The 57,671-nt window shown below is 62.2% G+C and carries 46 protein-coding genes, 1 tRNA gene and 1 pseudogene (2 of these 48 cut by a window edge); 14 read left to right on the top strand and 34 right to left on the bottom strand.

The annotated features are described in order from the left end of the window. The 4 genes from FIV38_RS06435 to FIV38_RS06420 all read right to left on the bottom strand — a co-directional run. Nucleotides 1-383, bottom strand: the 5' portion of a protein-coding gene (locus FIV38_RS06435) for an ExbD/TolR family protein (RefSeq protein ID WP_029299521.1). 19 nt of this gene lie to the left of the window's left edge; only the first 383 of its 402 coding nucleotides appear in the window; its start codon is at nt 381-383; the stop codon falls past the left edge of the window. A gap of 1 nt (nt 384) precedes the next feature. Beyond that, entirely contained in the window at nt 385-1,110 is a 726-nt protein-coding gene (locus FIV38_RS06430) for a MotA/TolQ/ExbB proton channel family protein (protein ID WP_092232693.1), read from the bottom strand. A 42-nt stretch (nt 1,111-1,152) separates the two neighbouring features. Further along, entirely contained in the window at nt 1,153-1,968 is an 816-nt protein-coding gene (locus FIV38_RS06425) for an energy transducer TonB (protein ID WP_092232690.1), read from the bottom strand. A 238-nt stretch (nt 1,969-2,206) separates the two neighbouring features. Beyond that, nucleotides 2,207-3,058, bottom strand: coding sequence for a LysR family transcriptional regulator (locus FIV38_RS06420; protein WP_092237258.1), 852 nt, complete (start codon nt 3,056-3,058; stop codon nt 2,207-2,209). Nucleotides 3,059-3,212: 154 nt separating this feature from the next. On the opposite strand from FIV38_RS06420, the gene FIV38_RS06415 reads away from it, so the two are divergent. Genes FIV38_RS06415 through FIV38_RS06405 form a run of 3 tightly spaced genes read left to right on the top strand, consistent with a single transcriptional unit; the run spans nt 3,213 to nt 5,447 of the window. Continuing rightward, the gene (locus tag FIV38_RS06415; RefSeq protein WP_029299514.1) at nt 3,213-3,827 is read left to right on the top strand and encodes an ankyrin repeat domain-containing protein; all 615 of its coding nucleotides are present in this window, start codon (nt 3,213-3,215) and stop codon (nt 3,825-3,827) included. Continuing rightward, nucleotides 3,824-4,291, top strand: coding sequence for a nucleoside deaminase (locus FIV38_RS06410; protein WP_092232687.1), 468 nt, complete (start codon nt 3,824-3,826; stop codon nt 4,289-4,291). The genes FIV38_RS06415 and FIV38_RS06410 overlap by 4 nt, the downstream gene beginning before the upstream one ends. Next, nucleotides 4,278-5,447: a CynX/NimT family MFS transporter gene (locus FIV38_RS06405; RefSeq protein ID WP_092232683.1), complete on the top strand. Its 1,170-nt coding sequence runs from the start codon at nt 4,278-4,280 to the stop codon at nt 5,445-5,447. Before FIV38_RS06410 ends, FIV38_RS06405 begins: the two co-directional genes overlap by 14 nt. A 112-nt stretch (nt 5,448-5,559) precedes the next feature. On the opposite strand, the gene FIV38_RS06400 is transcribed toward FIV38_RS06405, so the two are convergent. Beyond that, the gene (locus FIV38_RS06400; RefSeq protein ID WP_092232680.1) at nt 5,560-7,908 is read right to left on the bottom strand and encodes a TonB-dependent receptor; all 2,349 of its coding nucleotides are present in this window, start codon (nt 7,906-7,908) and stop codon (nt 5,560-5,562) included. 155 nt (nt 7,909-8,063) lie between these two features. On the opposite strand from FIV38_RS06400, the gene FIV38_RS06390 reads away from it, so the two are divergent. Next, nucleotides 8,064-9,008: a LysR family transcriptional regulator gene (locus tag FIV38_RS06390; RefSeq protein ID WP_092232677.1), complete on the top strand. Its 945-nt coding sequence runs from the start codon at nt 8,064-8,066 to the stop codon at nt 9,006-9,008. A 189-nt stretch (nt 9,009-9,197) separates the two neighbouring features. Continuing rightward, nucleotides 9,198-10,802 (top strand): alkaline phosphatase family protein, encoded by a 1,605-nt coding sequence (locus FIV38_RS06385; RefSeq protein ID WP_092232674.1) that lies wholly within the window; start codon nt 9,198-9,200, stop codon nt 10,800-10,802. Between the two features lie 137 nt (nt 10,803-10,939). Here FIV38_RS06385 and FIV38_RS06380 read toward each other — a convergent pair whose 3' ends face one another. Next, entirely contained in the window at nt 10,940-11,845 is a 906-nt protein-coding gene (locus FIV38_RS06380; protein ID WP_029299503.1) for a TauD/TfdA dioxygenase family protein, read from the bottom strand. A 181-nt stretch (nt 11,846-12,026) separates the two neighbouring features. On the opposite strand from FIV38_RS06380, the gene FIV38_RS06375 reads away from it, so the two are divergent. Further along, complete coding sequence (locus FIV38_RS06375) at nt 12,027-12,947, top strand: LysR family transcriptional regulator (protein WP_092232671.1); 921 nt, start codon at nt 12,027-12,029, stop codon at nt 12,945-12,947. 275 nt (nt 12,948-13,222) lie between these two features. On the opposite strand, the gene FIV38_RS06370 is transcribed toward FIV38_RS06375, so the two are convergent. Then, nucleotides 13,223-14,224 carry an ABC transporter substrate-binding protein gene (locus tag FIV38_RS06370; RefSeq protein WP_092232668.1) on the bottom strand — a complete coding sequence of 334 codons (1,002 nt, stop codon included), beginning with the start codon at nt 14,222-14,224 and terminating at the stop codon, nt 13,223-13,225. 287 nt (nt 14,225-14,511) lie between these two features. Here FIV38_RS06370 and FIV38_RS06365 point away from each other — a divergent pair, with 287 nt between their 5' ends. Genes FIV38_RS06365 through FIV38_RS06355 form a run of 3 tightly spaced genes read left to right on the top strand, consistent with a single transcriptional unit; the run spans nt 14,512 to nt 18,548 of the window. After that, nucleotides 14,512-16,110 carry an ABC transporter permease gene (locus FIV38_RS06365; protein WP_092232665.1) on the top strand — a complete coding sequence of 533 codons (1,599 nt, stop codon included), beginning with the start codon at nt 14,512-14,514 and terminating at the stop codon, nt 16,108-16,110. Then, nucleotides 16,107-16,922, top strand: a complete 816-nt coding sequence (locus tag FIV38_RS06360) for an ABC transporter ATP-binding protein (RefSeq protein ID WP_029299497.1) — start codon at nt 16,107-16,109, stop codon at nt 16,920-16,922. Before FIV38_RS06365 ends, FIV38_RS06360 begins: the two co-directional genes overlap by 4 nt. A 15-nt stretch (nt 16,923-16,937) precedes the next feature. Next, entirely contained in the window at nt 16,938-18,548 is a 1,611-nt protein-coding gene (locus tag FIV38_RS06355; protein WP_092232662.1) for an arylsulfatase, read from the top strand. Between the two features lie 128 nt (nt 18,549-18,676). Here the strand turns inward: FIV38_RS06355 and FIV38_RS06350 are convergent, their stop codons facing one another. Beyond that, on the bottom strand, nt 18,677-19,363 hold the full coding sequence (locus tag FIV38_RS06350) for a Crp/Fnr family transcriptional regulator (RefSeq protein ID WP_029299492.1): 687 nt from the start codon (nt 19,361-19,363) through the stop codon (nt 18,677-18,679). 83 nt (nt 19,364-19,446) lie between these two features. Here FIV38_RS06350 and FIV38_RS06345 point away from each other — a divergent pair, with 83 nt between their 5' ends. After that, on the top strand, nt 19,447-19,971 hold the full coding sequence (locus FIV38_RS06345) for an Mpo1 family 2-hydroxy fatty acid dioxygenase (RefSeq protein WP_029299490.1): 525 nt from the start codon (nt 19,447-19,449) through the stop codon (nt 19,969-19,971). A gap of 126 nt (nt 19,972-20,097) precedes the next feature. On the opposite strand, the gene FIV38_RS06335 is transcribed toward FIV38_RS06345, so the two are convergent. The 6 genes from FIV38_RS06335 to dibA form a co-directional block, all read right to left on the bottom strand. Beyond that, nucleotides 20,098-21,078, bottom strand: a complete 981-nt coding sequence (locus FIV38_RS06335; RefSeq protein ID WP_029299488.1) for a sulfate/molybdate ABC transporter ATP-binding protein — start codon at nt 21,076-21,078, stop codon at nt 20,098-20,100. Nucleotides 21,079-21,081: 3 nt separating this feature from the next. Next, nucleotides 21,082-21,954, bottom strand: coding sequence for a sulfate ABC transporter permease subunit CysW (gene cysW / locus FIV38_RS06330; protein WP_092232659.1), 873 nt, complete (start codon nt 21,952-21,954; stop codon nt 21,082-21,084). A gap of 13 nt (nt 21,955-21,967) precedes the next feature. Then, nucleotides 21,968-22,786, bottom strand: a complete 819-nt coding sequence (gene cysT, locus FIV38_RS06325) for a sulfate ABC transporter permease subunit CysT (protein WP_029299485.1) — start codon at nt 22,784-22,786, stop codon at nt 21,968-21,970. A 167-nt stretch (nt 22,787-22,953) separates the two neighbouring features. Then, nucleotides 22,954-23,964, bottom strand: a complete 1,011-nt coding sequence (locus tag FIV38_RS06315) for a sulfate ABC transporter substrate-binding protein (RefSeq protein WP_029299484.1) — start codon at nt 23,962-23,964, stop codon at nt 22,954-22,956. 75 nt (nt 23,965-24,039) lie between these two features. Beyond that, entirely contained in the window at nt 24,040-24,222 is a 183-nt protein-coding gene (gene oscA, locus FIV38_RS06310; protein ID WP_029299482.1) for a sulfur starvation response protein OscA, read from the bottom strand. A 285-nt stretch (nt 24,223-24,507) separates the two neighbouring features. Next, complete coding sequence (dibA, locus tag FIV38_RS06305; RefSeq protein ID WP_029298887.1) at nt 24,508-26,418, bottom strand: phosphodiesterase DibA; 1,911 nt, start codon at nt 26,416-26,418, stop codon at nt 24,508-24,510. A 165-nt stretch (nt 26,419-26,583) separates the two neighbouring features. Between dibA and desA the strand changes: the two genes are divergently transcribed. Further along, nucleotides 26,584-27,765 carry a delta-9 fatty acid desaturase DesA gene (gene desA / locus FIV38_RS06300; RefSeq protein WP_029298885.1) on the top strand — a complete coding sequence of 394 codons (1,182 nt, stop codon included), beginning with the start codon at nt 26,584-26,586 and terminating at the stop codon, nt 27,763-27,765. Between the two features lie 282 nt (nt 27,766-28,047). Then, nucleotides 28,048-29,070, top strand: coding sequence for a sensor domain-containing diguanylate cyclase (locus FIV38_RS06290; protein ID WP_092232656.1), 1,023 nt, complete (start codon nt 28,048-28,050; stop codon nt 29,068-29,070). Nucleotides 29,071-29,517: 447 nt separating this feature from the next. Here FIV38_RS06290 and FIV38_RS06285 read toward each other — a convergent pair whose 3' ends face one another. The 3 genes from FIV38_RS06285 to gabD all read right to left on the bottom strand — a co-directional run bounded on the left by FIV38_RS06285 (nt 29,518) and on the right by gabD (nt 33,771). Further along, a complete protein-coding gene (locus FIV38_RS06285; protein ID WP_092232653.1) occupies nt 29,518-30,729 on the bottom strand; it encodes an HDOD domain-containing protein in 1,212 nt (403 codons plus the stop codon). Between the two features lie 138 nt (nt 30,730-30,867). Further along, on the bottom strand, nt 30,868-32,148 hold the full coding sequence (gabT, locus tag FIV38_RS06280; protein WP_029298879.1) for a 4-aminobutyrate--2-oxoglutarate transaminase: 1,281 nt from the start codon (nt 32,146-32,148) through the stop codon (nt 30,868-30,870). Between the two features lie 180 nt (nt 32,149-32,328). Next, nucleotides 32,329-33,771, bottom strand: a complete 1,443-nt coding sequence (gene gabD, locus FIV38_RS06275) for an NADP-dependent succinate-semialdehyde dehydrogenase (protein ID WP_029298877.1) — start codon at nt 33,769-33,771, stop codon at nt 32,329-32,331. A 369-nt stretch (nt 33,772-34,140) separates the two neighbouring features. On the opposite strand from gabD, the gene FIV38_RS06270 reads away from it, so the two are divergent. Together FIV38_RS06270 and FIV38_RS06265 are read left to right on the top strand one after the other, a co-directional pair. Then, a tRNA-Arg gene (locus FIV38_RS06270) sits at nt 34,141-34,217 on the top strand. 169 nt (nt 34,218-34,386) lie between these two features. Further along, a complete protein-coding gene (locus tag FIV38_RS06265; protein WP_092232649.1) occupies nt 34,387-35,448 on the top strand; it encodes a terpene synthase family protein in 1,062 nt (353 codons plus the stop codon). Nucleotides 35,449-35,530: 82 nt separating this feature from the next. On the opposite strand, the gene FIV38_RS06260 is transcribed toward FIV38_RS06265, so the two are convergent. The 17 genes and pseudogenes from FIV38_RS06260 to pgaB form a co-directional block, all read right to left on the bottom strand. Then, nucleotides 35,531-36,109, bottom strand: coding sequence for a hypothetical protein (locus FIV38_RS06260; protein WP_092232646.1), 579 nt, complete (start codon nt 36,107-36,109; stop codon nt 35,531-35,533). Next, on the bottom strand, nt 36,106-36,678 hold the full coding sequence (locus FIV38_RS06255; RefSeq protein WP_092232643.1) for an RNA polymerase sigma factor: 573 nt from the start codon (nt 36,676-36,678) through the stop codon (nt 36,106-36,108). Before FIV38_RS06255 ends, FIV38_RS06260 begins: the two co-directional genes overlap by 4 nt. Before the next feature lie 395 nt (nt 36,679-37,073). After that, nucleotides 37,074-38,705: a vWA domain-containing protein gene (locus tag FIV38_RS06250; RefSeq protein ID WP_092232638.1), complete on the bottom strand. Its 1,632-nt coding sequence runs from the start codon at nt 38,703-38,705 to the stop codon at nt 37,074-37,076. Between the two features lie 262 nt (nt 38,706-38,967). Continuing rightward, complete coding sequence (locus FIV38_RS06245) at nt 38,968-39,618, bottom strand: DUF799 domain-containing protein (protein ID WP_029298845.1); 651 nt, start codon at nt 39,616-39,618, stop codon at nt 38,968-38,970. Continuing rightward, nucleotides 39,615-39,974 (bottom strand): DUF4810 domain-containing protein, encoded by a 360-nt coding sequence (locus FIV38_RS06240; protein WP_029298843.1) that lies wholly within the window; start codon nt 39,972-39,974, stop codon nt 39,615-39,617. The genes FIV38_RS06245 and FIV38_RS06240 overlap by 4 nt, the downstream gene beginning before the upstream one ends. A 28-nt stretch (nt 39,975-40,002) precedes the next feature. After that, nucleotides 40,003-40,683, bottom strand: coding sequence for a CsgG/HfaB family protein (locus tag FIV38_RS06235; protein ID WP_092232635.1), 681 nt, complete (start codon nt 40,681-40,683; stop codon nt 40,003-40,005). Nucleotides 40,684-40,722: 39 nt separating this feature from the next. Then, nucleotides 40,723-41,304 carry a hypothetical protein gene (locus tag FIV38_RS06230; RefSeq protein WP_029298840.1) on the bottom strand — a complete coding sequence of 194 codons (582 nt, stop codon included), beginning with the start codon at nt 41,302-41,304 and terminating at the stop codon, nt 40,723-40,725. A 185-nt stretch (nt 41,305-41,489) separates the two neighbouring features. Beyond that, nucleotides 41,490-44,060 (bottom strand): autotransporter family protein, encoded by a 2,571-nt coding sequence (locus tag FIV38_RS06225; protein ID WP_092232632.1) that lies wholly within the window; start codon nt 44,058-44,060, stop codon nt 41,490-41,492. Nucleotides 44,061-44,121: 61 nt separating this feature from the next. Beyond that, on the bottom strand, nt 44,122-44,688 hold the full coding sequence (locus FIV38_RS06220; RefSeq protein WP_092232629.1) for a hypothetical protein: 567 nt from the start codon (nt 44,686-44,688) through the stop codon (nt 44,122-44,124). Between the two features lie 46 nt (nt 44,689-44,734). After that, on the bottom strand, nt 44,735-45,016 hold the full coding sequence (locus tag FIV38_RS06215; protein WP_092232625.1) for a hypothetical protein: 282 nt from the start codon (nt 45,014-45,016) through the stop codon (nt 44,735-44,737). A gap of 1 nt (nt 45,017) precedes the next feature. Then, the gene (locus tag FIV38_RS30770; RefSeq protein ID WP_338062174.1) at nt 45,018-48,089 is read right to left on the bottom strand and encodes a hemagglutinin repeat-containing protein; all 3,072 of its coding nucleotides are present in this window, start codon (nt 48,087-48,089) and stop codon (nt 45,018-45,020) included. 3 nt (nt 48,090-48,092) lie between these two features. Continuing rightward, nucleotides 48,093-48,260 (bottom strand): annotated as a pseudogene (locus tag FIV38_RS31090) (hemagglutinin repeat-containing protein); the annotation flags it as partial. Nucleotides 48,261-48,281: 21 nt separating this feature from the next. Further along, complete coding sequence (locus FIV38_RS30265) at nt 48,282-53,567, bottom strand: two-partner secretion domain-containing protein (RefSeq protein WP_235860959.1); 5,286 nt, start codon at nt 53,565-53,567, stop codon at nt 48,282-48,284. Between the two features lie 30 nt (nt 53,568-53,597). Then, entirely contained in the window at nt 53,598-55,316 is a 1,719-nt protein-coding gene (locus tag FIV38_RS06205) for a ShlB/FhaC/HecB family hemolysin secretion/activation protein (protein WP_092232624.1), read from the bottom strand. Nucleotides 55,317-55,750: 434 nt separating this feature from the next. Further along, a complete protein-coding gene (gene pgaD, locus FIV38_RS06195; RefSeq protein ID WP_070995871.1) occupies nt 55,751-56,200 on the bottom strand; it encodes a poly-beta-1,6-N-acetyl-D-glucosamine biosynthesis protein PgaD in 450 nt (149 codons plus the stop codon). Next, nucleotides 56,197-57,543 carry a poly-beta-1,6-N-acetyl-D-glucosamine synthase gene (gene pgaC, locus FIV38_RS06190; RefSeq protein ID WP_092232621.1) on the bottom strand — a complete coding sequence of 449 codons (1,347 nt, stop codon included), beginning with the start codon at nt 57,541-57,543 and terminating at the stop codon, nt 56,197-56,199. Before pgaC ends, pgaD begins: the two co-directional genes overlap by 4 nt. A gap of 3 nt (nt 57,544-57,546) precedes the next feature. Next, nucleotides 57,547-57,671, bottom strand: the 3' portion of a protein-coding gene (gene pgaB, locus FIV38_RS06185) for a poly-beta-1,6-N-acetyl-D-glucosamine N-deacetylase PgaB (RefSeq protein WP_029298824.1). The gene runs 1,876 nt beyond the window's last position; only the last 125 of its 2,001 coding nucleotides appear in the window; the start codon falls outside the window, past its right edge — the gene reads right to left on this strand; the stop codon is at nt 57,547-57,549.

Below are 57,671 nucleotides of genomic sequence, written 5' to 3'. Positions count from 1 at the left end.
GACAGCTTGGTAATCCCCGCCCGCTCAATCGACGCCATGGCCCGAGCCACTTCGCCATAATTCACACCATCGTCAGCCTGCAGTTGCACCCGTACCTCAGGGTCCTTCGCCTTGGCGGCCTGCAGGTTGAACTCCAGCAGGTCCGGCTGGATTTCATCCTTGTTGATAAACACCTTGCCGGCACCGTCGATGCTCACCACCAGCGGGTCTTTCTGCTCCACCGGGGCCACGGCCTCGGTCTTGGGCAGGTTGATCGGAATCGCGTTGGTCAACAGCGGGGCGGTGACGATAAACACCACCAGCAGTACCAGCATCACGTCCACCAGGGGCGTGACGTTGATCTCACTGAGTACCTCGTCGCTGTCTTGGGTAGAGAAGGCCATATCAGGACGCCTCCTTCACTTTTTGCGCGCTGCCCTGGGCGGCGTTTTTATGCAGCGCCGGGTGGACCAGCACGCGGAACGAATTTTTCTGCGCCAGGCTGTAGAAGTCATGGGCGAAGTCGTCCAGGTCGGCAGCCGTGAGCTTCAGGCGACGCAGGAAGTAGTTGTAGACCAGCACCGCCGGCACGGCGACGGCGATCCCCACACCGGTCGCGACCAGCGCCGCGCCGATCGGGCCGGCCACGGTTTCCAGGCTGGCAGAACCGGCAGCGCTGATCCCTTTCAACGCTTCCATGATCCCCCACACGGTGCCGAACAGGCCGATAAAGGGCGAGGTGCTGCCGATACTCGCGACCACGGCCAGGCCGGTTTCCAGGGAGCGCCGTTCACGCACGATCTGCTGGCGCAGGGCACGTTCGAGGCGGTCCTGATGGTTGATCGCCTGGCTCAGGTCAGCGGCGTGCGGCGCATCCCCCACCTGGATCGCGGCGTAGCCAGCCTGGGCCACACGGGCGGCGGCGCCGGGATGGGTTTCGCTCAGCTCGGCGGCCGAATCCAGGCTCGACGCCGCCCAGAACTGTTTGTGGAACTTGCGATCCTGAGCCTTGAGGCGGGCGAACTGCGCGCCCTTGAGCAGAGCCAGGCCCCAGGTGGCGACGGAAAAAACCACCAGCAGCCAGATCACCGCGCTTTCGATGGATTCAAGTGGAGATGCCAGTAACGTCATGATGTGTACCTCGGTGTAAGCGATAGGGTGTCGAGCAAAGGCTCAATGAATCTTGAAATCGATGGGCACGCTGACCCAGCCATCCTGTGCCACGTCGCCCTGCTTGGCGGGCACGAAGCTCCAGCGCTTCACGGCGCTGAGTGCGGCGTCGTCGAGTTGCTGGCGACCGCTGCTCTTCTGCACCTGGATTTCACCGGGTTTGCCGCTGGCCAATACATGCACCCGCAACAACACAGTGCCTTCCCAGCCACGGCGCTGGGCCAGTGATGGGTACTCGGGCGCCGGGTTCTTCAGGTACGCGGCGTTGGCCGAAGCAGGTGTTACCGGTGCCGGCGCAGGCGGGGCTGGCCTGGGCGCCGGTGGTGCCGGCTGGGGTGGCGCGGGCGGTTGTTCGACGGCTTTTGGCGCAGGCTTGGGTTCGGGTTTGGGCACCGGTTTGGGCTTGGGCTTGGGGATCGGCTTGGGTGGCGCCGGCTTGGCCGCCAACTCATCCACCACAGGCGGCGGTGGTTCCACGACCGGAGGCGGTGGCGGCGGCGGTACAGGCGGCGGAGGTTCCACCACCGGTGGCGCCGGCTGGGAAAACTCGATGGTCATTGGTGGAATTTCCGGCGGCACAATCGGCAGCACCGGCACCGGTTTCTGGCTGACCCAATAGATCACCGCGCCATGCAGCGCCAGTGCCAACAGGCCCAATAAAATGCCTTCACGGCGGCTCAAGATCCCCTTGGGGGTTTTCTGCAACCGCAACTGCCCCAAGGGCGCGCGGTGCGGCCGGCCAAGGTCGACCAACTCACCACTCGGTGCCTGGCGCCACAGCGCCTCATGTGCACTGGCGGCGGTCTGGACATTGCCCATTGATTCACTCCCTGCTGTCTTCAGCGAAAAAACCGACGGGCCTGCGGGGCGACCGTCGAGAGCTGAATCATCGGGGGCAGACGCTTATCTCTTAAAGTAATCTTTAAAGTTATACATAGACCGAACAGGAATATGAAAACTCAGCCAATCCAGCAAAGCCACGCCCCACGCGGCCTGGCGGCGAGGGGCAAAATCATGATGCTTTGCCGGCATGCAAAATATTCCTCAAAGGCATGGCTCAGCGCGGGTTGGCCTCGCATAAATCCCATAATTGATGCTGCAGGCTCTGGCCCGCCGCCCCCATCCCACTGCGCCCATACAGCGCCAGTCGCACGCCCTGCACCGCAGGTAAACCACTGTCGGCGCCGAGCACCACGTGCCCGGTCTGCACCACCCGCTCCGGCAACAGGCTGATACCCAACCCCGCCGCCACCGCAGAACACACACTGGCCAGGCTCGCGCTGGAATAGCCAATGCGCCAGCGCCAGCCACCCACCTCCAGGTGCTGGAGCATTTCATTGCGGTACAGGCCGCCCACCGGGAACGCCACCAGGGGCAATGGGTCACGGCCCAGCGCCGGCATGCGGCGGCTGTCGACCCAGCACAAAGGCTCCGGCCAGGAGGCCAGGCAGTCATCGCTGTCGCCCATCTGCTTGACCAGCAACACATCGAATTCGCCGCCGCGATACTGGCGCAGCAGCGCCGGCCCCAAGCCGCTGGTGACCTCCAGGCGCACCCGTGGATAGGCCACGACAAACGCCGAAAGCAGCGGCATCAAGCGCTCGGCGGCGAAGTCCTCGGGCACGCCCAGGCGTAGCACGCCATCGCTCTGCTGGTTGATCAGCACATCGGCGGCTTCTTCGTTCAGCGCCAGGATGCGCCGCGCATAGGCCAGCAGGCGCTCACCCTCGACCGTCGCCACCACCCGGCGCTGATCGCGGTCAAGCAAGCGGCAGCCGACGCTGTCTTCCAGGCGGCGCAATTGCTGGCTGACGGTGGATTGGGTGAGGTGCAGGCGTTCGGCGGCGCGGGTGAAATTGGCGCAGTCGACGACGGCGATAAAACTGCGCAACAGCACGGGATCGAACATGAACACCACCATCGTGTTTGCCACTGGTTGGCATGGTTATATTTAATTTCAGAATACCTCAGGCGGTGGCCATACTTCCCGTTCATTGCACTGAAACGAGGTTCCCATGGCATGGCCTACTCCTTTCAAAACCGCCGTCCTGGCATTGGGGTTGATGGTGGCAAGTAACAGCATGGCCGCCGATAAAGGTTTGCTCGACGCCGTGCGTGCCGGGCAATTGGCGCAGGTCGAGCAACTGCTGGCCAAGGGTGCCGATCTGGATACCCGCGCCATCGATGGCAGCACGCCGCTGTTGCTGGCCACCCAGGCCAATCGCGTCGATATCGCCCGCGCCCTGATCGAGGCCGGGGCCGATGTGAACCGCAAGAACCTGATGCAAGACAGCCCTTACCTGCTGGCCGGCGCCAGCGGCCACAATCAAATCCTGGCCATGACCCTGGCCCATGGCGCCGACCTCAAGAGCACCAATCGCTACGGCGGCACCGCCCTGATCCCGGCGTGCGAGCGCGGCCACGTGGAAACGGTGCGCCTGCTGATCGACGCCGGCGTCGACGTCAACCACGTCAACCGCCTGGGCTGGACCGGGCTCATGGAAGCCATCGTGCTCTCGGACGGCGGCCTCGCCCATCAGCAAATCGTCGCCATGCTGATCGGCGCCGGTGCCAATGTGAACCTGCCCGACCGCGACGGCATCAGCCCCCTGCAACAGGCGCAAAAGCGCGGCCAGGTCGCCATCGCCAAACTGCTGCAAGAAGCAGGTGCCCAATGAGCCCACAACACGATCAAGCCTGGCTGCAACGTGCCGTTGCCCTGGCGCAGGACAACGTGGCCCGGGGTGGGCGGCCGTTTGGCGCCGTGCTGGTAAAGGACGGTGCTGTGCTGGTGGAGGCGGTCAACCAGATCCACCTCGACCAGGACCCCACCGCCCATGCCGAAATGCTCGCCATTCGCCGCGCCAGCCAACAGCTCGGCCCACGCCTTGAAGGCTGTGTGATCTACGCCAGCGGCCAGCCGTGCCCGATGTGCCTGGGTGCCATGTACTTGTGTGGCGTGGCCCGCGTGGTGTTTGCCGCGAGCAATGAAATGGCCGCGCCGTTCGGGCTGTCGACTGCCGCGGTTTACCAGCAGATGAGCCTGCCGCTGACCGCCCAGCAACTGCCCGTCGAGCACCTGCCGATGCCGGCCATGCACGCCCTTTACCGTCAATGGAAGACCCTGCATGACCCTGAATAAATCCCTCGCCGGCTGGGGCCTGCTGGTGGTGCTGGGCCTTAACCTGCGGCCGATCCTCAGCTCCATCAGCCCGTTGCTCGGGGAGATCCGCCTGGCAACCGGCCTGAGTTTCCAGAGCAGTGCCTTGCTCACCAGCCTGCCGGTGGTGTGCATGGGGTTGGTGGCGCTGGTGGGCATCCGCGTCGAGGCGCAGTTGGGCGAACGACGCGGGATCGCCCTGGGCCTGATGATGATCCTGCTCGCATGCCTGGCGCGCTGGCTACTGGGCCAGGCACCGGCACTGCTGGCCACGGCGTTGCTGGGCGGGGCCGGTGTGGCGCTGATCCAGGCGCTGGTGCCGGCGATGATCAAGCGCCAGTTCCACCAACGGGTGCCCCTGGCGATGGGAGTGTATTCAGCCTCGTTGATGGGTGGCGGTGGCTTGGCGGCGCTGCTCAGCCCGCTGGTGGCCAGCCATTTCCAGAATTGGCAGGCCGGCCTGGGCATCTGGCTGCTGCCGGCGCTTGGCGCGTTGCTGCTGTGGGCGTGGCTGCCATTGGGCGCGGCGAAAAACCTGCAGGTGACGCCGCCGCTCCAGGGCCTGCGCAACCGCCGCGCCTGGTTACTGGCACTGTATTTCGGCCTGGTGAACTGCGGGTATATGAGCATGGTGGCGTGGCTGCCGGCGTACTACCAGCAACTGGGTTGGGGCGTGCTGCCCAGCGGCTCGTTGCTGGCGTTCATGACGATTTTCCAGGTGATTGCCGCGCTGTTGATGCCGGCGCTGGCGCAACGCGGTATCGACCGCCGGCCCTTGCTGACCATCAGCCTGCTGGCCCAGACCGTGGGTTATCTCGGCCTGCTGTGGGCACCGCTGCAATACCCACACCTGTGGGTGGCGCTGATCGGCTTCGGCCTGGGGGCGTGCTTTGCCCTGAGCCTGCTGCTGACCCTGGACCACCGCCGTGACCCACGGGAAGCCGGGCAACTGGCGGCATTCGTGCAGGGCGTGGGCTTCTTGATCAATGCCGTGTCGCCGTGGATGACCGGCTGGTTGCGCGAACTCACCGGCAGTTTTGTCAGCGCCTGGGCGGTGTTGACCGTGACAGTGATCGCGATGCTGGTGGTCACCCGGGTATTCAGCCCAGCCACTTACCGCAGCACCGCCGCTTGCTGATTGTGTAGGAGCGAGCTTGCTCGCGAAAAACGTCAACGATAACGCGCAAAACCAGGTTAACCGCGTCGTCTGGGCGTTCTTCGCGAGCAAGCTCGCTCCTACAGGTATGCACTCAAAAATCGTAGCGGCCGGTCACGCCCAGGGTGCGCGGGGTGCCCAGTAGCCCTTCATAGCCACCGTTGCCGCCTGTCCACAGGGTGGTGTAGTAGGTTTTGTCGAAGGCGTTTTTCAGCCATAACGACACATCCCATTGACCCTGCTGGAAATCGCCACGCAGGCCGGTGGACAGGTTGACCAGCCCATAACCGGGAATCTGCCCATAGTCCGAATCCTCGACTGTGCCCACCGCCTTCGAACGATAGGCATAGCTGGCGGTAACGTAGGGTTCGAAGCCGTTATCCAGGTTCCATTTGTATTCGCCGTTGGCGTTGGCAATCCACTTCGAGGCACCCACCACCTGATGCCCGCTGAGGTCGCACGAGGCCGGTGCACCAGGGCGCAGGCTGACTTCCGGTGGGCATGGCGCATCTTTGTACGACAGGTAACGCACATCGTTGAACGAGCCGTTAAGGTTCAGCGTCAGGCCGCGGATCGGCACCAGGGTGCTTTCCAATTCCACGCCACGGGAGCGTACGGAGCCGGCATTGGTCAGGTACTGCACGCGGTTGCCGTAGTCGTAGGCATTGGTCTGGTAGCCATTGACCTGGGTCCAGAACAGGTTGGCGTTGAGTTGCAGGCGACGGTCCCACAGGGTGCTTTTAAAGCCCAGCTCGGCGTTGTTGGCGCGCTCGGTGCCGATCAACAGTGAGTCCGCACCAGCGGTCGGGGCCGAGCCTACCGCCAGGTTGACCCCACCGGATTTCTCGCCATGGGACAAGGTCGCATAGCCCAGCACGTCATCGCTAAAGCGATAACTGAGGTTCAGCAAACCGGACGGGCTGGTGCTGTATTGGTTGAGGTCGCCGGAGTCATACGCGCCCGTGCGCCCATTGCGCGCAGTGGCCGCCGCGCCACTTACGGCTGCGCCCCCCACGGGTGCATTGCGGCTGACCCAGGCGCTTTTTTCTTCATAGGTGCCGCGCAGGCCGGCAGTGAAATCCAGGCGTTCGGTCAGGTGCCAGGTGCCTTGGGCGAACAGGGCAAAACTGTCGGTGCGGATATGCCCGTTGCCGATGCTGGTGACATTGCTCAAGGCCCCTGTCGGCGTGCCGTTCCAGATATCAGCCTGGGGTCCGTAGTAGGCGAAGGATTTGTTGTCCAGATCAGAACCGAAGTAGTAGGCGCCCACCACGTAATCGAAGAACCCACCGGTCGGCGACGCCAGGCGAAATTCCTGGGACCACTGTTTGTCTTCCACCGACACGCCAGCGTTGTAGGACGCCGGCACGTTGAGACCATCGTCGTTGCGCGGGGTGAAATTCCACCAACGATAGGCGCTGACCGACGTCAAGGTGAAGTCGCTGGGCAGGGTCCAATTGGCCTCCAGCGAGGTACCGCCCTGGAACACCGTGACACGCTGGTCGTTGTCCAGGTTGACCTTGCGGTCCGCGCCGTTGACCAGGGTCGCCCCGGCTGCATCCGCCCGCGACTGGTAGAGGTTGGTGCCATTGATGGTCGGCCCGGTGCTGTACAACACGCGGGTGCCGGCGCTGGAGGCCTCTTCGTTGTAGTCGCCGATCCAGCGCAGGTTGAAGGCCTCGTTGGGCTTGTACAGCAGTTGCCCACGAAAGCCCTGGCGTGAACCGCCGTTGAGGTCGTGTCCGTTGTATTCGTTCTTGATATCGCCATCGCTGCGGGTGCGATAGGCGGAAAAGCGCCCGGCCAATTCATCGTTGAGCGGCCCGGAAATCGTGCCCTTGGTCTGGAAATAGCCGTCTTCGCCCACCGACGTCTCGATGCTGCGCTCCGGAGTAAAACTCGGCGCGCGGGTGCTGATATTGATCACCCCGGCCGTGGTGTTCTTGCCGAACAGGGTGCCTTGCGGGCCGCGCAAGACTTCAAGCTGCTCGATATCCATCAGGTCGAATACCGCCATGCCCGGGCGCCCGAGGTACACGTTGTCGATGTACAACCCGACACTGCCTTCCAGGCCATCGCTGGCCGGGTTATTGCCCAGCCCGCGGATCGACACACTGGACTGGCGCGCATGCATGTAGGCGACGTTGACGCTGGGCACCAGTTGCTGCAAGTCCTGGATCCGATAGACCCGCTGGCTCTCCAGGGCCTGGCCGCCGATCACGCTCATCGGCGTGGGCACTTCCTGGGCGCTTTCGGTGCGGCGGCGGGCGGTCACGGTGACCGTCTCCAGTTGCCCGCTGGCGCTCTCGCCCTTGGGCACCGGGGCGGCGGTTTCGGCGGCCTGGCTCGGCGTCCAGCCGGCACTGCCCGCCAGCAACAGCGCCAGGGGCAGGCGTTTGAGCCGCCAGAGGGAGGACGGTACAACGGGCTTCGACACACTCATAAGCGGCTCCGGTCGTGCGGAATATGTACTGCCACATATTCCATAAAGTTATTTATTTATGTTTTTACAAACATTTACTGCATAAGAGATAGCCTTTATAAGGAGTCGACCTAATGCATAGCCAATGCATTTCCCCGATATTTTTAATGTGAAAAATGCATATCGACCTGCGCCAGCTCCGTCACTTCATCGCCCTCGCCGAACAGCGCAGTTTTGTCGCCGCCGCGACCACGGTGAACCTGTCGCAATCGGCCTTCAGCCGCAGCATCCAGGCCCTGGAGCACAGTGCCGGTTGCCAACTGGTGGATCGCGGGCGCAAGGACTTGGCCCCGACCAAACAAGGCCAGGTGCTGCTGGAACATGCGCGGCGCCTGGTCAGTGGCGCGCAGCAGTTGGCCAACGAGATCAGCCAGTTCAATGGCCTGGAAGCCGGCGAGCTGCGCTTCGGTTGTGGCCCGGCCCCGGCAGCCGGCCTGATCCCGCGCGCCATCGGCAGCTTTATCGGGCGCTACCCCAAGGCTCGTGTGCAGTTCCAAGTGGATGATTGGCAAAGCCTGGGCAAGCGCCTGCTCAGTGAAGAGTTCGAATTTTTTGTCGCCGACACCCGCCACTTCGAAGCCAACCCCGACTACCACACCCACCGCCTGCGCCCGCGCAAATGGCATTTCTGCTGCCGCAGCGGACACCCGCTGGCCCAGCGCGAAAGGGTCAGCGCCGCCGAGTTGATGAGTTATCCCCTGGCCGTGACCATCCGCCCCCCGAACCTGCGCAAGGTCATCGTCGACCTCAGCGGCCGGCCCGACTACACGCCCAATGTCGAGTGCGAGAACGGCTACAGCCTGCTGGGGGTGGTGCTGCGTTCCGACGCCATCGGTATCGTCAGCGCCAACAGCGATGCGCTGCACCTGACCCGGGGCGAGCTTGTGCGGTTGACGATCGAGGGGTTGGCCGAGGACCTGGAGGAGCGCTACACCCGCTATGGCATCGTCAGCCGCGCCGGGTATCGGCTGTCACCGTTGGCCGAGGCGATGATCGAGCAGATCAAGCAGGTGGATGAGCAGGATGACGAGGTGTGTTCGCTGGAGAATGTTGCGGTCTGAGGGACCGCTATCGCAGGCAAGCCAGCTCCCACAGTGGAATGCGATCAACCTGTAGGAACCGGCTTGCCAGCGACGGCACCAGTCGTCACACCCATGCGCCGACTGCATAAACCCCATTCCCCAAATGCACTTGCCTCAACCCCCTCCAACCGGCGAAAACCCTCACCTGCCCCTCATCCGGTGATCCCCATGCCCCATGTGCGCAACGTGCTCTACATCATGTGCGACCAACTACGTCGCGATTACCTCTCCTGCTACGGCCACGCCCATCTGCACACCCCCAACATCGACCGCCTGGCCGCCGCTGGCGTGCGTTTCAGTCGCGCCTACACCCAGGGCACGATCTGCGGGCCGTCGCGCATGTCGGCCTATACCGGGCGCTATGTCAGCAGCCATCAAGTGGCCTGGAACGCGGTGCCGCTGCCCCTCGAAGAGCTGACCATCGGCGACTATCTGCGCCCCCATGGCATCCGCACCGCGCTGGTGGGCAAGACCCACGCCACGCCCAATCTCGATGCCCTGCAACGCCTGGATATCGACCCCGACAGCGCGCAGGCGCAGCCCCTCAATGAGGTGGGTTTCGAAGCGTATTTTCGCCATGACGGCATCTTCCCCGACAGCCCACTGTTCGCCGATAAACGCGAGTCCGCGCCCTATACCCATTACCTGCGCGCGCAAGGTTACGCCGGCACCAACCCTTGGCATGAATGGGCCAATGCCGCCGCCGGCGATGCCGGGGAGGTGCTGAGCGGTTGGCAGATGCGCAACGCCCACTTGCCGGCGCGGGTGGACGAGGCGCATTCGGAAACGGTCTACACCACCGACCGCGCCCTCGACTTTATCCACGAACAAGGCGAGCACCCCTGGTGCCTGCACCTGTCGTACATCAAGCCGCACTGGCCCTATATCGCGCCCGCGCCGTATCACGCGCTGTATGGCGTCGATCAGGTGCAGGCAGCGGTTCGCGCCGAGCCTGGGCAAGCCAGCGATCACCCGGTGTACCAAGCCTTCCGCCAACACCAGGAGAGCCTGAACTTTTCCCGCGATGAGGTGCGGCTGCGGGTGATTCCCACCTATATGGGCCTGATCAAGCAGGTGGATGACCAACTCGGTCGACTGTTCGATGTGCTGCAAAGCACAGGTCGCTGGGATGACACGCTGATTGTGTTCACCAGCGACCATGGCGACTTCCTCGGCGACCACCAACTGGGCGAAAAGGAGTTTTTGCTGGAGCCGGCGGTGGGTGTGCCGCTGATTGTCCGCGACCCACGCGCCGCGGCCGATATCAGCCGGGGCACGGTGGATCGGCGCCTGGTGGAAACCATCGACGCCCTGCCCACCTTCCTTGAGGCCCTGGGCTTGCCGAGCGCCGAGCATCGTCTGGAAGGCCGCTCATTGATCCCCCTGCTGCATGGGGTAGAAACGGACTGGCGCCGCTACGCCATCGCCGAATACGACTACGCGTTCCAGGCCCCGGCCCGCGAGCGCCTGGCGCAGCCGATCGATCGCTGCCGCATGACCATGGTGCGCAGCGAACGCTGGAAATACCTGGCCTATGACGGCTTTCGCGCGCAACTGTTCGACCTGGAAAACGACCCGCAGGAACTGCACGACCTGGGCGCAGACCCGGCGTACGCCCAGGTGCGCGAAGTGCATCAGGGTTATCTATTCGAATGGCTGCGGGGTTTGAAACGGCGCACCACCATCAGCCACGGGGAGATTGAACTGCGTGGCCAGCGGTTTCGTTATGGTGAGCCAGAAGCGGAAAAGGTGGTGCAGATCGGGGTTTGGTAACCCCCCAAATCCCCTGTGGGACGCGGGCTAGTGTGGGAGCGGGCTTGCTCGCGAAAACGGTATGTCAGTTAACAACTGTGTTGGCTGATCCGCCGCTTTCGCGAGCAAGCCCGCTCCCACATTTGATATGTGGTGGGCTACAAGCCTTTGGTGGTCTGGCTGCGCTGCCCCTGCACGCTCACCGGCACATCACCCTTGAGGGTCACGCGGCGCACGATGCGTTCCTGGGTGCCGTAGTCATCCACCGCGTAATGCTGGGTGGCGCGGTTGTCCCAGATCGCCACATCGCCGGTGCTCCAGCGCCAGCGCACGGTGTTTTCCAGGCGGGTGACGTGGCTTTGCAGCAGGTTGAACAGGTGTGCGGAATCGGCCTGCGAGTAACCCTTCAGGCGTTTGACGAAATGCCCCAGCAGCAGGGTCTTCTCGCCACTGACCGGGTGCACACGCACCACCGGATGCTCGGTCTCGTACACCGTCGAGGTGAAGATCTTGCGGTACTCCTCAAGCTTTTCCGGCGCCACATCCGGCTTGCGCGCGGCGTAGTCGTATTCGTTGCTGTGCACCGCCCACAGGGTGTCGGCCAGGGCGCGCACTTCGGCGGTCAAGTCGTTGTAGGCGCTGGCGGTGTTGGCCCAGACCGTGTCGCCACCCGATGCCGGCGCCAGCACCGAACGCAGGATCGAGGCCTTGGGGTACGCATCGACGAAGGTCACGTCGGTGTGCCACGAGTTGGCGCGCTGACCACGCCCGCCGTCCAGTTCCATCAGAAAACGCGTGCCATCGCGCACCGGTACCGTGGGGTGGGCAATCGGCTCGCCGAGCAAATGGGCGAACGCTTCCTGGCTCTGGTCATCGAGGTGCGCCTGCTCGCGAAAGAAGATCACCTTGTACTGCACCAGCGCTTGCTGGATGGCTTCGATGGTGGCGGCGTCGAGGTCGCCGGACAGTTTGATGCCCCGGATCTCGGCACCGATACGCCCAGCGACCGGGTGAATATCCAGCGCCAGGGCGACGGGTTGAACAGCGAGTGCGGCATTGCTCATTGGATGACCCTCATGTGTCTGCTTACGGTGGGGTGACGCTGCGCCAACGCTCTATTCATATGCAATTTAGGTCTAGCAAATGAACGCATGCTTCGTTGACGGAATAAGAGCTTGCATTTAAAACCTCAGCTCCCCTGGTCGCAAATGCCTTCGACCTATTTTTAAAATGCCGGGAAAGCATATGGATCTTCGCCAACTGCGCTACTTCATCGCCCTTAACGAACACCGCAGTTTTGTTCGTGCGGCCGACGCCATGGGCATCACCCAGCCGGCGTTCAGCCGCAGCATCCAGGGCCTGGAACAGGAGTTCGGCTGCGTGCTGGTAGACCGTGGCCACAAGGATTTGCGCCCCACGCCGGAGGGCCAGGTGGTGCTGCAACATGCCCTGAGCCTGGTGCATGGCGCCGCGCTGCTGAGCAGTGAAGTGACGCGCATGACCAAGCTCGACGCCGGCGAACTGCGCTTCGGTTGTGGCCCGGCGCCCGCCGTGAAACTGGTGCCGGATGCGGTGGCGCGTTTCGTCAACGCGCACCCGAAAATCCGCACGCGGTTCCAGGTGGATAACTGGGAAACCCTGAGCCGCAGCCTGAGCCGGGAAGAGATCGAATTCTTTATCGCCGACATCCGCCAGTTCGAAGCCGACCCGAACTTCCAGACCCAGGCGCTGACGCCCAAGCGAGGGGTGTTTTTCTGCCGGCCGGGGCACCCGCTGCTGGCCAAGGACAGCCTCTCGACCAACGACATGTTCGACTACCCGCTGGCGTCGCCGCTGATCTCCCAGGGCATTCGCAAACTGCTGGCGAACCTCAGTGGGCGCATGGACTTTTCACCGAGCATCCAGACCGAGCACTTTGCGGCGCTGGTGAAGATCGTGTTGCAGTCCAACGCCATCGGCGTGGGCACCGAGGAAGCCTTTGCCGAGGACCTCGCCCGCGGCGCGCTGGTGCTGCTGCACTGGCGCAACCTGCCGCAGAACATGGAGACCATGAGCGCGCGTTGCGGGATAGTCAGCCGCACCGGCTCACGCTTGTCGCCGGCGGCCAAGGCGATGATCGAGACGTTGGTGGCGGTGGATCGCCAGGAAGTGGATGTGGCGGTCTGAAGGGCGCCATCGCAGGCAAGCCATCGGTATCTACACAACTTTCAGAAACTGACGAACTCCCCCGTGGCGAGCGGGCTTGCCCCGCGCTGGGCTGCGAAGCAGCCCTAAACCCGGCCATCGCGGTTTATCTGAAGAAACGCGGCGGGCTTTTTGGGGCTGCTTCGCAGCCCAGCGCGGGGCAAGCCCGCTCGCCACAATAGCCCTCTCTGCACGGGTTTATGCGCTGCGGCAAATTTGTGTAGGCTGCGATGAGGCCCGTTCAGGCACTGTAGATTTCAGATCCCAGCCGCCGCCAACCCCGGCACCAGCCAATCACTGACCTGGAACGGCTTGCGAATCAGCCGCTCCTTCGACGCCAGGTCCACCGCATCCTGCAGCTTGCCCAGGAACACCGGATCCAGGGTCGATGGGAAAATCTCGCTGAGTTTCTGGTCCTTCAAATCATTGGTCAGAATCACCGGCGGATAACTCGCCAGCCCCGACACCAGCTCGATATACGCCTGCTTGTTGTTGTCATCGGTCAACCACTGCACCGCCTGCTGCTGGGCCTTGAGCAGCTTGGCCACTACCTCGGGATGGGCGTCGACAAACTTGCCACTGCCCACCAGCACCGCCTGCACGCTGCCCGCGCCACCCAGGTCCTTGGTGGTCAGGGGGATTTCGGCCAGGCCCTTGGCCTGCAGTGAACTCAGGTTCGACCCGCCCCAGGTGGCATCGATCTGCTTGGCGGCCAGGGCGGCCACGGCGGCGTTGAAATCCAGGTTGATGATTTTCAGGTCCTTTTCACTCAAGCCCTGGCTGGCCAGGGCGCCGTTGAGGGACAGTTGGGTAGCCGTGCCGCGAAACACCGCCACGCGCTTGCCCTTCAGGTCCTGCAAGGTTTTGATCCCCGAACCCGGCACCACACCCAGGTACTGTTTTACCCCGCGAGCGGTGGCGCTCAGCAGCCGGGTGTCGAGTCCATTGGAGCGGCCGATGATCGCGGCCAGATCGCCCAGGTAAGCCAGGTCTACCTGGTCGTTAGCGAAGGCTTCATTGATCACAGGGCCGGCGCCCTTGAAGTAATTCCACTGGATCTTGATGCCCTGGTCGGCGAAGGCTTTTTCAAAGATCTGCTGGCTCCTCAGGACGTCCGTCACGCCGCCCCCACTGTTCTGGGTGCCGGCACTCAGGTCGGGCACGGCAATACGGATTTCCTTGAGGTCGGCGGCGTGCACCAACCCGGCGAGCGCCGTGCCGGCGACCAGGGTGATCAAGCGTTTAAAGGGCAGTTTCATGGGGTGTGCTCCTGTGGGCGACGGTGGCCTGGGGAGCAGAAAGTACGCACAACGGGAACAAAACTTTAAATACTATAAATTCACAATTTAATAACTTTTTGGACTATGTAGCCGCAGACGCCGGTTCCAGAGGGTTATGCATCAACAGCATGGAAAATATTCTTCAAATGCATTGGATGCGTGTCGGGCAGAGGCTTTAAATGGTTTTTCTTATCCCTAAATAATCTTGATTGTTTATTTATAAGATCAAAATCACATAACAAACCTGCCGACCACGGAGGTCTTCCATGGCCCGAATCTCACTGTTGAGCCTGCCCTTGGCCGCTACGCCAAAGGGCGAGCAGACCCACTGGCCGAACCTGAGTGAACGCCTGCTGCCATGGTTGCTGCCACTCACGCTGTTTGCGCTGTGGTGGCTGGCCAGCCGTCAGCATTGGATGAGTGAACAAATCCTGCCGGCGCCCGCGCTGGTCTGGAGCAGTGCCGTGGAACTGGCCGGCGGCGAGTTGTGGAGCCACTTGGCGATCAGCCTGCAACGTCTGTTTTGGGGGCTGTTGGCCGGCATCGGGGCCGGGGCGTTACTGGGCGCGCTGCTGGGTTTCAGTGCCCGTGCCGAACGCCTGGTGTTCCCGACGTTCAGCGCCCTGTCGCAAGTCCCGACCCTGGCGTGGATCCCGCTGTTCATGGTGTTTTTCGGGATTGGCGAAACCCTCAAGCTGGTGGTGCTGGTCAAGGCGATTGTGGTGCCCGTGACCCTGCACACCCTGGTCGGCGTGCGCGATGCCCAACCCGGTTTGCGCGAGGCCGCGCGCGTGCTGCGCTTGCCCAGCCACCTGTTGATCCGTCGGCTGATCCTGCCCGCCGCACTGCCCGCGTTCATGGCCGGGGTACGCCTGGCCCTGGCCGCCGGCTGGACCTCGCTGCTGGCCGTGGAGCTGCTGGCCTCCAGCGAAGGCATCGGCTACCTGATGGTCTGGGCGCGGCAGTTGTTCATGCTCGATATCGTGTTTGTGTGCATCGTAGTGATCGGGGTGCTGGGCGTGGCGATGGATCGCGGCATTGGCTGGCTGGACCGCAAATGGGTGCATTGGCCCCATCCGGCGACCGCGCAGATCCGCCGTGGCCCGCGCTACCAAGGCTGGCAACGCCTGCAACCCTGGTTGCTGCCCCTGAGCCTGTTGGCGCTGTGGCAGGCGGCGACGGCCCTGGACTGGGTCGATCCCAATATCCTGGTCAGCCCTTGGACCGTGCTGTACACCACCGCCAGCGGCGTATTCGATGGCAGCCTGCTCAGTGCACTGGGCAAAAGCCTGGGACGCACCTTGAGCGGTTTGCTCCTCGGCGGCGGGCTGGGTTTTGCCCTTGGTCTGTTGTTGGGCCTGTCGCGCCGCAGTGAGCGAGTGCTCGGCCCGACCCTGGCGGCCCTGCGCCAGATCGCGATCTTTGCCTGGGTGCCGCTGCTCACCGCCTGGTTCGGCCTGGGGGAGTTGGCCAAGTCGGTGTTTATCGCCCTGGCCGCGTTTTTCCCGCTGTTCATCGCCACTCAACGCAGCGTGCTGAACCTCTCGCCGCTGCTCAATGAAGCCGCCCAGGTGCTGCGCCTGAGCCTGGCCTTGCGCCTGCGTCGCCTGGTGTTGCCAGGGGCGGCGGCGGGGATTTTCGCCGGGCTGCGCCTGAGCCTGATCTACGCCTGGCTGGGCACCATCGGCGCCGAATATTTCATGCCGTCCAATGGCGGTATCGGCAGCCTGATGATCGGCGCCCAACAGCTGCTGCGCATGGACCTGATCATGAGCGGCATGCTGCTGGTCGGTCTCACCGGCGCGGCACTCAACCTTATCGGCCAACGCATCGAAACCCGCGCCACGCGCTGGAGACACGCATGACTGCACCTATTGTCAGCTTCAACCATGTGGGCAAGACCTTTGACGTCGATGGCTTCGAGCTGGAGGCCATCCGCGAATTCAACCTGGATATTGCCGAAGGCGAGTTCGTCGCGATTGTCGGTTCCAGTGGCTGCGGCAAATCCACGTTGCTGCGCCTGCTGATCGGCCTGGACACGCAGTTTCGCGGCGAGATCCGCGTCGATGGCAAGGCCGTGGAAGGCATCGGCGGCGAGCGCGGCATCGTGTTCCAGGAACACCGTCTGTTCCCATGGCTGACGGTCGCGCAAAACATCGGCCTGGGCCTGGTCAACGAGCCGTTGAGCGAGGCCCAGCGCCAACAGCGCATCAGCGATTTTATCGAGCTGGTCGGCCTCACCGATTTCACCCGCGCCTACCCGCACCAATTGTCTGGCGGCATGGCACAACGGGTGGCGATCGCCCGTGGCCTGGTGGCCAGCCCGCGCATCCTGCTGCTGGACGAGCCCTTCGGCGCCCTCGACGCCCTGACCCGCCAACAGATGCAGGATGAACTGCTGGCGATCCGTGCCCGCGCGAAGATCACCACAGTGCTGGTGACCCACGATGTGGAAGAGGCGATTTTCCTCGCCGACCGCGTGGTGGTGATGGAGCCCCGGCCTGGGCGGATCAAGCAGGTGGTGGATATCGCCCTGCCCCATCCGCGCCAGCGCAGCAGCTTTGACTTCCACCAATTGCGCGAAGAACTGCTGCACGAACTGATCAGCGACGACCACTACCAACCGCCGCTGCCGGAGCAGATCCGTGACCTGCCCCTGGCCTTTATTGCCTGCTGATTGAGGAATGTCTTGATGCCGCAACGTCCCAACTTTCTAGTGATCCTGGCCGATGACATGGGCTTCTCCGACCTCGGCGCTTTTGGCGGGGAAATCGCCACGCCGCACCTGGATGCCCTGGCGCTGAACGGCCTGCGCCTGACCGACTTTCACACCGCCCCCACCTGCTCGCCGACCCGTTCGATGCTGCTCACCGGTACCGACCACCATATCGCCGGGATCGGCACCATGGCCGAGGCGCTGACCCCGGAGCTGATCGGCAAGCCGGGCTACGAAGGCTACCTCAACGACAAGGTGGTGGCCCTGCCCGAACTGCTGCGCGAGGCCGGTTACCAGACCTTGATGAGCGGCAAATGGCACCTGGGGCTGACGGCGGAACTGGCGCCCCACGCCCGTGGTTTCGAGCGTTCGTTCTCGCTGTTGCCGGGGGCGGCCAACCACTACGGTTTCGAGCCGCCCTACGACGCCAGCACGCCCGGGCTGCTCAAATCCACCCCGGCGCTGTACATCGAGGACGACACCTTCGTCGAGCAATTGCCCGAGGGCTTCTACTCCTCCGATGCCTTTGGCGACAAGCTGCTGCAGTACCTCAAGGAACGCGACCAGGCCCGGCCCTTTTTTGCCTACCTGCCGTTTTCCGCGCCGCACTGGCCGCTGCAGGCGCCGGTGGAGATCGTCGATAAATACCGTGGCCGCTACGACGCTGGCCCCGAGGTACTGCGCCTGGAGCGCCTGGCAAAACTCAAGGCCCTGGGGCTGATCGATGCCGACGTCGAGCCCCATCCGCTGATCGAGCTGAACACCCAATGGGCGGCTTTGAGCGATGAACAACGCCAGGTCTCGGCGCGGGCCATGGAGGTTTATGCGGCGATGGTCGAGCGCATGGACTGGAACATTGGCCGGGTGGTGGAGTACCTGCGCCAGCAGGGGCAACTGGACAATACCTTTATCCTGTTCATGTCCGACAACGGTGCCGAGGGCGCGCTGCTGGAAGCCTTCCCCAAGTTCGGCCCCGAGCTTCTGACCTACCTCAACCAGCACTACGACAACAGCCTGGGCAATATCGGCCGCGCCAATTCCTATGTCTGGTATGGGCCATCGTGGGCCCAGGTGGCGACGGCACCTTCGCGCCTGTTCAAGGCCTTCACCACCGAAGGCGGGATTCGTGTGCCGGCGCTGGTGCATTACCCGCAGTTGCCACTCAAGGGGCAGATCAGCCATGGCTTCGGCACGGTGATGGACATCACCCCGACCATTCTCGACCTGGCCGGCGTGCGCCACCCCGGCAAACAGTGGCGCGGCAAGCCGATTGCACCGCTGCGGGGCAAGTCGTGGCTGGGCTTTTTGTCTGGGGAAACCGCGCAGGTGCACGACGAACATACCGTCACCGGCTGGGAGCTGTTCGGACGCCGGGCGATTCGCCAGGGGCAATGGAAGGCGGTGTATATCCCGGGGCCCGTAGGGCCGGCGACCTGGCAGTTGTATGACCTGGGGCGTGATCCTGGGGAGATCCATGACCTGGCCGTGAGCCAGCCGGAAAAGCTGGCGACCTTGATTGGGCACTGGCAGCAGTATGTGGAGGAGACGGGGGTGGTGCTCAGTGCTTCGCCGTTTCAGCCGGACTGAGGTTTTGTAGTGCCTGTTAGGGCCCTTTCGCGAGCAAGCCCGCTCCCACATTCGACCGAGTACATTCTTTGGAATGCGATCGAATGTGGGAGCGGGCTTGCTCGCGAAAGGGCCCTAACAGGCACCGCCTACCCCTGCGCCATCTCTCGCAACCTTCCTACATCAAGTATCTCAATCTCACCATACCCCAACCGCACAACCCCCTGCTCTTGCAACGCCTTGAGCAGCGTATTGGTCGTCTGGCGCGATACCCCCAGCATCGCCGCCAAGTCCTCCTGCGCCAATTGCACCACACGCCGCGAGCCATCGATCTCGCCATACCCCTCGGCGATCATCCACAACCGATGGGCTACCCGCACTGACGCGGGCGCAAGGCTCAACTGCTCGATATTGATAAAGCTCAGCCGCAACTTCTGGCTCATCAGCAAGGCCATGTCCCGCCAATAGGCCGGGCTTTGCGCAAGCAGTTGCAGCATCGCCGCCTGCGGTACCTGCAACAGGGTGCAAGGCCCGACCGCGCACGCGTCGTGGGTGCGTGGCAGGCCGTCGAACACAGCGATTTCACCGAACCAGAAAGGCGCCTGCGCCAGGCTCAGCAACGCCTCCTTGCCCTGCTCGTTCACCGCGCTGATGCGCAGGCTGCCCTCCAGCACCGCGTACAGGCCGCACGGTGGGTCGCCACGCTTGAACAGCACCTGCCCCGCCGTCAGCTGCCGCACGCGGGCGTGGGCCAGCAGACTATGCTGCAAGGGAGCAGGCAGATGACGGTACCAGTGGCCGCTGGACAGCCGTCCATGCCAAGACTCTGCGTCCATGAGAACTCCAAAGATTGTCGCCCAGTTGACAGTTTGTCGCAGTCCTACAGGGCATGATCAAGCATCCTACAGGAGGAATAACAATGAAAAGCCTCGTCGACCATCTGAGCCAATACGCCGCCTACCACCGCGACCCGCGCAACATCGCCAGCCACTTTATCGGCATCCCCATGATCGTCGTCGCCGTCGCCGTGCTGCTGTCACGCCCCGAATGGACGGTGGCCGGCCTGTGGCTGTCGCCGGCGGTGTTGCTGGCGTTGTTTTCTGCGGGGTTCTACCTGCGCCTGGAACTGGCGCTTGGGGTGTTGATGAGCGTGCTGATGGGCTTGTCGGTTTGGGCTGGGCATGTGCTGGCGGCGCAAAGCACGCTGGTGTGGCTCAGCAGCGGTATCGGCCTGTTTGTGGTGGGCTGGGTGATCCAGTTTGTCGGCCATTACTACGAAGGGCGCAAGCCTGCGTTCGTCGACGACGTGTCCGGGCTGATCGTGGGGCCGTTGTTTGTGGTGGCGGAGTTGGCGTTTCTGGTGGGGTTGCGCCATGAGCTCAAGCGGCAGATCGAGGAGCGGTCGGGGCCGGTGGCCGTGCGTCACAAGAACGCCACGGCCTGAGAAGCACCGGTAATCCAAATGTGGGAGCGGGCTTGCTCGCGAAAGCGGCGGTTCAGTCGGTACATCCAGTGACTGAACCGGCGCTTTCGCGAGCAAGCCCGCTCCCACAGGTTTTTTGCAATCTTTTTAAGCCTTTTGCCAGACCTTGGGCTTGAAGAACAACGTCGCGCCCCGCGCCAGCCCGGTGAGGCTGTCGTGGTCCTTCACCACTTCGGCTTCGATCAGTTCGCTCTGGCCTTCGACCTTCAGCGTGATCCGCGTGGTGGCGCCCAGCGGGCGGATGTCGCGTACTTGCGCGGCGTGGTGGTCTTCCAGTTCATGGCGTGACAACGACACCTCGTGCGGGCGGAACAGTACGTGCTGGTCTTCGCCCAGGTGCAGGCGGTTGGAGTCGCCCAGGAAGTGGTAGACGAAATCGCTGGCCGGGTTTTCGTAGACGTCGCCCGGTGAGCCGATCTGCTCGATCACGCCCTTGTTCATCACCACGATCCGGTCGGCGACTTCCATGGCTTCTTCCTGGTCGTGGGTCACGAACACCGAGGTCAGGTTGATGTCCTCGTGCAGCCGCGCCAACCAACGACGCAGTTCCTTGCGCACCTTGGCATCCAGGGCGCCGAAGGGTTCGTCGAGCAGCAGCACCTTGGGTTCTACCGCCAGGGCACGGGCCAGGGCGATACGCTGGCGCTGGCCGCCGGAGAGTTGTTCCGGGTAGCGATCCGACAACCAGTCCAGTTGCACCATGTTCAGCAACTCGTGAACCTTGGCCGCGATCTGGGTTTCGTTCGGGCGCTGGCTCTTGGGTTTCATGCGCAGGCCGAATGCGACGTTGTCGAATACGGTCATGTGGCGGAACAGCGCGTAGTGCTGGAACACAAACCCGACGTTGCGATCACGCACATCATGGCCGGACACGTCTTCGCCGTGGAACACGATGCTGCCGGCGTCCGGGGTTTCCAGGCCGGCAATGATGCGCAGCAAGGTGGTCTTGCCGCAGCCGGAGGGGCCCAGCAACGCCACCAGCTCGCCACTCTGGATATCCAGGTTGATGCTGTCCAGGGCCTTGAAGGCGTTGAAGTTCTTGCTGACGTTACGGACTTCGATCGACATGACTTATTCCTCAGCCGCACCGGCGCGCAGGCGGTTAATTCGGTTCTCGCTCCACTGCTTGAGCAGCAGGATGAAGAGCGCCAGGATCAGCAACAGACTCGCCACCGCAAACGCAGCGACGTGGTTGTATTCGTTGTAGAGAATCTCGACGTGCAGCGGCAAGGTGTTGGTCACGCCGCGAATGTGGCCGGACACCACCGACACCGCGCCAAACTCACCCATTGCCCGCGCAGTACACAGCACCACGCCATAGATCAGGCCCCACTTGATGTTCGGCACCGTGACATGCCAGAACATCTGCCAGCCATTGGCGCCCAGCAGGCGCGCGGCTTCTTCTTCCTGGGTGCCCTGCTCCTGCATCAGCGGGATCAACTCGCGGGCCACGAATGGCACGGTGACGAAGATGGTCGCCAGCACGATGCCCGGCAAGGCAAAGACGATCTGGATATCGTGATCCTGCAACCACGGCCCGAAGAAGCCCTGGGCGCCGAACATCAGCACATAGACCAGGCCTGCGATCACCGGCGAGACCGAGAACGGCAGGTCGATCAGGGTCACCAGCATGCTCTTGCCACGGAACGAGTACTTGCTCACGCACCAGGCCGCACTGACGCCGAATATCAGGTTGAGCGGTACCGAGATCAGCACCGCAATCACCGTCAGCTTCAAGGCCGACAGCGCATCGGGCTCGAAGATCGCGGCAAAGAATGCGCCGAGGCCGAGCTTGAGGCCCTGGGACACCACGATAAACAGCGGCAACAGCAAGAACAGGGCAAAGATCAACCAGCCAAGGCCGATCAGGATACGCCGCGAAACCGCACTGCCACGGCGGGCAGCGTTGGCCGAAGACGCGGCGGAAATAGACGATTGGGACATGTTCCGCGCCTCCTTATGGGTGTTCGATGCGCCGCTGCAACAAGTTGATCAGCAGCAGCAGGACAAAGGAAACCACCAGCATCAGCACGCCGATGGAGGTAGCGCCGGTGTAGTCGTATTGGTCGAGCTTGACCATGATCAGCAACGGCAGGATCTCGGTTTTCATCGGCATGTTGCCGGCGATGAAAATCACCGAGCCGTATTCACCCACGCCTCGGGCAAACGCCAGGGCAAACCCGGTCAGCCAGGCCGGCAGCAGCGCCGGCACGAGGATGTAGCGGAACACTTGCAAGGGCTTGGCGCCGAGGCAGGCGGCGGCTTCTTCGATTTCCCGGGGGATATCGGCCAAGACCGGCTGCACGGTACGCACCACGAAGGGCAAGGTGACGAAGGTCAGGGCCAGGGTGATGCCCAGGGGGGTGTAGGCGATCTTGAAGCCCATGTCGGTGGCGAACTGGCCAACCAGGCCGGACGGCGCGTACAGCGCGGTCAGCGCAATACCGGCCACGGCGGTGGGCAGGGCGAACGGCAGGTCGATCATCGCGTCGATGATCTTGCGCCCGGGGAAGGTGTAGCGCACCAGCACCCAGGCCAGCAGCGTACCGATCACGCCGTTGATCAGCGCGGCGTACAGGGCCGTACTGAAGCTCAGCTTCAACGCCGCCCACACGCGCGGCGCCGAGATGATGGCCCAGAACTGATCCCAGGTGAGTTGGGCGGCGTGGACGAACATGGCCGCCAGCGGTATGAGCACAATCAGGCTGAGGTACACCAAGGTGTAACCCAGCGTCAGCCCGAAGCCGGGTATGACGGGGGAGATACGACGCGACATAAAAGTCCTTGGTTAACAGGTAGATACCACTGCAAGAATGAGTTTATGTGGGAGCGGGCTTGCTCGCGAAAGCGGCGTGTCAGTCACTAAATGCGTTGACTGGCACACCGCTTTCGCGAGCAAGCCCGCTCCCACACAAGCCGCATTCCACAGGGAGGCCGTGTTGGTTATTGGGCCGTGTAGATCTGGTCGAACACGCCACCGTCGTTGAAGAATTTCGGTTGGGCAGTTTTCCAGCCGCCGAAGTCTTTGTCGATAGTCACCAGGTCCAGCTTCGGGAACTGCTGGGCGTATTTGGCGGCCACATCCTTGTCACGCGGGCGGTAGAAGTTCTTTGCCGCGATCTCCTGGCCAGCCGGGCTGTACAGGTGGTTGAGGTACGCCGTGGCGATTTCGGTGTTGCCCTTTTTCTCGGCGTTCTTGTCGACCACGGCCACGGGTGGCTCGGCGAGGATCGACAGGGACGGCACGATGATGTCGAACTTGTCGGCACCGCCATCTTCCTTGAGGGCCAGGAACGCTTCGTTTTCCCAGGCCAGCAACACGTCACCCTGACCGTTGTTGACGAAGGTAATGGTCGAACCGCGCGCACCGGTGTCGAGGATCGGCACGTGCTTGAACAGCTCCTTCACGTATTCCTGAGCCTTGGCTTCGCTGCCACCGGCCTTGAGGCCATAGGCCCAGGCGGCGAGGAAGTTCCAGCGGGCACCGCCGGAGGTTTTCGGGTTCGGCGTGATCACCGACACGTCATTCTTGATCAGGTCGCCCCAGTCCTTGATGCCTTTGGGGTTGCCCTTGCGCACCAGGAACACGATGGTCGAGGTGTAAGGCGTGCTGGCCTCAGGCAGGCGGGTCTGCCAGTTCTCCGGCAGGGTCTTGCCCAGCTTGGCAATTTCGTCGATGTCGCCGGCCAGGGCCAGGGTTACCACGTCGGCGCGCAGGCCATCGATCACCGCCCGGCCTTGCTTGCCCGAACCACCGTGGGACTGCTGGATCTTCACGTTGTCGCCAGGGTGTGCCTTTTTCCAGAAGCTGGTGAATTCGGCGTTGTAGTCCTGGTACAGCTCACGGGTCGGATCGTAGGAAACGTTGAGCAGCTCGTAATCCTTGGCCACTGCGGAACCGGCAAACACGGCGCTGGCCAGGGCGGCCAGGGCATAACGGCGAATCGACGACATAGACAAGCTCCTGAAATTCTTGGGTGTTGGCTTTTCTTATAAGTACGGGTCCCGCAATCGAAGCGCCGTGTTGCCTCAGCTCGGTTTGTTGCCCGGGCTCTGCAAGCGGAATTTCTCTTTGCGTTCGATCTGCACCACTTGGGCGTTGTGTACGGTGATTTCCACTGCGCCGAAACGCAGGTCACGCAATGCGCTTTGGATCTCGCGCAAAATGGCTGCTTCGTCCTGGCCGTCAACGCTGCGTAGAGATGCGCTCATGGTCGTGCTCCTGAAATGAGAAGTGCCTGGCAGTGGCGGCACTGCTTGCGGCGTGAGAGCGATAGTAGATAAGCGCGGATATTCTTAAAAATACTATTTAAGAATGTTTATATAACCAGAAAGAATTTTCAGGCAGGGCATGACGTTACACAGAGTGCAGATCCAAATGTGGGAGCGGGCTTGCTCGCGAATGCGGTGTGCCAGTCACCCAATTTGCTAGCTGACACACCGCATTCGCGAGCAAGCCCGCTCCCACATTTACTGTATTGCGGCCCCGCAGAGAGGTCAGCGGATAGCCGGGGCCCTGGCCCAATCAATGTCCGCCGCCAGCATCGGCCGACCAAACCAGTAGCCCTGGCCGAGGTCGCACTGGTGATTGAGCAGGAACCGCGCCTGTTCCATCTGTTCGATGCCTTCGGCATGCACTTGCATGCCCATGCTCTGCGCCAAGGCGATGACCACCCGCACAATCGCCGCATCGTCTTCATCCCACGGCAGGCCGGCGACGAAGCCCTGGTCGATTTTCAACTTCTGCACCGGCAGGCGCTTGAGGCGCAGCAGTGACGAATAGCCGGTACCAAAATCATCGATGGCCAGGCTCAGGCCCAGCTCGCGCAGGCGGTGCAGCTGTTCCAGGGCCACTTCCGGGTCATCCATCACCGCGCTTTCGGTGACTTCCAGTTCCAGCTTCGCCGGGTCCAGGCCGGTGTCGTGCAGCACCTTGGCGACCTGCTCGTACAGTTCGTGGCGGGCAAACAGTCGGCTGGAAACATTTACCGCGAGGAACGACAGCGTTTTACCTTCCTCCAGCCATCGGCACATCTGGCGACAGGCCTGGTCCATGACCCAGGCATCGATCTCGGCGATCAAGCCGGTGCGTTCGGCGATCGGGATAAATTCCGCAGGCGGCACCAGCCCACGCTGCGGGTGCTGCCAGCGCACCAAGGCCTCGACGCCAATCAGGGCGCTGGTTTGCAGATCGTGCACCGGCTGGTAATAGACGCGAAGTTCATGCTGATCCAGGGCGCGGCGCAGTTCGTTGCCGACCTCGATCCGGTTCTGCGCGTGGGCGGTCAGTTCCTCGGTGTACAAGGCAAAGCCTTCACGCCCGGAACTCTTGGCCTTGAACAAAGCGGAGTCAGCGTTGCGCAACAGTTGTTCGGCACTCAAGGCGTCGCTGGGGAACAGGCTGATACCAATACTCACGCTGACAAACAATTGGTGACCGTCGAACACGAACGGCAGCTTCATGCTGTCAATAATCCGCTGGGCCAGGGCCGCAGCCTGGACCACCTGTGGACAACTTTCCGCCAGCACCGCGAATTCGTCGCCGCCCAGGCGCGCGAGGGTCACGCCGGGGCCGAACAGGCCTTGCAGGCGCTCGCCCACGGCCTTGAGCAACTGGTCACCTACATTGTGGCCAAGGCTGTCGTTGATGATTTTGAAATGGTCCAGATCCAGCATCAGCAGCGCGCAGCCACGCTTGTGGATCTGCGCCGAGGCCAGCGCCTGCTCGGCGCGGTCGGTGAACAGCAGGCGATTGGGCAGGTCGGTCAACGGGTCGTGGTGAGCCAGATGGGCCAGCTCGCGCTCGGAATGCTTGATCGCGCTGATGTCGGAGAACACTGCAACGTAATGGCTGATCTGGCCCTGGTCATCATGGATGACGCGGATGGTTTGCCACTGTGGGTAAATTTCCCCGCTTTTACGGCGGTTCCAGATCTCGCCGCTCCATTCCCCGTCTTGGTTGAGTGTGCGAAACATCTGCTCATAAAAAGCCGGCGAATGACGACCGGACTTGAACAGGCTCGGCTGTCGACCCATCACGTCATCCACCTGGTAACCGGTGATTTCGATAAAGGCGCGGTTGACGTGCACAATCCGCCCGCGGGCGTCGGTGACCAGCACCCCTTCGCGGGTGCAATCGAACACTGCCGCCGCCTGGCGCAGGCGCTCGCGGTTCTCTTTCAACGGTTGCTGGATACGGTGGGTACGGGCGCTGCGGGCGCACAACAAGAAGATAAACAGGGCACTGAGAACCACCCACAGGTAGCCGCGCAGCATCTGCCAGTGGACTATTTCCCTGGGTTCATCGATGAAATTGATAAATACCTGCTGACTGAGCTGTATCCACAAGACGGAAATCAGCAAGTACACCAGCCCCGCACGTAGGGCACCTCGGTATGAAAGCAGCATATGACTAGTAATCCTTACTAAAAAACAGAATCGCCCTACAAAGGCTGCGGATTATAGAATAAGTAACATCTCGTCACTCCTATTCAAAAGGGCGACTGGTTTTATCTGTACGCTTAGTGATAATGCGTGAGCTGTTCTTTTCTTTATCTGAGGGCCATACAGCCTATGTGGTACAACGGTTTTCTTGACTTGTCAGCCTGGCAACTGGTGGCAGTCACTCTGTTGATGACCCACGTGACCATCATCGGTGTCACGGTCTATCTACACCGCTATTCAGCCCACCGCTCCCTGGAGCTCAATGCTGGCCTGAAACACTTCTTCCGCTTCTGGCTGTGGTTGACCACGGCGCAGAACACCCGCGAGTGGACCGCCATCCACCGCAAACACCACGCCAAATGCGAAACCGTCGACGATCCCCATAGCCCGGTGATCAAGGGCCTGTCCACGGTCCTGCGCAAAGGGGCCGAGCTGTACCGCGCCGAGGCGGAAAACCCCGAGACCCTGCGCATCTACGGCAAGAACTGCCCGGACGACTGGATCGAGCGCAAACTCTACACCCGTTATCCGCTGCTGGGCGTGGCCCTGATGGGCGTCATCGACGTGCTGCTGTTCGGCACCATCGGCATCACCATCTGGGCGATCCAGATGATGTGGATCCCCTTCTGGGCCGCCGGTGTGATCAACGGCCTGGGGCATGCGATCGGCTATCGCAACTTCGAATGCCGCGACGCGGCGACCAACCTGGTGCCGTGGGGCATCATCGTCGGTGGCGAAGAGCTGCATAACAACCATCACACCTACCCCAACTCCGCCAAGCTGTCGGTGAAAAAGTGGGAATTCGACCTGGGCTGGGCCTGGATCAAGGTGTTCAGCTTCCTGCGCCTGGCCAAGGTTCAGCGGGTCGCGCCGATTGCCCACCGGGTCGAAGGCAAGGGCCACCTGGACATGGACACCGCCATGGCGATCCTCAACAACCGCTTCCAGATCATGGCCCAGTACCGCAAGCTGGTGATCGCGCCGTTGGTCAAGCAGGAACTGGAAAAGGTTGATCACTCGGTACGCCACCAGTTCCACCGCGCCAAGCGCCTGCTGTCGCGCGAGACCAGCCTGCTGGATGAGCGCCACCACCTGCGCATCCAGAGCATGCTGGAGCACAGCCAGGCCTTGAAAGTGATCTACGAAAAGCGCCTGGCGCTACAGCAGATCTGGCTCAAGACCAGCAGCAACGGGCATGACATGCTCGCGGCAATCAAGGAATGGGTGCACGAGGCCGAGGCCAGCGGGATCCAGTCCCTGCGCGACTTTGCCCACCAGTTGAAAACCTACTCCCTGCGCCCCACCGCCTGACCTCTGCAGGAGCCGGCTTGCCGGCGATGAGGCCTTTGAACTGTGCAGCAGATTCAAGGCCGCCATCGCTGGCAAGCCAGCTCCTGCAAGGCCCGGGTATGTTTCCAGTTGGCGCCCACAGTTTTTTGGCGTCATTTCACAGTCGCCGAATATTCCCTCTCAATCGCGACTGATAACGGAACTTAGCTGCAATTCCCCTCTCTCAAACAACACTTCGCCATCCTGGCGGGCTTGTTTTGACTGCTGTTCGATGCTGCGGCATGTCCAGAGAGAATTGTGCCGATGGTCCACGAAACGGACTCCCCAACGCCCACCACACCCGACTCGACGGATACGTCGCGTCCAGCGCCTGCCGCCACCTTGCTGGCATTGATGCACGCCCAGGGCGAAGTGGAGCGCCTGAGCGAGCGCGAACAGCTGTTGAGTTCGCTGCTGGTGAGTGTCAACGCCGTACTCTGGGCCATCGAGTGGGAAACCCGGCGCGTGCTGTACGTGAGCCCTGCCTATGAGCGCATCTTCGGGCGCTCGGCCAGCCTGCTGTTGGCCGAACACCGTGGCTGGCGTGACAGCATCCACCCCGAAGACCAGCAATATGCCGAGCAAAGCCTGGCCCAGGTACTGGCGTTGGGAGCGGTCGAGGATCGCCAGTACCGCATCATCACGGCGGACGGGCAGATCCGCTGGCTCAGCGACAAGTGCTTTACCAACCAGCAGGCCGCCCCGGGAAAACCGCTGATTGTGGTGGGCATCGCCGAAGACATCACCGAAAAGAAGCACCTGGAACTCGAACTGCAGCGCCTGGCCACCACCGACGTGCTGACCCGCAGCAGCAACCGCCGGCACTTCTTTGAATGCGCTCACCACGAATTCGAACGCGCCTGCGCCCAAGGCCTGCCCCTGGCCTTCCTGTTGCTGGACATCGATAACTTCAAGAACATCAACGACACCTACGGCCACCTGGAGGGCGATCAGGTGTTGCTGCGTATCGCCGAGAGCGGTCGCGGGGTATTGCGCCGTGGCGACCTGTTCGGGCGCATTGGTGGCGAAGAGTTTGCTGCGGTACTGCCGGGATGCGCGCCGGAAAGGGCCATGCAAGTCGCCGAACGCTTGGGGCAGGAAGTGCGGCAACTGAGTTTCAGCCATGAAGGCCAGCCCTACAGCGTGACCGTCAGCCAGGGCCTGGCCAGCCTCACCGCCGAAGATGCAACCCTGGACAGCCTCTTCGCCCGCGCCGATGCGGCGATGTATGAAGCCAAGCGCCAGGGCAAGAACCGGGTAATTGCCAGCGGAAGTCGCCGAAGATGACCAAATAAAGCCCCCCACGCGGCATCTCGGCCAGACAACAAACCTGGGGGCACCACAAAACAAATGTAGGAGCTGGCTTGCCTGCGATGGCGGTGTGTCTGCCAGCCGTGCAGTGCCTGGCCCGCCGTCATCGCGGGCAAGCCCGCTCCCACAGAGGGGGGCGGTGAGGCGGGAGGCTTGGAGGCACCACAAAACAAATGTGGGAGCTGGCTTGCCTGCGATGGCGGTGTGTCTACCAGCCGTGCAGTGCCTGGCCCGCCGCCATCGCGGGCAAGCCCGCTCCCACAATGGGGGGCGGTGAGGCGGGAGGCTTGGAGGCACCACAAAACAAATGTGGGAGCTGGCTTGCCTGCGATGGCGGTGTGTCTGCCAGCCGTGCAGTGCCTGGCCCGCCTTCATCGCGGGCAAGCCCGCTCCTACAGGGGCGGTGGCTGCCTGGCACCGCGCCTACACAGGCTTGCGGATGCGCATCAGCTCCGAAACCCCGACCTTGAGCAACCGCGCCGTCTTGCCCTTGGCCAACGCCTCGACACCTTCATGCTCGGTCAGCCCTGCCAATTGCGCCGCCATGTTCATCACCAGCGCTTCTCGGGAATACACCCCGCCTTCCAGGGAGTAGCTCGCCGCGATCAATTGGCGCAGTTCCAGGGGCAAGCGCCAGCGCGTACGCAGCGCCGAGCCGTAGCCGGCACCGAAGGTGGACAACGACTCGCCAATCAACTCATCGTCCAGTTCACCGCCGCCCTGGCGCCACTCCTGCAAGCTGCGCAGCAGCGCAAGGTCGCCCAGGCGGTGGAGGATACCGGCGCTGTAGCAGCGTTCGTGGTCAAGGTCGAGCATGCGCGCCAAGGAGCGGGCGTATTGCGCAGTCTGCTGGGACAGTTGCCAATGGCGTTCGGCGTACTCCATCAGGCTGGCATCGGCAAGGATCACGTTGTGCTTGAGGGCCAGGCCAAGGATCAGGTTCATGCTCTGCCCGGCTGCCAGCTTGTGCAGGGCCATGGACAGCGTCTGCACTGGCGTGCCGTGATGGCCGGCGCTGTTGGCGGCGGCGATCAACACGGCGGTGATCTGTGGATCGGTTTTTACCTGCTCTTCCAGTTGCTTGAGATCCAGGCCTTCCGGCGCCAGGCTGCGTTGCACGGCGGCCTTGACGTCAACCCGCAACGGCGCGCCGTCCGACAGCTCGCGGCGCCGCTCCAGGAACACCGGCAAGGTCATGCCCGCGGCCAGGGCCGGGACCTCGCAATACACCGTTTCGCCTTCATTAAGCAGCAGGTCCTGCAGGCGTTGCGTAAGGCCTTCCATGTTCAAGGGCTTGGTCAGGTAAGCAGTCGGCGCCAATGGCAACACTTCGCGCACGCTGGCGCCGTCATTGCGCGTGCTCAACAGGATAAACGGCAAGGCCGGCACCCGCCGACGCTGACGCACACTGCGCAACAGGCTCAGGCCATCAACGCCCGGCAGTTCCCAGTCGGCAATGATCAAATCGTAGGGTTTGTCTCGCAACAACTCGGCGGCTTGCTGCCCGTCGGCGCACACATCCAGCCGCGCGTCGCAGCGCACATTCAACAACACCTGCTTGAGCAGATCCCGCGACCAGGGGTCGGTCTCGGCAATCAGCACACGGGGTACAGCAGGTAAATCAACAGCAGTCATGCAGCACGCTCCATCGGCAATCCTTGCACCTTAGACAAAGCAAGCGCCTGCGTACAATGCACAAGGCCTGAATCGGCGCATAGCCCACAAAAAAACCCGCCGAAGCGGGTTTTTTCTGTCGATCGAGTCAACCTGCGCTTACAGCTCGGAGAAGCACTCTTCGATGATCGCCAGGCCTTTGTCCAGTTGCTCGTCCGGCGAGGTCAGCGGGACCAGTACGCGCAACACGTTGCCGTAGGTGCCGCACGACAGCAGGATCAGGCCCTTGTCACGCGCCTTGGCCACGACGGAGGCTACCGCCGCAGCGTTCGGCTTGTGGCTGTCGCCATTCTCGAACAGCTCGACCGCGATCATCGCACCCAGGGCACGCACTTCACCGATCACCGGGTACTTGGCCTGGATAGCCTTGAGGCCGGTGACCAGACGCTCGCCAACAGCCTTGCAGCGATCCAGCAGGTGCTCTTCTTCGAACACCTCCATCACCGCCAGGGCCGCGGCGCAAGCGATCGGGCTACCGGCATAGGTGCCGCCCAGGCCGCCTGGGGCGATGGCGTCCATGTATTCGGCCTTGCCGCACACACCGGCCAGCGGGAAGCCGCCAGCAATGGACTTGGCGAAGGTGGTCAGGTCGGCAGCAACACCCATCTGTTCCATGGCGAAGAAGGTCCCGGTACGGCCGGCACCGGTTTGCACTTCGTCGGCGATCAGCAGGATGCCGTGCTTGTCGCACAGTTCGCGCAGGCGCTTCATGAAGGCTTTAGGCGCGACGTAGAAACCGCCTTCGCCCTGCACCGGCTCGATGATGATGGCAGCGATATCACGCGGCTCGGCATCGTTTTTGAAGATACGTTCGATGCTGGCGATGGAATCGTCGATGCTCACGCCGTGCAACTCGTTCGGGTACAGCGCACGGAAGATGCCGCCTGGCATCAGGCCCATGCCAGCGGAGTACGGCACGACCTTGCCGGTCAGGCCCAGGGTCATCATGGTGCGGCCGTGGTACGCGCCAGTGAAGGCGATCACGCCGGCACGGCCAGTCGCGGCACGGGCGATTTTCACAGCGTTTTCAACGGCTTCGGAACCGGTGGTGACCAGCAGGGTTTTCTTGGCGAAATCACCCGGGACCTTGGCGTTGACTTTTTCGCACAGCTCCACGTAAGGCTCATAGGCCAGGACCTGGAAGCAGGTGTGGGTCAGCTTGTTCAGCTGTTCGGTCACGGCCGCGATGATTTTCGGGTGCAGGTGACCGGTGTTCAGTACAGCGATACCGCCGGCGAAGTCGATGAACTCGCGACCTTCAACGTCGGTCACCGTGGCGTTCTTCGCGGATTCGGCGAAGATCGGGTGAATCTGGCCAACACCGCGCGGTACAGCGGCTTCGCGGCGTTTCATCAAGGAAGCGTTAGTCTTGTTGCTCATAAATTCCTCATTCGCCACTCATCGGGTGGCGCGGTCCAAGGATTACGTGGAGGGGAGGCAACTACGCCAGCATGCGATGATCGACTGCCACAGCTTTCCCGGCCACTTCGAATAACAGTGTGAAACACGCAAAGGGACAGCGCTCTCGTGCCCTTTGCGTTTGCAGCGATACCTTGCCGGTTAGATGCCCAGGCAGAGGTATTTGATTTCCAGGTAATCCTCGATCCCGTACTTGGAACCTTCACGGCCCAGGCCCGAAGCCTTGATCCCGCCGAACGGTGCCACTTCGTTGGAGATCAGCCCGGTGTTGACGCCGACCATACCGTATTCCAGGGCCTCGGCCACACGGAACACACGACCCAGGTCGCGGGCATAGAAGTAGGACGCCAGGCCGAACTCGGTGTCGTTGGACATGGCGATCACTTCGGCTTCGTCTTTGAAGCGGAACAGCGGCGCCAGCGGGCCGAAGGTTTCTTCCTTGGCCACAGCGGCGTTTTTCGGCACGTTGGTGAGGATGGTCGGCTCGAAGAAGTTGCCTTCCATGACCTTACCGCCAGCCAGCAACGTCGCGCCTTTGCTCAAGGCATCGGCGATGTGTTCCTGGACCTTGGCCACGGCTTTTTCGTCGATCAGGGGACCGGTGGTGGTGCCGTCTTCCAGACCGTTGCCGATCTTCAACTTAGCCACGGCCGCTTTCAGTTTTTCAGCGAACGCGTCATACACCGAGTCCTGGATATACAGGCGGTTGGCGCATACACAGGTCTGACCGTTGTTACGGTACTTGGAGATGATCGCGCCTTCGACGGCCTTATCCAGGTCGGCGTCGTCGAACACGATGAACGGCGCGTTGCCGCCCAGCTCCAGGGAAACTTTCTTGATGTCCTTGGCGCATTCGGCCATCAACTGGCGACCGATTTCAGTCGAGCCGGTGAAGGACAATTTACGCACGATAGGGTTGCTGGTTAGCTCGCTGCCGATATCGCCAGCGCTGCCGGAAACCACACTGAACACGCCGTTGGGGATGCCGGCACGCTGGGCCAGTTCGGCCAGGGCAAACGCCGAGAACGGGGTTTGCGACGCTGGCTTGAGGACCATGGTGCAACCGGCGGCCAGGGCCGGGCCGGCTTTACGGGTGATCATCGCGGCCGGGAAGTTCCACGGCGTGATGGCGGCGGTGACACCGATCGGCTGCTTGATCACGATCAGCCGCTTGTCCGGCTGATGGCCAGGGATCACGTCACCGTAGACACGCTTGGCCTCTTCGGCGAACCACTCGATGAACGAAGCGGCGTAGACGATTTCACCCTTGGCTTCGGCCAGCGGCTTGCCCTGCTCCAGGGTCATCAGGCGCGCCAGGTCATCCTGGTTCTCGATGATCAGCTCGAACCAGCGACGCAGCTTGTTCGCCCGGTCCTTGGCGGTCAGTGCGCGCCAGGCCGGCAAGGCCTTGTCGGCGGCTTCGATGGCACGACGGGTTTCGGCGGCGCCCATCTTCGGCACGGTGCCCAGGATCTCGCCAGTCGCGGGGTTGTTGACCTTGATCGTTTGACCGTTGTCCGCATCGACCCAAGCGCCATCAATAAAGGCTTGCTGGCGGAACAACTGGGTGTCTTTAAGCTGCATGTCGGCTTTCCTTAACAGCACCGCGCGCGCGCGGGGCAAATTAGAGTTGTTGAAAGGCGCCTCGAAGGCTGCCGTCAGGGAAATCAGTCACTGGGCGCAAGCTGAAACATCGCGCACGGGAGACAGAGCGTTTGAAATCTCAAACGAATCCTAGGATCAATGGGGGGGCAGGGCAATAGTCTGTTCGAAAAAAAGAACGAAAACGGCGCATTAGCCGGATTATTCTGACAAGCGTACGACAGCCCGATTCAACGCCAACGACGCACACCGCCCGGTACAGAGCCTCCCTACTCCAGAATCCCACCGCCAGACGGCCAAAAACCAGCATGGACGCCCAAGGTCGACATGGGTATGATGGCGCCCGCACAAGCATCCGTAGCTCAGCTGGATAGAGTACTGCCCTCCGAAGGCAGGGGTCGTGGGTTCGAATCCCGCCGGGTGCACCATCTATAACGAAAAAGCCCCAGGTGGAAAGACCTGGGGCTTTTTTGTGGGTGCTGTCCCCGCCGTTCGTCTCTTCCGGGCCCGCACGCGCTCGCGATAACCACCAAACTATCCTAGATTCAAATCAGCACCACCTGATGAGCAGCTTTTTCTCTTCCAGGAGAAACTGTGATGAATATTAATCCTGCAAGTCTCACCCCCTTGCTAGAAGTCGTGGAGGTGGCAAACGTTCCAGCACACACAGGGGTGCATCAGTTGGAACTGCAATATCCTCAAGCCTGGTTCGCCCCGCGTGAACAGGTTCCGCGCGCGGAGGACATTGAGGAGCAAACGATAGACTGGATGCGTGATCTGGGACTGTTGCAAGACTCGGCACAGACAGCAGTCGTACGGGCCATGTGGCCCCGAGTCTATGGTGGCTGCTCAGGCTCGACGCTGGGGTATGACGCGGCTCTTCTCTTCACACAATATGTCACCATGTGGCTGTTGTGGGATGACGAGGTTGCCGAATCCTCGACGGGCATGAAGGCGCTGGAGCCACACGTCGACGCGATGGCCGGCGCAAAGACTGATGACGCGCCCTACGCAATCGCCTGGCGTTATATCGGAGACGGCATCGAACGTGTGGGGGGGAGCGCCTCGATCCGGTCACGCTGGGCACAAGCGATGCGTGAATATGCCGAGTATGCGGTCGAAGAAGTGAATATCCGCAACAATCCTTCCCTCGACGATCGCCCTTTCGAAGACGCGGTGTACATGCGCGCGATTACAATAGGTGTTCAGCCTACTGTTATCTATCTGGAAGCCTGTTGTGGGATCGAGCTGAACGAGTGGATAACCTCTTCAACGGAGTATCGACAGCTGACTTGGCATGCTGCTTTGCTCCTAGCGCTGCAGAACGACCTGGTAAGCCTGCCCAAGGACTCGTTGAAGAACGAAGTCAGCACCAATATCGTGCTTCGACATTGCCGAGATTTTGATCATTCGGTAATGAGTGCGTGCCGAGCGATCATAAAGATGCATGACGAAAGTATTGATGAGTTTGACCGGCTATCGCAAAAACTGCTTATGAGAACGCAAGGCCCCGCCCAAGAGAGGCTGCATACTTACTTCAACTATGTACGGTTTATGGTTACAGGTTTCGGCTTCTATCACACGCGCGCCGACCGATATCTTAACCAAGCCGCGGTCACCCAGGGAAAGCTGCTCCGGTTCACATTGACTCAACGCTGAGGCCATCAGCCCACGATAGCAGCGCTGCAAACAACTGTAAGGCTGACGAATGCTCGCCAGCCTTACGTTTGTAACCAACCCTTTAGCGCTTTCGCAATGCCTCCAAGCGCGATGGCAAATTCTCTTTTGGAAAGCGCTTGTACAACGCCAGCAGCTTTTCATCCGCCGCCTTGGTTTCCCCAGCCTCACGCAGGCTCACAATCTCCTGCAACCCTTCCTCCAATGAAGGCAACGACACCGGCGCACGCCTGCTGAGCTTGGCGCTCGATTCATCCGCCATCGAACCCATGACCTGCGCGCTCTCGGCCTTGGGTGCTGCCGCCATTCGGGCCCTGGGCGCGGGCGGGGGTGGGCTGGCGGCTTCCTGGTGCAATGCGGAGAACGTTGCTGTGGATATCTCGGGCTGCGGCACAGGCTCGCGCATCACCACGCCAATCATCAGCGCCAAACCGGCGACGGTGGCGAATGCCATCTGCCAGCGTGGTCGTTGGCAGGCTTGCAGCCAGCGTTGCCACAGGCTTGGCGCGGGCGAGGGGGCTTCGCGGCGGGCGGTGGCGAGGATGAAGGCGTCGAGGGACGCGGGCGGCTCGCCGGTGCTGTGTTGACGAAAATGCGGTAGGAGCAAGTCGTCGGGATCTGGGGTGTGTCGGGAGTCAGTCATGCGAGTATCTCCTCGGCCAGCAGGCGACGCAGTTTCTGCTGGGCGTAACGCAGGCGGCTTTTTACGGTTTCCAGCGGGGCTTTGGTGAGTGCGGCGATTTGCGGCACTTCCAGGTCGCCGTGCAGACGCAGCAGGAAGACTTCGCGCTGGTCTTCAGGCAAGGCTTGCAGGGCGGCGTCGAGGCGCGCCTGGTCGCGGCTCAGGCTCAGTTGTTGCTCGGGGCCGGCGCTGTCGTCGGGCTTGGCGTGCAGCTGTTCGTCGTAGCTGTCGTGCAGCGGGTTGTGGATGCCGTGCTTGCGCCAATGATCGATCAGGCGGTTGCGGGCAATCTGGAACAACCAGGTACGAAAACTCGCCCGGCCTTGTGGCTCGGTAGTGCTGCGGATCAGGCTGAGCCAGGTGTCCTGATAGATTTCCTCGGCCAGTTCGGCCTTGTTGCAAAGGCCCACGAGGAACCGGTAAAGGCCCTGGCGATGCCGGGCGTACAGGGTCTCGAACGCAGCAGCATCGCCGGAGCGGTAGCGGGCCAGCAGCGATTCGTCGCTGGGTGGATCGTCTGGTACGGCCATATCAGGTGGCGAACTCCTTTCGATGGATCAATGCAGATTAGCTGTGGGAGCCGGGCTTGCCCGCGATAGCGGTGGGTCAGGCGCTATTTTCGGCGCTGACCCACCGCTATCGCAGCATCGGTATCTACACAACTTTGCCGCAACGCCTAAATCCAGGCAGATAGCGCAGTTGTGGCGAGCGAGCTTGCCCCGCGCTGGGCTGCGAAGCAGCCCCAAAAAGCCCGCCGCGTTTCTTCAGATAAACCACGATGGCCGGGTTTAGGGCTGCTTCGCAGCCCAGCGCGGGGCAAGCCCGCTCGCCACAGGAAAGTTCGTCAGTTTCTGAAAGTTGTGTAGATACCTATGGCTATCGCAGGCAAGCCAGCTCTCACAGGGGATCTCTGTTGTGGGCAAGATCAGTGTTTGAGGCTCTGGGCCAGTTCCACCAGTTGTACGAATTCATTGCGCAGCCCGTAGGGATCATCGCCACGGGCCGAGCGGGCCAGGGTGGCGGTGTCTTTCAGGCTCATGGTGCCAGTGTAGCGGCCATCGCCCTTGAGCTGTTGGGCGAAGGCGGCCACGGCTGCCGCGAAGCGCAGGTCGTCGCTGGCAGCCTGCTGGGTGCTATTGATCGGGTGTTCGATCAAGCGACTGCTGCCACCCGCCGCCGGCTTGTAGCGGACCCGCAACATCGCCAGTTCTGCAGCGTTACCCTCGGCAACCGGCGCCGGGGCATAGCGCAGCGCTTCCAACCAGCCTTTGCCGCCCTTGGGTACGATTTCATACAGCGCCGTCACGGTATGCCCGGCACCGATCTCGCCCGCGTCCACCTTGTCGTTGCTGAAATCCTCACGTTTCAAGGCGCGGTTTTCATAGCCCAGCAGGCGATATTCGCTGACTTGGGCCGGGTTGAATTCCACCTGCAGTTTCACATCCCGCGCCACCACGGCCAGGGTCGAGCTGAGTTGTTCCACCAGGACCTTGCGCGCTTCGCGCAGGTTGTCGATATAGGCGTAGTTGCCATCGCCCGCGTCGGCCAGTTGTTCCATCAGGTGTTCGTTGTAGTTGCCCACGCCAAACCCCAGGGTGGTCAGGGACACCCCGGTTTTGCGCTGGTCCACGGCCATTTGCTTGAGGCTGTCGAAGTCGCTGATGCCGACGTTGAAGTCGCCGTCAGTGGCCAGCAGGATGCGGTTGATGCCCTTATCGATAAACCCTTCGCGAGCCATCTGATAGGCCAGTTCGATACCCGATGCACCCGCCGTCGAGCCGCCGGCGGTCAATTGGTCGATGGCGTTGCGGATTTTTGCCTTGTCACCCCCGGACGTAGGCTTGAGCACTACCCGCGATTCGCCGGCATACACCACCAGGGACACGCGGTCCTGAGCACGCAGTTGGTCCACCAGCAGCTTGAGGGTGCTTTTAACCAGCGGCAGGCCTTCGCGGCGGTCCATGGAACCGGACACATCCACCAGGAACACCAGGTTGGCCGGCGCCAACTCGGCCACGGCACGCTCGGATGCCTTGATGCCGATACGCAGCAGGCGCGTGTTGGGATTCCAGGGGGCGGGCGCGACTTCAGTGGTCACGCCGAACGGCGAGCCGTCGCTCGCCAGTGCGTAGTCGTAGGGGAAGTAGTTGACCATTTCCTCAAGTCGTACAGCGCCTTCAGGCGGCAGTTGACCTTGGTTGAGGAAGCGTCTGACATTGGCGTAGCTGCCCGTATCGACATCGATGCTGAAGGTAGAAACCGGGGTTTGGGCAACGCTGTGCACCGGGTTGTCCGGCAAGTGCTGATACTGCTCACGCGGCTCGGCGCGGTATTCCATGGCCACCGCGTCATGCATGGCCATCGGTGCCGGCATTGCCATTCGCTTGAGCATGGCGCCCTGAGCCTGAACGGGCTCGCTTTGCAGTTCGGGGACAGCAACCGCTTCGGGCGCCTTGGCTTCGTCACGGGACGACAACCCACACCCGGCAAGTGCCACCAGCAAGGTCACGGCAAAGCCCTGGGCAGCGGGGCGCAGGAAGAGAAGAGGACGGGACATGGGTTGAACCTCGTGAGTGAATGATGCGTTCACAAGGTCAGACGTTAGAAATGGGCGGTTCGGGTTAACTCCCGCTCAGCAAGTGGCGAGGGGGCTTGTCCCCCGCTGGGCTGCGCAGCAGCCCCTCTAAGACCCATCGAGCTTTATCAGATACACCGAGGGGCCAGGGTTGGGGCTGCTGCGCAGCCCAGCGGGGGACAAGCCCCCTCGCCACAGCAGCCCCCTGGCCACAAAAAACCTCCTCACTACAAGGAGGCTCTTATCAGTCCGAGCCGTACTTGGGCGAGCGCGGGCCGTACAGCAGGCCGGTGCGTTGCCCGGCCGACAGCAGGCGTGCGCTGGTGATGCCGGCAATCGGGTGCGCTGCGTCGGTGGAGCTGTTGATCACTTGCTTGACCGCCGCCGTGATCAGCATGCCCACCAGGCCGCCACCGTTGTTGTTGCCTTCCTCGCTGGATGCTCGCGCCGAACCGGTCCACAAGGTGGTGCCAGTACGCAGGTCGACCAGTTTGGCCGAGGCCGTCACCGAGGTGTCGCTGGTGACCAGCATGTACTTGGTGCCGTACTCGCTGACGGTGATGTACAGCGCCGCATCTGCGCCGAAGATCTCATGCAGCTTGCCCGGTGCCACGGCCTGGATATCGTTGGCGGTGGTCAGGCCGTTCTGGCGGAAGGTTTCATCCACCAGGGCAATCGGCATCACGTAGTAACCGGCTTCGGCCAACGGGTAAGTCACCTGCGATACCAGGCTGTAGGACGCCTGCACTTCAGGGGATTCGTTGATCGGTGGCAACACCAGGATCGACTTCGGCCGCGCCTGCTTGTACGCCGAGTAATCGACGGTCTTGGGCGCCGCGCAACCGCCCAGCAAAGCCAGGGCCAGCAAGGCGCCGGTGATTTTCAGCAGGCTCATTTGACGTCTCCGGCCTTGGCGTTCTTCAGCAAAAAGTCCATGTAGGCGGCCGACTCAGGGAACAGCGCCTTCTCGGTGCGAAACTGCTGCACCATCTGGTCATCCTTGCCCATGCTCAGGTACAGCATGCCCAGGTGGGCGTGGTAGCCCGGCGGGGCCTGGCGGCCACTGGCGTTGATCTTTTGCAGGTCGCGTTCCAGCGCTTCGACCTGGGCTTCCTTGGGCTCGCCCTTGAAGTACTCGTAAACCTGTGGCTGGTAGCTTTCCCATTGATACAGGGGTTTGGGTGCCGTCTGGCACCCTGCAACCAGCGCGGTTGCTGTCAGCATCAGCGCCAACTTCACTGCCTTGCTCATCCGTGTACTGCTCCTTGAAAACAACTAATCAGTTACGCGGGTTCCAGGCGCCGGCGTTGATGCCGTCCACCAGACGATTGATCGCTTCGCGCATAGCCAGGTCCAGGACCTTGCCATTGAGGGTGGAGTCGTAGCTGGCGGTGCCGCCAAAGCCCACGACTTCGCGGTTCGACAGCGCGTATTCACCGGCGCCCTGGGTGGAATACACCACTTCGGAAGTGCTGATGTTGACGATATTCAGGTTGATCTTGGCGTAGGCCACCTGGGTCTTGCCACGGCCGAGGATGCCGAACAGTTGGCGGTCGCCGGTCTCTTTGCGGCCGAACTCGGTCACATCGCCGGTCACCACGTAGTCAGCGCCCTTGAGGTTTTGCGCGGTGCCTTTGATTTTCGCTTCCTGGGAGATTTCGCCCATGTTGTCGCGGTCCAGCACGCTGAAGCGGTTGGTCTGCTGCAAGTGGGTGATCAGGATGGTCTTGGCCTGGCCACCGAGGCGGTCCACGCCATCGGAGAAGATCCCGCGCATGTAGCTGGAGCGGTTATCGAACTTGCCCACGGCAATCGGCACACGTACGCCGGAATAGGCGACGTTGGCGCTGGCGACTTTTTCGATCGGCAGTGCGCGGGAGCTTTCGGTGGCGCAACCGGCCAGGGACAGCACTGCTGTAACGGTAAGGCCGGACAGGAGGATTTTTAAGAGTGATTTCACGTGGTGCTCCTAAGTGGTAAATCGAGACCGCAGGTGACGCTAGCGCGATGGAATACCGCGCAGATCGTCAACGATAAAACGGCTAAGCGCTCCGGTGTAGAAGGTCTCTACATTAGAGTTGCCGCTGTTGGTCAGCACCCCGGCCATGGTTTTCATGTTCTGCCAGTCGCCCTTGTAACCCGCAGGCATCAGCCCTTGGCGAGCCTGGGAAAAATGCAGAACCTCGGCATCGGCTTTCTTGACCTTGACCTGATAGCTGAAATCGACACTGGCAAGGATGGTGTTGTCATCGACGATGGCCGTCATAAAACCGCCCTTCGTATCTTGAATACGCCGCGTATAGATGACGCTCACCTCCAACAAGTAGTCGGCCTTTTCCTTGCTGGCGGCGTAGCGCTTGGCCTTGAGCAAGCGGTCGACCAGATCGACACCCAATTGCTGGCGAACCTTGTCATCTGGCAGGAAGCGTTCGTTCTTGCCCACCACCTCAACGTCAAATGTATCGAGCCAATACGTGGCGCTCTTGGGAATAGTCACGGGCGCTGGAGAGATGTAGTACGCAGGCTTGGACGCACAGCCGGCCAGGAAGGACAGCGCCAGCAGTAAGGCAAAAACACGCATCTTCGAATTCATCCCTGATTAAGTGCTGCGGCATTTTACGGGGTTGAGAGCGGTTCTCAAGTTGTTTCGTCCCATCCTGTAGGAGCGAGCTTGCTCGCGAAGCACGTAAACGATAACGCTCATTTGCTGAATGAACGCGTCGCCTGGACGTTTTTCGCGAGCAAGCTCGCGCCTGCAAGGACTGTTTAGAACGCGTAGCGCGCCTTGAGCATGACGCCGTCGGCATCAAACCCGCTGCGGGCCTGGCGGGTGTAGCTGGCACCGACGCTGAACGCCGAGACCTGGTAGTTCACGCCCACGCTGGCTTCATAGCTGTCACGCGCGACCGATGCGCCGGTTACGCTGAACGTCGAGCCACCGTTCACAAAGCTGGACGTCTGCGCCACGCGATCACCCATCAGGTCGTGATAGGCCATCAAGGTCGCTTCCGGTTGCAGGGTACCGGCGCCCAGCGGCAGGTTGCCCGCCACACGCAGGCCAGCGCCAAGTTCACCGACTTCGTAACGCTGGGAACCGGTGTTCAGGGCTGCCGAAGAACCCTTCTCGTGCAGGCTGTCCATGTGCACGCTGGAGTAGCGCGCTGCCACACGTGGTTCGATCAGCACGCTGTCCGACGCCTTGAAGCTGTAGCCGCCGATCACGCTGGCCGACAACGCCTGGCTGTCGTAGCTGCCCTTGGCGGTGGTGCTGGCGATGTGGCGCTTGCTGTCGTTGTCGTTGACGCCATAGCTCAGGCTGCCATCGACAAACCAGTTTTGCAGCGACCAGTTACCGTACAGCGACAAGGCGTTGCCCTGCACTTCGGTCTTGTTGCCCTGGTCCGAATGGATGTTGGAGTTGAGGTAGCTGTACGCCACACCCACGCGGGTGTTGTCGTTCAAGCGCCCGTCCACGCCCACGGCCACGCCGCTGCTGTTGGCCGAGTAGCCGTTGTCGCCACCGCGACCGTCCTGGTCCATGTTGCTGCTCAGGGCTTGCACCCAAACACCGCCGCGTTCGCTGCCATCGCGTTGGCCGGCCAGGCGATTGAGGATCGCGCCGTTGATCACGGTCTGCCCGGACAGGGCCACGTCCAGCGCGCCACGGTTCACGTCCGGCTTGAGCTGTTCGCCAATCCGCGCCAATTGCTGGGCAGTGCCGGCGTTGGCCACGGCCTGGAACACCGCGTCGTCCTGGCTCAGTTGCCCCAGCACTTCATTTTTCAACAGGTTCACGGCGGTCACCGCCGAGGTCGTAGCGCCAACGCCGCCGAGGTCGGTTTGTACCTGCTCGTCTGGCTTCAGACCCACTACGGCCTTGACCGTCTGCGTATCGGCCGAGTAGCTGAGTACATCGAGCAACGACGAGCTGCTGGCAACCGTCAGGCCGTTGTTCTGCACGCTGCCGGCTTGCAGCAGGGTGTATTCGGTGCCGCTGGGTGCTGCGGTGAAATCGCCGGGCTTGGCGCTCAAGGTCACGTTGGAGCCCTGGGCGAAATTCGCGGCGCCGCTGACCGTCAAGTAAGGCGTGGTCGGCACGACGCTGTTGGACAGGCGCATATCAATCCCGGCACCGTTGGCCACATTCAGGTCGCCAGTGATCGCGGTACCGGCGCCAGACAGGTTCAACGAACCCGCGTTGATCGATACCGGGCTGCCAATGCGCGCGCCGGTAAAATCGGCCTGGCCGTTGATGTTCACACCCGTGACACCGAGTACGTCACCCACGATTTTGCCGCCGCTCCAGTTCAGGCTCGCCAGGTTGCCGCCGTCGATGGCGGTGCCGGAGTTGCTGCGGATTTCGCCGGCTTGCTGGTTGATCTCCAGGGGCGTCAACTGGTACTGCGGGTTGATCTTGATCGCCGTCGCATCGGCGCTGATCAGGCCACGGTTGACCAGGCCGCGCTCACCGCTCGGCGAGGTGGTGTTAAAGGTCGCGCCTTGCACGTTGAAAGCCATGGCGTTGCTGCCGTGGGCTTCGATGGTACCGGTGTTGAGCAGGTAGTCGTAGGTGCCCGCATCCAGTTGCACGGCGATCGACTGCCCGCCGTTGACGGAAACCAGGCCGCTGTTTTCGATACGCAGGGGGTTGGTATCGGTTTCGATCTCGATCCCCAGGGCCTCTTCACCGGTAACGCGAATGGTCCCGGAGTTGAGCAGCTTGCCACCGATGGTGACCGGCATGTTGTTGTGGGTATCGAGGATCAGGCCGTAGCCGTAGTAGGACGTGACATCCACCACACCGCTGTTGACCACGTCGCCCGCCACGGTGGTGCCGTTGAGGTAGATACCCTCGGCGTCGGATTCATCGCCCGAACCTGGGACTTCAACCAGGGTGATATTGCCCGAGTTGATGATGCTGCCGCCCACGTTGCTGGCGCCCACTTCAAAGCCTTCAGCCCAGATCGTGTTGCTCAGGTGGATATTGCCGGCCTGAATGATATCGCCGGTGATGTTGCTGCCGGTGGTGGTGAGCATTTGATCCAGCGCCCCATCGACGATCAGGCCACGTACGGCTTTGCCGCCGGCATCCAGGGTCAGGTTGGCGTCGTTGCGCAGCGTGCCCTGGATATCGGTCAGGGAAATATTCACGCCATCGGCACTGGGTTGGGTCGAGACGACATTGCGCGCGCCCACCAGGGTCACAGGCTCATTGAACGTCTGGGAGGCCCATACGTTCTGCCCTGTGCTGACGTCAAACTCCACCGCGCTGACTTGTGCGGCAACGGCGCTGACCATCATGGCCAACAGGGTTTTCTGGAACTGCTTGCGCTTCATTTGAAACTCCATTTACTACGACAACACCGCCAATGTGCCCGGCGGTTGTAGGGTGCATGATTCAGGACGCGGGGACGGGAATACGCTGTGCGGGGTCGGTGATGTCATACACATGCTGCTCACAGCCGGCGCCGACGATCACGAATTCCACCAGGTAAACCTTCTGTTTTTGCGGCTTGAACGCCGAGGTCATCGGGCCGCAGGCGTAGACAATTTTTTCGGCGTAGCGGTAGTAGTTCGAGTCGTACACCCGCGACTCGCCCAACACTTCAATCGTGTGCTGCGGGTCGGCCAGCACTTCCAGCTGCGGGAAGCGCTTGACCGCCGCGCTGTTGGCCACCTCGCTCATCTTGGCGATCCAGCCGAACACCTTGCCCCGGCCCGAATCCACCACCGTGCCGAGGATCTCCGGGCGCTGGTCGGCATCGCCGCCACGGCGCACGGAGAACTGCACGGGGTAGGTAAACCCGGTGGCGCGCATGATCACCTTGGCGTGCTCGGCATCGGCCACGACTGTGTTCTGCTGCAACTGCACGCCATCTTTCAAGAGGCTGGGCGACGAGTCGCGGGCATTGGAGTGGCAGCCTGCGAGGGCCAGGGCTGCGAGGATAAAAGCAACGTTCTTCATAGAGGGTTTCCATGGCAATAGAAGGGCTGGAGTTGCCCGGGGCGCGTCAAAAATTCAAAAAGAACACGACCCCATACAAAAACAGGGAAAAGCCCGCCAAGGCCGCGCGCCACTCCGGGTCGGCGTCCTTGCTCATGCCCCCTGGCGCGATGGCCACCCTGGCGCCTCGCGCATAGTTGTAGACCGCCTGGCCAAACCACAGCTGCACCAGCACCATGAGGAAAAAGCGCTTCCAGCTACCATCAAACCGTAGAAAGCCATTGAGCAGCGCAGCCAGGAGTAAGACCAGGCCAATGCCATGCCGATACTTGTATAAATTTGCGATCATACTACCCACCCTTGACAGCACCTTTGAGGCCTTCAACTAACTTGTCCCACACGCCCGCAGTGCCCAGGGCATTGGAAAGTCTGGACGCAGTTTCCGGTGTGACGCCCTTGCCCACCGCGAATTTTTCAAAGCCCATACTCAGCGCGTTGCCTGTGGCCGCTTCCGGCAGCTCTTCTTTCAGGTAGCCGGACAGGAAAGACGCCGCCATCGAGGTGTTCGACAGCCCGGCACTCACGCCACCCGTCGTCAACGCCGCACCCGCCCCCAGGACAACTCCGACGTCGCTGACCATTTTCGCGTCGGCGGCCTTGATCCACTTCAATGTATTGGCGTCAGCCAGGTCGATGTTGGCGCCGACCGCAAGACATTCAGCACTGCCACATGACATGAAGCGCGGGGTGTACAACACGCCTTCGATCGTGACCGGCACCTTGTATCCACCCCTGTCATCCAACGGGTAGCCGGTCAAGCGATCGCGCTTACCCGGGCCGTCCGGGTAGGTGTATTCCCCGCGCGTCAGCACCCGGGAAAAACCACTTTCGGCTTCCATCGTCCACGCATACGCTTGGGTATTTTCCTTGATGTAGGCGATCACCTCATAGTCCGACTTCTCAGGCAACTGCACGTAGGTCTTGTTATCGCCCATGGGCATCCAGTTACCGTCGGGATCATAAATCCCGGCCCCTGAAGCGACCATGTCGGTACCCGGCGTGATGTCAGTGCCTTTGACGAAGGACAGCCGCATCTGCGCCTCAATCTGCGCGGCGGTGTATTTGCCGTTGCTCTTCTTGGCCAACTCCAGAGCGAGTGCCTTCTCTTCAGGGTGCAATTGGCGGTTGTATTTGTCGACGGCAAACGCCGTACCGCCGGCCACCACCCCGCCTTTCACGCCATCGCCTGAGCCCACGACGCTGCCGACACCGGTAGCAATCAAGGACGTTATGGCTTTTTGATCAGCGGCCGATAAATCGCTATCGGCCAGGGCCTTGGCGATGGAGGGCATGACTGCCGCCGAGGCACCGGCACCGAGCGCGCCACTTTGTGCGCTACCACTGGACAAGCCGATGGCCGCACCGGCCAGCGCATGCAGCAGGATCCGTGCAGCCCCACCTTCGGCCCAGGCGGCCTGGGTCGTCGCATCGCTCGCCTGGTCACGCCGGGCGTTGGCGAAGTCACCAATTTTATTGAAGATGTCGCTGGAGGAAGTGTTGGCAACAATGCCAACGGCCGTGCCCCCGGTGGCGCTCCCCAGCCCGGCGGCAATCAGCCCGGTTGCAATGTCGGCCATCAACTTCTTGTCACCACCGACCTGCCAGCGCAGCGCTTCGGCGTTCGCCACCCGTGCGGCGTCCGCGGCAGCCGCTGCACCAGGAGAGCCCGCCTGGAGCTTTGCCTCATCGGCGAGTTTTTTTGCTTCATCCGCCTTGGCTTTGGCCACCGCACCGATCACCCCACTGGCCAATTGCGCCGAGCTCTGGATCAGGTCGATACGCTCCTGCATGGCCTTTTCGTCTGGACGGTCGAGCTTCTGGTTGGCATTGGCGGTGTCGCGGTTGAGCCCCACCAGGTCATTGGCGCCCTCGGGGTTGCGGACCACAATCGTGCCATCGCTGACCGCACTGCGGGTGTGGCTGCGCTCGTCTTCCTTGAGCGCCACCGGAATGCTGCCACCCGGTGAGGTGCCGCCGCTGCTGCTGAATGATGCAGAGAGCCCCGCCGACTGGCTCTGGATCTCACTGGTGTTCTTGATATCACTGACGATCAGGCGATCGGTGCTCAAACGGTTCTTCACCGCCGCCGCTTCGCTGGCAATCACCCCGCCCTGCAAGGTGGTGGTCTTGCCGACATTGATGTCGTAGCCACCGGCCCCCGCAAACAGGCCGGTCTGGTCGGTCACGGCCTTGTAGTCGCTGTTCATCTTGGCCGCAGCGATGCTGGCCGAGCCGGTGACGGTGGAGCCGTAGCAGAACGGCGGGATGCAGATACTCGCGCCAAAGCCTGCGCTGCTCTGCTTGCTGCGCGAAGACTCGGTGTCCTGGCGCGAGAGGATATTGAGGTCGCCACCAATGTCGGCCTGGATGCGATCAGCGCGCACCTGGGCACCGGCGAGGGTAGTGTCGCCGCCGCTTTTGAGCAGCAGCGAGCCGGTGTCCAGGGTGGTGTTGACCTGGGTTACCGAGTTGCCATTACCGTTGTTTTTCGCGCCCTGTGCACCCAGGTCGAGGGTGAAGCCGTTCTGCTCGCCGATGTTGAAGCTGGCGCCAATGGCAGTCTTGTTGGTCGAGCCATCGTTCTTGCGGTCGACGGTGTCCTGGGCGCTTTGCAGCAACACGTTGTTCTTGGCCAGCAACAAGGTGTTGGCGGCTTTCAGGCTGCTGCCGGTGATCTCGATATTGCCCTGGGTGCCAGGCGCTTCGCCGGTGGCGACAATCGACAGATCCTGCCCCGCATTGAGCGTGCTCTGGCGCGCCGTCAGGCTGTTGTACTCGCTGCTGGCCTTGCTGCGGGTGTTGGCCAGTTCGGTGCCGATCTTGATCAACGACCCGTTGCTGGGCGAACCGCCCTCTTTGTTCTTGAAGCCGGCGCTCTGGCCGTTGGCGTCCGACGCCTGGCCACCCAGGTTGTAGGCGGCCAGCGCAGCCTGGGCGATTTTCACCGCCTTGAGGCGCGGGTCATCGGCGTTCTTCGCCGCCTCGGTGGCATCGTGGATGCTGCGCGCAGTATCAATCACCGCACCGCCAATCACCCGGCCCACGGCCAGGCTCTTGGAGCTGTCTTGCGTGGTTTGCCGCGCCGTTTCAGCACCGGCGGTGATGGTCACGTTGGAGCCACTGAGGTCCATGTTCTTGGTGCTGACCAGGTCACTGGCGACCACGTTCAACTCACGCCCGGCAATCAACGAAACATTGCCTTCGCTGGAGCCGATGGTGCTGCCGGTCAGGGTGGTTTCCTGGGCGGTGCCGTTGTGTTTGCTGCTGCTGATCGACAGGTGCTGATTGCCGGTGATGTCGTCCAGGCCCAGCTTATTGCCGGTCAACACGCCGGTCAGGTCGCGATTTTTTTCCTTGTGCATGTCGGTGCGCGAAAAGGTGTTCTGCGCCGCATCAATGGTCAGGTCACGCCCGGCCTGCACGGCCAGGTCGCCGGTGCTGACCAGCGCCGAGCCCGTCACTTTCGCATCCTGCCCCGCCACCACGCTGACCGTCTCGCCAGAAACCATGCTGCCCACGGCCATGGTGCGTTTCTCGTCAACCTTGTCCTGGACCTAGCTCGACTTCAGCCCGCCCCAACTGCTTTTGCTTTCTTTGCGCTCATGCCGCGCACTTTCGGCATCGGTCACGGCGACGATTTGCACATCCTTGCCCGCCACCAGTTTTGCCGCGCCTTTGTCGGCGGCAACGCTGCTGCCCGCCAGCAGCAGGTTCTCACCGGCTACCAGGGTGCTGTTGCCGCCGGAGCTGACGCTGCTGCCCACGTTGTTGATGGTGTCGGTTTCATCGAGGCGGAATTTTTTCCCGGACGAGCTTTTCTTGGTCTTGCTGTAGAAGCTGTAGTCCTGATCTTCGGCGGCCTTGAGGGCCAGGTTCTTGCCGGCCACCAGGTACGCTTCATTGCCAGCGCTGACGTTACTGGCGAGCAACAGCAAATCCTCGCCCGCATTCAAGGTCAGGTTGCCGCCGGCCTTGAGCACGGTGGACACCTGGCTGACATGGTCCTCGATGCTCTTGACCTTTTTCGAGTTGTACGCCGAATGCTGCTCGTTGGCCGCCGCGGCCAGGTTGACGTTGCGCACGCCGCCGACGCTGATATCGCGCTTGGCTTCGATCTGGCTGCCCACCGCGCTCACATCACGCCCGGCGACCACATGGAAGTCGCGCCCGGCTTCAACCACCGAGCCTTGCTGGGTGATGATCTCGTGGCGCGAACGGCTGCCAATGGCGCCGCTGTCCAGGGTTTGTGCCGAGACGATATTCACGTCGCGCACCGCCTGGGCGGTGGTGTCGCCGCCACTCTTGAGGGCACCGCCGACGCTGTTGATATCGCGCCCGGCCTGGATCGCCAGGGTGCTGGCCGACTCGATGCGCGCCGCGTTGTCGATAAAGTCGGTGCGCTCGATGCGGTAGTCGCTGGCGCTCTGGTGCGTGGTGACGCTGCGCTCATTGAGCAGGTCGGCGCCAACCACCAGGTTGACCTGCTGCCCGGCGATGATCCCGCCGGCACGGTTGTTGAGGTTATTGCCGGTCAGCAGGTCGAGACGGTTGCCGGCTTCCATCAGCCCGCTATTGCTCAAGTTGCCGCCCACATTGGCGCCCAGGTTGCTGGTGGCGCGCAGCGTGCCGACGTTGTTGAGGTTGGCACCGGTCATCAGGCTCAGGTCGCTGCCGGAAATCAGTGCACCGTTGGGGGCCAGGCGATTGCTGGCCTGGGCCAGGTACAACACCGGCACCAGCACTTGCTGACCGGCGACGCTGGCGTTTTCCAGCCACACGATGTCGTGGGTCAGGGCCGCCACTTGTTCGGCGGTGAGGCTCACGCCCACGGCCAGGTTCAGTTGCTGGCGCGCGCCGATGGCATTGTCCATCAGGTACTTGAACACACCGGCGTCGCTGGTCTGGCCGTCGATAAAACGCTGGCCGGTGCGGGCGACCACGGCTTGCTGGATCAGGCGCTGCTCATAGAAGCCATCGCCCAGGCGCTTCTGGCTGGTATCGGGGTCGTAGCCCAACTTAGCCAGCATGTAATCGGAACTCAAGAACTCAGCCATGTTGGTCAGCTGCGGGTTGGTCTCGATCAGGTACTTGTGCGGGTTGGCGGCAAACTGGCTGTTGGGCAGGCCCTGCACGCCACTGCCGTCGCTGAAGTGGAACAGGCCATTCTGGCCAGTGGGCAAGCTGAAGCCCGGCTGGCCCAGGGGGTTGACTTGTTGCTGGGCGACGTCCGGTGGCAACTGCCCGTTCAGGTGCACCTGGGTGGAGAAGCCGGGGGCGTTGGTGTCGGTCTTCGCGCCGCTGCCGACGTAGGTGTAGCCGCCGCGCACCACGCTGTTGTCAATACCGGCCTGGGCCTGGATATTCACCGCGCCGCCCGCCTGGATCACTGCTGCGTAGCGCTGGTCGGGAGTCGCCAGCTGGGTGGTTTTGGTATCGCCCCACTGGCGCTCCATGCCGCCGATAAAGCCGGCCATCGCCGCTTCCAGGCCACCCAGATTATTGGGGTCGTAGGCTGCGCCACCCATCGAATAACGCTGGGTAAATTGCGCAGCGGCCCGGTTGTAGCCTTCCGGGTGACGGGTACGTTCAGAAGAGAACACACGCTCGGTGAGGGTGTCGTGGGTTTCGAGACCGATGTTGGTCAACTGGTTGACCCGCGCCGTCAGGCTGCCGGCCGCAGCGATGCTACTGCTGCTGTTGAGCACATCGCCGCCGACCAACAGCAGGTTGGCGCCAGAGGTAATGCTGGAGGCCGCACTGGCGTCGGTGACCCTCAGGCGATCACGCTGGGCGATCAAGAACGGACGGTTTTCCTTGCCGCCGTCGCAGTCGCCACCGTTGACGTTTTCAATGCACTGCACCGGGCTGATCGACGCACTGTAGATCCCCGACTCGCTGGTCAACACGGTACGGATATTCTGGATAGTGCCAGCGGCCAGGCTCAGGCTGCCGTCACTCTGGATGCTCGACGAGCTGTTGATGATGCTGGTGGCCAAGGCCCCTTTGCCGTCGCGGTCGATGCTCAGGTTGCCCATGGCATAGATATCGGCACCGAGGTTTTTCAGGCGCTCGACCCGCAGGCTCATATCGCCGCCACTGAACAGCAAACCGTTCTGGTTGAGCAGGCTGGCGGTGGTCAGGGTCATGGCGCGACCGCTGCCCAGGGTGCCGAGGTTGTTCACCGCAGCGCTGGCCAGGGTGAAGTCGGTGGCGGCGGTCAGGCGACCGGTGTTGTTGAGGGCGCCGCCCAGGCTCAGGTCGAGGCTGCCGTTGCTGGCGATCACGCCCTGGGTGGACCAGTTCTGGCCCGTGCCTTTGATACGGTTGGCCGCGAGCAATTGCCCGGTGGTGGTTTGCTCAAGGGTGTCGACATTGACCGTGAGGTTGCCGGCCTGGATCAGGCTGCTGTTGGTCCAGTTGGTTTTATCCAGACTCAAATCGCCTTGGGTCACCAGACTGCCGCCGACGTTATCGAGGTTGATCCCGGCGATATCGAACACCCCGGTGCCCACATGCAGCACGCTGCCGCCCTGGTTCTGAAAGGTGCCGGCGGCCAGGCTCAAGTCGGCATTGGCCGCTTCCAGCTTGCCGCCGCTGTTATCCAAGACACCGCCAATCGCCAGGCGGCTTTGGCCGCTGGTGCCCAGGGCGCGCAATTGCCCGCCCTGGTTGCTCAGGCTGGCGGCGGCGATAGCCAGGGTGCTGGCGCTTTCGATCAGGCCACGGTTGTTAAGGGCGCCCAGCAGGCTGAGGTCGACCTGCTGACCGGCGATCTGCCCGGCGTTATCGACGCTGCCGCCACTGAGGCGCACGCGCTGGCCGGCGAATACACCGCCGTTACCGTTGTTGAAAACACCGGCGTTGATCAGCGCATCACCCGCCTTGGCCGAGAGCTTGCCCCCGGCGTTGTTGAGGCTGCCGACCGTGAGGTTGAGGCCGGCGTTTTCGCTGTGGATCAGGCCATCGTTGTCGTTTTGCACCAGGCCGCTGGTGTTCAGGGTCAGCCCGGCGTTTGCCGCCAGGGTGCCGCTGTTGCGGTTGTCCAGGCTGGCCGCCAACACCGTCAGCAAGGTTTGGCTGGTGAGTTTGCCGCCCTGGTTGTCGAGGGCTGCAACACGCTCGATCGACAGCGGGCCGGCACTGGCCAGCTTGCCGTTGCGGTTGATCAGGTCGGCCAGCAGGTCGAGGGTCAGCGCGCCGTTGCCGGTCAGGCTGCCGGCGCTGTTGTCCAGGCTGTTGCCGCGCAAGGTGAAGGCGCCGGCGCTGTCGATGGTGCCGCCCTGGCTGTTATTGAGTGCGCCGCTGAGGGTCAGGGTTTGCGTGGCGGCGCTGGAAATCACGCCTTTGTTGCTGTTATCCAGGCTGTCGCCGGTCACGCTGAGGGTGTCGTGGCTGACCACCACGCCGCCCTGGTTATTGACCTGTGCAACGTTGGCCTGCAACGCGCCATCGCTGATGATTTCGCCCTGGCTGTTGTGCAGCGCAGCGGCGGTCAACTGGGTGCTGCCGCTGGTCAGCAGGCGGCCTTTGTTGCGGTTATCCACAGTGCTGGCGGTGACGTCCAGGGCCTTTCTGGCGCTGATGACGCCGCCCTGGTTATCCAGGGTCTGGTTGGCCTTGACGGTGGCGGTACGGCTGGCAACCACACTACCGTTGTTGCGGATATCGCGGGCGTCGAGACTGACGTCGCCGGTGGTGGTGCGGGTGTTATCGGCATTCACGCCGGCTTCGATAACGCCGTTGTTGGTCAACTTGCCGCCGCTGCTCAGGCGCACCGTGTCGCGGGCTGCGAGGCTTTTCTGGGTGTTCAGGTCGCCGCTGGTTTTCACCGTCAGGGCGGTGCCGGCGTAGGCCGGGCCCTTGGCGTCGAGGCTCGCCGCCTTGACGTCGATCGCGCCACTGGCCGCGGCTTGCGCCATGCTCAGGTGCCCGTTGGCATCGAGCTGGATATCGCCCGCGCTGGCCGCCAAAGTGCCGTCCAGTTTCACCCCGACACCGGCCTCGGTGCCCACCAGCTTGATCGCGCCGGCGTACATGCCGCCCAGCGCCGACGAATCGATCGCCAACGCAGGCTTGTCGCTGCCATCGTCGGCACGCGCGGTGGTTTTTAGCGTCTGCGCCTCAACATCATTGCGCCCGGCAATCACGGTCAGGTTGCGCGCATTGATCTGCGCGTTGATCTTGGCGGTGCGGGTGATGATTTCGAAGCGGTCGACGTTGCTCGCGTTCAAGCCCTGGCCGTCGATGGTCACGGCGCCGCCATCGACCTGGTAACGGTCCAGGCGACCGTTATCGAGGATCGGTTTGCCGGTGGTCAGGGTCACGTTGGGGGTGTTGATAAAGCCGCAGCCATTACAGGTCACGCCATAGGGGTTGGCGACGATGACCTTGGCCGACTGCCCCGCCACTTCGGTGTAGCCGCGCAACTGGCTGGCGCTGCCGCCGTTGACTTCGTTGAGGATGACATTCGCCGAGCCGCCCTTGAGGTTGGGGTTACCGACGATAATCCCGCCCAGCTGGGTGGACTGCAACGGGCCGCCGGCGTTGTTGAGGATCACGCCATTGGGGCCGACGTTGTAGTCTTTGAAGTGGTTGTGGGACAGGCCGCTGCCATTGGGCGTGGCGATGTTGACCACCGGCACGCCATTGCCCGCCGCGCCCACTGTGGTGCCGGGGCCGCTGACCACGATGCCGTCGGCCTGGGCCAGCAGCGGTTGCCAGAACAGCGCATTGGCCAGGATCAGCACCAGGCCGCGCTTGGGCAGGCCGCAGAACGCGTCACGACGCTTCAAGGCAGCAGAAGGCAGGCGGGCGAGGAAGGCAAACTGGCGGACGTCCATGTCAAATTCTCGATGCGGCTAGGCGTTGAATTACAGGTAGAAATCCATCCGGAAGTAGATCGGCGCTTCGCGCTCGCTCATCACTGCCGGACGTTCCAAAGAGTGGGCAAAGGTCACGCTGGTGCTGACGTTTTTGCCACGGGCGAACAGCTCCACGGAGTTGCTGGAAACCCGGCCGTGGACGATGTCGTTGTAGCGGTCGTTGCGGATCACGCCCTGGTCATAACCCAGGCTCACACCGTATTCGCCGAAGGCCGGGCGCAACCACTCCACCAGCACCGGCCGCGACCAGCGCAGGTCGTTGCGCCAGTAGCCGCCGCTGTCGCCATTGAGCTGCTGGTCCTTGAAGCCGCGCACCGAAGACGAGCCACCGAGGCTCATGCGCTGCGGGCTGAACAGCATGTCTTCACTGCGTTGGCCGGTGGCCAGGCTGGTAAAGCTCAGCGACTCGCCCCACAGCGTGAACGGCTGCAGGTAGCTGACGGTGGCGGTGTATTTGCGGTAGCGCGAATTGGGCTGGCGACTGCCGAATTCGCCACGTTCGTCCTGGGACTGGGCATCGAGCAGGCCAATGCCGTTCTGCATGCCCAGATCCATGTTGACGAAGGCACTGCCGACCCGCCGACCGTGGTTGATGCCGACCTGCATCTCGCTCAAGCGCGTGCTGCTGTCCAGGCGAGTGCTGAGCACGTAGTTGTTGGTACGCAAGTGGGACAGGCCGACGTTGACCGAGGTCTTGCTCACGTCATCGCGATGCACCACGCGTTCGGCGCGCAGTTGGTGGTTCTGGCTGTCGCCCGATTGCTTGAAGCTGAACGTGTCGGCCTGGCCCAGCGCGCGGTAGTCGCTCTCGCTGTAGGTGTAGCTGAAGTTCCACCAGCCCCACGGCACGTTGTAATAGAGCATGCCGTTCTTTGAAGTCTTCTGGTGATCGCTGATCGCGTCATGCCCACCGCGCAACACCAACTGGTCGGCCAGGCCCAGGGGGCTGTCCCACTCAAGGCCGGCGCCCCACTGCTGCTCGCCGGTACTTTTCTGCCCGTCGTTATTGCGCGACAGGCTGGCGCGCCACGGCTTTTGCGGGTTGTTTTTCACCAGCACCGAACTGCCGCCGATGGCATCGCCGGGGGCCAGTTCCATTTGTGCCTGGTTGGAGGGCAAACGGTTGAGCTGATCGATGGCCTGTTCGATTTCCCGCAGGTTGAGCAAGTCGCCGTTTTTACCCGGAAAAGCCATGGCCAACTCGCGTGCCGACAACGTGCTGTCGTCGGCGCCCTTCAAACCTTCGAGCTTGCCTTCCACCACCAACACTTGCAGATGCCCTTTGGACAAGTCCTGCTGCGGCAAGTAGGCACGGCTGGTGACCATGCCCTTGTCGATGTAGTGATCGGTGACGGCCTTGAGCAGTTGATTGAGCTGGGCCACGCCCAGGCACTTGTCTATATAGGGCTTGATCAAACGCTCGCGCTCGGTGGCGGACAGGTTGTCGGCGCCCTTGAGTTCGATGGTCTTGATCGGGAAGCAACGGCTATCCACCGGAGCGGTGGGCGTTGCGGGTTTGACTTCCTTGCCGGGCAATTCCTTGAGGTCTTCGAGGCGCCGGCGCTGCTCTTCAAGCAGGCGGTTCTGCCGCTCGCGGATCAGGTCCTGATCACCTGGCGAAGTCGCAGCCACCGCGCTGTTAGACGCGCAGAGGGCGAACAGGGCAATACACAGTGAATACCGAATCCGTGGCAATAACGAAGGCATGTTCGATCCATCGAATAACAAGGGGCGGCAAACTAACATCGAACTTCCACCCAGCCAAAATGTTCGGCTAGTTGAAGCTAAAAATTAAATAACCTATAAGCTGCTGATAAATAACGATAAAAACTATCAGCAACAATTAAATGCTTGTATTCGGAATTTTTATTCCGACAAGCGGTATCAGTTTTGATACAGCTTTCGGCGCAACTTGAAAGTTGCCATTAGTTAGCCATCAATGTTGTGCCGAGATGGTTTAGTAGCCAAAGAGGCGGAAAAGTTCGCGGTTATTTTGTGAATTGGATCCCATTTCTGACGATAGGTACCGCACCCCCCCCACCCTGTGGGAGCTGGCTTGCCAGCGATGGCGGCCGCGAGACCGCCGCAGAGTGTCAGATACCCAACGTCATCGTTGACGACCATCGACGGCAAGCCGGCTCCTACACGGCGCGTTCCGCCACCAGCTTCAGCTTTCGCTGTTGTGTTGTCACCGCCTGCACCCCACCCTCCTGATCGTTATGAATCACCAACACCCCAGGCCTGCGCAGTTGCTCAAGCTCCCCCGCCGCCAACCGGAAGCTCTCGCTCAGGCCGTGGTCACTCAGCGCCTTGGTTGCCGCACGGCGCTGGGCAAATTGCTTGCCGCGCCGTTGTTGGTAGCGCGCCCAGCTGATCAGCAGCACCGCATTGAACAGGGCGATCCACAGGTAGATCTGCAAGGTGTTCAACGCGGCAAAAATCGGTGCATCGATGCGTGGGCCGCCGTTGCTATCGAGCATCGGCACCAGGCCGCGCACCAGCAGGAGCACCAGGCCGGCCCAGGCCATCAGGGTCAGGAAGATATCGATGGCCTGCATCACAGGCCGCTGTGGGGTGCGGATCAGGTTCATGGGTTCACTTCCTTGGCAGGTGCCTTGATGCCGCGATCCGGGCTGACCCAGCGCGCGCGTTTTTGATGTTGGCGGAACAGGACTTTGGGGAAGCTGACCAGGGTGGTGAACAGGCTCACCAGCCAGAACACCAGCGGGTACCAGACGGTCCAGAACAGGGTTTTCCACAGGCCGCGCTCGTAGCGCCGGTCGATCATGATGCTCACGGCAAACTGCACCAGGCACACCACCGCCAGCAGCAAGCCGGTGAAGGCCGGCGGCATCAGCGAGCCGACGGCAATCGCCTCGGGCAACGGCACGACTTTGCCCACGCCCCAGAAGATCACCGACAGCAGGAAGGTGAAGGCCCAGCCGGTGGACAGGCAGTATTCGAACAGCAGCGGCCACAGGTAGCGGTGGCGCCATTGCCAGATCCCACGGATGTTCTTGAACAGCACTTCGGCGCCGCCCTGGGCCCAGCGCAGGCGCTGTTTCCATAGGCCACCGAGGGTTTCCGGCATGAGGATCCAGCACAGCGCGCGCGGTTCGTAGAAGATGCTCCAGTGGTCCAGTTGCAGCTTCCAGCTCACGTCGATGTCTTCGGTGATCATGTCGGTGCTCCAGTAGTCGACCCGGTCCAGGGCCGCCCGCCGAAACGCCACCACCACGCCGGACACGGTGAAGATCCGCCCGAACACCCGCTGGGTACGCTTGATCAAGCCGATGATCGAAGAGAACTCGCCCACCTGCACCCGGCCGATCAAGGTCGAGCGCGTGCGGATCCGTGGGTTGCCGGTGACCGCTCCCAGACGCGGGTTGTCGAGCATCGGCGCCACCAGGTAGGCGGCGGCATTGCGGTCGAGCAAGGCGTCGCCATCGATGCACACCAGGTATTCACTGTGGGCCGCCACGGCGCCCATGCGCAGGGCCACGGCCTTGCCCTGGTTTTGCGCCAGATGCAGCACGCGCAAACGCGGCTCATGCAGCGCCAGGGCATCGAGCACCTGGGCGGTGTTGTCGCTGGAGCCGTCGTTGATCGCAATCACTTCCAGGTTGCGATAACGCTGGGCCAACGCCGCGCCAATGGTCTCGGCGGCGTTGTCGCCTTCGTTGTAGCAAGGGATCAGGATCGAGATCAGCGGCTCGCCCTTGAGCAGCGGCGCCGGGGTGTCATCGGCCCATGGCCAGTGGCGCTCCCAGTGCAACCAGAAGTACAGGCCACCGGCGATCCACAGCCCGGACATGAACAACGGGTAGAAAAACACGAACTCCATCAGGAACTGCCCAGTGACCAGAAAGATAAGGCCCAGGGGCACACCCAACACCAATGCCAAAACGAGAAGAGCTAGGATTCTGTCGAACATGAGTCAAGGATTCCATTTGTTGGAAAGGGCCGGACGCACGGTGTTCAGATCCGGCGAATTCTCCAGAAAGTTGTCGGGGTAGTAGCCAAAACTGCTGGCGCCCTGGCGCTTGAGCACGCCCATCCACT

Source organism: Pseudomonas proteolytica (assembly GCF_007858275.1).
Lineage (GTDB): Bacteria > Pseudomonadota > Gammaproteobacteria > Pseudomonadales > Pseudomonadaceae > Aquipseudomonas > Aquipseudomonas proteolytica.
This window is presented reverse-complemented; position numbering and strand designations above follow the sequence as displayed.

Coding starts and splice junctions, on each gene's coding strand:
- FIV38_RS06265 (WP_092232649.1), top strand. CDS start 34,387: ATGAATATTAATCCTGCAAGTCTCACCCCCTTGCTAGAAGTCGTGGAG.
- pgaD (WP_070995871.1), bottom strand. CDS start 56,200: ATGAACCTGATCCGCACCCCACAGCGGCCTGTGATGCAGGCCATCGAT.
- FIV38_RS06430 (WP_092232693.1), bottom strand. CDS start 1,110: ATGACGTTACTGGCATCTCCACTTGAATCCATCGAAAGCGCGGTGATC.
- FIV38_RS06405 (WP_092232683.1), top strand. CDS start 4,278: ATGACCCTGAATAAATCCCTCGCCGGCTGGGGCCTGCTGGTGGTGCTG.
- desA (WP_029298885.1), top strand. CDS start 26,584: ATGTGGTACAACGGTTTTCTTGACTTGTCAGCCTGGCAACTGGTGGCA.
- FIV38_RS06400 (WP_092232680.1), bottom strand. CDS start 7,908: ATGAGTGTGTCGAAGCCCGTTGTACCGTCCTCCCTCTGGCGGCTCAAA.
- FIV38_RS06355 (WP_092232662.1), top strand. CDS start 16,938: ATGCCGCAACGTCCCAACTTTCTAGTGATCCTGGCCGATGACATGGGC.
- cysT (WP_029299485.1), bottom strand. CDS start 22,786: ATGTCGCGTCGTATCTCCCCCGTCATACCCGGCTTCGGGCTGACGCTG.
- FIV38_RS06360 (WP_029299497.1), top strand. CDS start 16,107: ATGACTGCACCTATTGTCAGCTTCAACCATGTGGGCAAGACCTTTGAC.
- FIV38_RS06285 (WP_092232653.1), bottom strand. CDS start 30,729: ATGACTGCTGTTGATTTACCTGCTGTACCCCGTGTGCTGATTGCCGAG.
- oscA (WP_029299482.1), bottom strand. CDS start 24,222: ATGAGCGCATCTCTACGCAGCGTTGACGGCCAGGACGAAGCAGCCATT.
- FIV38_RS06215 (WP_092232625.1), bottom strand. CDS start 45,016: ATGATCGCAAATTTATACAAGTATCGGCATGGCATTGGCCTGGTCTTA.
- FIV38_RS06240 (WP_029298843.1), bottom strand. CDS start 39,974: ATGAGCAAGGCAGTGAAGTTGGCGCTGATGCTGACAGCAACCGCGCTG.
- gabD (WP_029298877.1), bottom strand. CDS start 33,771: ATGCAGCTTAAAGACACCCAGTTGTTCCGCCAGCAAGCCTTTATTGAT.
- FIV38_RS06415 (WP_029299514.1), top strand. CDS start 3,213: ATGGTGGCAAGTAACAGCATGGCCGCCGATAAAGGTTTGCTCGACGCC.
- FIV38_RS06390 (WP_092232677.1), top strand. CDS start 8,064: ATGCATATCGACCTGCGCCAGCTCCGTCACTTCATCGCCCTCGCCGAA.
- pgaC (WP_092232621.1), bottom strand. CDS start 57,543: ATGTTCGACAGAATCCTAGCTCTTCTCGTTTTGGCATTGGTGTTGGGT.
- FIV38_RS06370 (WP_092232668.1), bottom strand. CDS start 14,224: ATGAAACTGCCCTTTAAACGCTTGATCACCCTGGTCGCCGGCACGGCG.
- cysW (WP_092232659.1), bottom strand. CDS start 21,954: ATGTCCCAATCGTCTATTTCCGCCGCGTCTTCGGCCAACGCTGCCCGC.
- FIV38_RS30265 (WP_235860959.1), bottom strand. CDS start 53,567: ATGGACGTCCGCCAGTTTGCCTTCCTCGCCCGCCTGCCTTCTGCTGCC.
- FIV38_RS06385 (WP_092232674.1), top strand. CDS start 9,198: ATGCCCCATGTGCGCAACGTGCTCTACATCATGTGCGACCAACTACGT.
- gabT (WP_029298879.1), bottom strand. CDS start 32,148: ATGAGCAACAAGACTAACGCTTCCTTGATGAAACGCCGCGAAGCCGCT.
- FIV38_RS06220 (WP_092232629.1), bottom strand. CDS start 44,688: ATGAAGAACGTTGCTTTTATCCTCGCAGCCCTGGCCCTCGCAGGCTGC.
- FIV38_RS06230 (WP_029298840.1), bottom strand. CDS start 41,304: ATGCGTGTTTTTGCCTTACTGCTGGCGCTGTCCTTCCTGGCCGGCTGT.
- FIV38_RS06375 (WP_092232671.1), top strand. CDS start 12,027: ATGGATCTTCGCCAACTGCGCTACTTCATCGCCCTTAACGAACACCGC.
- FIV38_RS06255 (WP_092232643.1), bottom strand. CDS start 36,678: ATGGCCGTACCAGACGATCCACCCAGCGACGAATCGCTGCTGGCCCGC.
- FIV38_RS06350 (WP_029299492.1), bottom strand. CDS start 19,363: ATGGACGCAGAGTCTTGGCATGGACGGCTGTCCAGCGGCCACTGGTAC.
- FIV38_RS06380 (WP_029299503.1), bottom strand. CDS start 11,845: ATGAGCAATGCCGCACTCGCTGTTCAACCCGTCGCCCTGGCGCTGGAT.
- FIV38_RS06245 (WP_029298845.1), bottom strand. CDS start 39,618: ATGAGCCTGCTGAAAATCACCGGCGCCTTGCTGGCCCTGGCTTTGCTG.
- FIV38_RS06205 (WP_092232624.1), bottom strand. CDS start 55,316: ATGCCTTCGTTATTGCCACGGATTCGGTATTCACTGTGTATTGCCCTG.
- FIV38_RS06250 (WP_092232638.1), bottom strand. CDS start 38,705: ATGTCCCGTCCTCTTCTCTTCCTGCGCCCCGCTGCCCAGGGCTTTGCC.
- FIV38_RS06425 (WP_092232690.1), bottom strand. CDS start 1,968: ATGGGCAATGTCCAGACCGCCGCCAGTGCACATGAGGCGCTGTGGCGC.
- FIV38_RS06365 (WP_092232665.1), top strand. CDS start 14,512: ATGGCCCGAATCTCACTGTTGAGCCTGCCCTTGGCCGCTACGCCAAAG.
- FIV38_RS06260 (WP_092232646.1), bottom strand. CDS start 36,109: ATGACTGACTCCCGACACACCCCAGATCCCGACGACTTGCTCCTACCG.
- FIV38_RS06345 (WP_029299490.1), top strand. CDS start 19,447: ATGAAAAGCCTCGTCGACCATCTGAGCCAATACGCCGCCTACCACCGC.
- FIV38_RS06290 (WP_092232656.1), top strand. CDS start 28,048: ATGGTCCACGAAACGGACTCCCCAACGCCCACCACACCCGACTCGACG.
- dibA (WP_029298887.1), bottom strand. CDS start 26,418: ATGCTGCTTTCATACCGAGGTGCCCTACGTGCGGGGCTGGTGTACTTG.
- FIV38_RS06420 (WP_092237258.1), bottom strand. CDS start 3,058: ATGTTCGATCCCGTGCTGTTGCGCAGTTTTATCGCCGTCGTCGACTGC.
- FIV38_RS06225 (WP_092232632.1), bottom strand. CDS start 44,060: ATGAAGCGCAAGCAGTTCCAGAAAACCCTGTTGGCCATGATGGTCAGC.
- FIV38_RS06335 (WP_029299488.1), bottom strand. CDS start 21,078: ATGTCGATCGAAGTCCGTAACGTCAGCAAGAACTTCAACGCCTTCAAG.
- FIV38_RS30770 (WP_338062174.1), bottom strand. CDS start 48,089: ATGCACAAGGAAAAAAATCGCGACCTGACCGGCGTGTTGACCGGCAAT.
- FIV38_RS06410 (WP_092232687.1), top strand. CDS start 3,824: ATGAGCCCACAACACGATCAAGCCTGGCTGCAACGTGCCGTTGCCCTG.
- FIV38_RS06315 (WP_029299484.1), bottom strand. CDS start 23,964: ATGTCGTCGATTCGCCGTTATGCCCTGGCCGCCCTGGCCAGCGCCGTG.